The sequence below is a fragment of the Campylobacter concisus genome (assembly GCF_902460595.1).
Taxonomy (GTDB): domain Bacteria; phylum Campylobacterota; class Campylobacteria; order Campylobacterales; family Campylobacteraceae; genus Campylobacter_A; species Campylobacter_A concisus_BL.
Genome location: NZ_CABPVA010000001.1, coordinates 159,308 through 216,432, shown reverse-complemented (window position 1 = coordinate 216,432; position 57,125 = coordinate 159,308). Strand labels below are relative to the sequence as shown.

Genomic DNA, 57,125 nt, shown 5'->3' with positions numbered 1-57,125 from the left:
GGTGCGTCTAATAATTAGCAAAAAGATAATTATTAATTAAATTATAGCTACAAGTAGCCCTTTTCAAAAGCCATTTCGTAATCTCTCTATAATAAATTTTATGTTAAATTTCAACCAAAAATCAAAGGATAAATTTTGGTAAAAATAGGACTTTACGGCGCTAGCGGCAAGATGGCTCAGAGTATCATCTCTTGTTTAAAAGATGAGAAAAATGCGCTTTTAAGCGTCGCTTTTAGCCAAAAAAATGAGGTTGAAAATTTAAGCAATGAGCTTTTGACAAATGACTTTGCTAAATTTTTTGAAGCGTGCGACGTCATCATCGACTTTAGCCAAAAAGAGGCGACCGTAGCACTGCTAAACTATGCTAGAACCAACCCAAAACCACTAGTTATCGGCACGACTGGACTAAATGACGATGAGAAAAACTTGCTTCATCTAGCATCAGGCACTATGCCAATACTCTACGCAACAAACATGAGTCTAGGCGTAGCAGTGTTAAACCGCATAGCAAGGATCGCCTCGAAAGTTTTAAGAGAATTTGATATAGAGATCGTCGAGCAGCACCACAGACACAAAAAGGACGCTCCAAGTGGCACTGCGATGACCTTGGCTGGTTGCGTGGCAGAGGCAAGGGATCTAAATTTAAAAGATGTCTTAGTAACAGGCAGAGCTGGCATGGTGGGCGCAAGAAGCAAAGATGAGATCGCAGTTATGGCACTTCGTGGTGGAGACGTGGTCGGTCGTCACACGGTTGGCTTTTACAATGACGGCGAATTTATCGAGCTAAACCACACAGCAACGAGCCGAGCGACCTTCTCAAAAGGTGCGATCAAGGCTGCCATCTGGCTAAAAGATCAAAGCAGCGGCCTATACTCAATAGACGATAGCTTGGGGCTTGATGATTAAATTTAGCCTTGATGACGCGCAGAGCTACAAGCTAGAATTTGGCGATAAATTCTACCTGCCAAAGCGCGAAAAGCGCCAAAATTTAAGAGCTGACGAGTTTGATTTGAGATGATGAAATTTAGTTTTAGCGTATTTGGATTGTTATAAATGGTGCAAATAACGGAGAATGTGCCAAATTTTGGATAACACGCCACTTACAAAAAGTGTTTAGGCGTTAAAAGTGAGATCAAATTTAACTGTAAAGATGAAATTTAAAAAGATGAAAAGAGGATAAAAGATGTGTGCGATAGTTGGTATCATAAATTCTAAAGATGCGGCGAAAACGGCGTATTATGCGCTATTTTCTATGCAACACCGCGGCCAAGAGGCAAGTGGCATCAGCGTCTGTAACGACGGCGAGATCTCTACTCACAAGGGCAACGGCCTAGTCACTGATGTCTTTAATGAGGAGATCTTGAGCTCTCTAAAAGGCGACATGGCGATCGGTCACAACCGCTACGCGACAGCTGGCAAAAACTCAGGCCGTGACGCCCAGCCAATAGCCGCCAACTACGCCCTAGGTCAAATTTCTATCGTCCACAACGGAAATTTGGTCAATAAAGACGAGGTCAGAAATGAGCTTATCAAAGATGGCGCGATATTTCAGACAAATATGGACACAGAAAACATCATCCACCTCATCGCAAGAAACCACGACGAACACCTACAAGATCGCATCATCGCTGCACTTGACAAGATAAAAGGTGCTTACTGCTTGCTCGTGCAGTCACGCCACAAGACCTTTGCCATCAGAGACCGCTGGGGAGTTAGGCCGCTAAGCCTTGGTAGGCTAAAGGACGGCGGATATATCGTAGCTAGCGAGACTTGCGCGTTTGACCTTGTGGGAGCGACATTTATAAGAGATGTTAGACCTGGCGAGATGATAGTTTTTGAGCATGGCAAGAGCGAGTTTCAAAGCTTGCAAATTTTCGAGCCAGAGCCTAGAATTTGCGCCTTTGAGTACATCTACTTTGCACGCCCAGATAGCGTTATAGAGGGTAAAAGCGTCTATGAAGTGAGAAAAAAGATGGGCGAGGTGCTTGCTAGAAAGAGCAAGGTAAAGGCTGACTTTGTAGTGCCTGTGCCAGATAGCGGCGTGCCAGCAGCGCTTGGATACGCAAACGAGAGCAAAATTCCATTTGAGCTAGCCATCACCAGAAATCACTATGTGGGCAGAACCTTTATCGAGCCAAGTCAAGAGATGAGAAATTTAAAGGTCAAACTAAAACTAAACCCAATGTCAAGCGTGCTAGCTGGTAAAAGCATCGTGGTGATCGATGATAGCATCGTTCGTGGCACCACTTCTAAAAAGGTGGTCGATCTCTTAAGACACGCAGGGGCGAAAGAAATTCACTTCAGAGTTGCGTGCCCTGAGCTCAAGTATCCTGAGCGATACGGCATCGACACACCAAGCTTTGAGGAGCTAATAAGCGCCAAAAAAAGCGTCGAAGAGGTCAGAGAGTACATCGGAGCTGATAGCTTGGAGTTTTTAAGCATTGATGAGCTTAAAGAGAGCATAGGCAACGAGAGAAAGTACTCGCTTGTTAGCTTTGATGGTGATTACTTCATAAAATGAGAAATTTAGTAGTTTTGCTGTTAGCAATACTCTTTTTTGCAGGCTGCTCGCAAAAGATACCTAACAAAAAGGATGAAATTTCCATCATGGTGAGCTACTTTGAGCTTGGTGGCGAAAAGCAGCAACTACTAATCAAAAATATGCCAAATTTGGCTGATAAAAATGCCAGCGTGCCATTTTTTGGCATGGTAAATTTTCTTGATCAAAATAGAACTACAAGTGCTTATTCTCTCATAAATGGCGTTATAAACGTCATTGAAGCAGATAGTGCCTCTATAAATTTAAACAAAGCTGGTGATGTTTTAGCTCTTAAAAAATCTAGCGAGATAAGGTTTTACGAGATAAGGCCTGACGTGGTTGAGAGTGTTAAATTTAGATCACCAAATGGCGTTTGCGGTGAGTTTTTGGCTCAAAAGCCAGTTTTTGTAAATGCGGCCACCAACTACTACTTAAGAGATGATAGCTTTTTTGCAAGTTTTATCGAGGCAAAATTTGTTTATAAAAAGGGGGCAAAGATTCTGAAAAAGGAATTTGCTTACAACATATCTGAGCCTAAAATCCTAGACGAAGCCAAAGAATTCACACAAAAACCAAACCAGCTTTTTTTAAACGATATGCAAAAGCTTGGCAGACTGCTTGACATACTCTGCACCTTCTAGCAAGCACTCAGACATTAAATTTATACTTTTTCATGGGCCTGCACCCTTTTAAAATTTATTTTAAGTATGGGGGGGGGTAGAATGCCTTTTTAAATCAAAAAGGAGATATCAAGATGAAAAAGCAAATTTTAGCTTCGGTCTTAGCCAGCGTATTGGCCACAAGTAGCGTATATGCTTGGGGCTTTGGGAGTAGCAAAGAAAAACCAAATTATGATTATAGCGCTGATAAAAAGCTTATAGAAACCAATACACAAAAAATTGGCACTGAAAAAGCAAAATATTGGTGCTTAGATCAAGGTAACGACCTAGGTTGTTTAGCATTAGAAAGGTTAGAGGCTTTAAAGAGTAAAGATCTTAAAAAGGTTATAAATTATTATGAAAAAACTATTCCAGAGTATTGTTATGATAAAAAATTTGCTCCAGCATGCAATATACCAGCTCTTGATTTGATAAAATGGAAAATAGTTTATTTTGCAAAGAAAGATGGAAATACTAAATCTATTTATTCTGACTATGCAAAAGCACTTTCTGAGTCAAAAGCAGATGTAAAAATGCTTGAATATGGCTGCAATGAATTAAAAAGCGCCTATATATGTAGAGATCTACGTGACATGTATAAAAATTTAGGCGATAGAGAAAAAACAAAAGAATATAACGACAAAATGAAAAATGGCGATGAAAAATGGAATTCTGTTCTTTATGACTATCAGCACATGAGATATATAAATAGCAATAACTCTGCATGGTGGCTCTTGCTCGATTAAGCAAGCCAAATAATAAATTTCATTCGCTTTAGCTGACTTGTAAATTTAGTAAATTTCACTGCATTTCAAGTCAGCTATTTTAAATTTAAAGCTAAATTTAGCCCCCCTGCTCTTATAAATTTATCCTAAAGCATCTCTATAAATGCCTCGAGCCTTGTCTTGATCTGCCCAGCATCGCTCGTAGAAAAGTCCGTCTCGAGCGCCATATAGGGCGTATCTACCTCGTTGCACGCCCTTTTTATATTAGCAGTTTCGACGTTGTAGGTGTGACAGGCTTGCAACACAACGTCGATAACGCCGTCAGCCTTGTACTCTTTTATCATCTCTTGCAGCACCTTTTCTCTATCTTTATTTGGCGACATGATCGAGCAAGGTATAGCCATGTAGCGCTTTGCTATGGCGCTGATTGGATCGTCGTTTTCATCGACAAGGTTGCTAAAGTTTTTAGTTCCAGTGCAGTTTTCGTAAGCCACCACGACGCCGCCTGCCTCTTCTATGGCTGGCACGATCTTGTCATAGACCCCGCCACTTGGACAGCCTGTGATGATGATGCGTTTGGCGTCCTTATGCACGGGTGAAATTTTGTCCCTCACGCACTCTTTTAGCTTATTTACGATGATCTCAAGGTCGCTTATCTGCTCGGCTTTATCAAATATAAAGCCATTTCCATATAGCAGTGCGTGCAGCTCTTTGCCATTCATCGGTGGTGGCGTTAGCTTCATGAAATTTTGAATTTCCCCCATCAACTCTCGCTCTTTGTTAAATAGCCTGATAGAGTTTCTAAGCTCCTCGTCGCTCACTTTTACGTCAAATTTAGCCTCCAGCCGCTCCTTTAGCTCCCTAACCTCATCTTGCCAAAGCTCTAGGCTCTTTTGGCTCTTGAAATGTGGCAAGTGCATGACGTGGACGTCTTTAAACTCACCCATTAGCTCATACATCTTTTTCTTGCCGTCGCACGTCGTTTCGCCGATAACGATATCAGAGTTTCGCACAAATGGGCACTTGTTTGCCTTGGCAAAGCCATAGCTTGCCTTTATGAGCGGACAGAGGTTTTTAGGCAGGTACTTTTCGCCCTCGACCACTGCGTTATCGCCAGTAGCGCAGACACTCACGCTATAGGCATTTGCTGCGTGGATGAGCTCTCTTGGCGTGTAGGTGCAAAATATCGCTGCGATCTTTTGGCCACTATTTTTGACCGCTTCGACGTTTTGGGCTAAATTTTTCTTAGCGCTGTCATAGGTAGCGAAAATTTCGCTCAAATTCATGTTCTCATTTATTGCCATCTTCTCTCCTTAAATTTCTTATCCCTGCAAGGCCAGCGCCGATCGCACCGCAGTAGATCGCATCTTTGTGCGTGGTGACGCTAGCTTGCAAGCACGCTTCTAAATTTTCTCTCACATACTCGCTCTTACTAAAGCCACCGCTTAAAAAGTAGCTCGTATTTGCCTGTTTTTTGACCAAATTTGAAATTTTATTTATAGCTGAGGCGATCACCGCTTTTGCGATATTTTCTCGTGAGACGTTTTGAGCGATAAGGCTTATGATCTCAGACTCCGCAAAGACCGTACACATCGAACTTATGGCGATATCTTTGTCGCTATTTTTAGCAAGGCGTGTAAGCTCATCAAACCTAACTCCAAGGCGGTTTGACATCACTTCAAGAAATTTACCAGTGCCGGCTGAGCATTTATCATTCATCGTAAAGTCCGCCACTGCGCCATTTTCAAGCTTGATGGCCTTCGTATCTTGGCCGCCCACGTCAATAACGGTGCAGTCACTTTTGCAAAAGTAGTGCGCCCCAAGCGCGTGACAGGTGATCTCAGTAAGCGTTTTATCAGCGTATGGCACCGAGACTCTGCCATATCCAGTCGCTACAAAATAAAGCTCGCCAAGGCCTAAAGCTAAAACTCGCTCTTTTATAAGCATGGCCGTATCTGCGCTGCTCCAGCCAGTCGGGAGTAAAAATAGCTCCTTTATCTCGCCGCTAGCTTCCATGACTGCTACTTTTGCAGAAGTTGAGCCTATATCGATTCCGATTGAGTGCATTTTGTATCCAAAAAAGGTCTTTCTAAAACTTAGAACTGCCGTGATTTTACTCCCTTTAAGACAAATTTGTCAATAAATAAGACCCAAAATTTATAGCCTTTTCACCTTTTAAAATTTATAATTTACCCACACTTTACAAAGGGGATGAAATTTGAAAAATTTGACAAACAAGCAGAGATTTTTCTCAAATGCCGACCTTACAAGGCTATTTTTCCCTATCGCCGTAGAGCAGTTTTTGGAGTATAGCCTAGGGCTTGCTAACTCGCTAATGGCGGCAAGCGTTAGCGAAAGTGCGGTAAGTGCGGTGAGCCTTGTGGAGTTTGTCATGGCGCTATTTATTAGCATATTTACCGCTATAGCCACTGGTGGCTCGGTGGTCGCTAGCCAATATCTAGGTAGCAAACAAAGTGGCAACGCCAGAAATACCGCCGATCAGCTAGTTTGGTTTAGCCTAATTTTCGCCATCTTTATAGCCATTGCCATCATCCTTTTAAAAGACCTCATCTTAGATAAAGTCTTTGGCGATATCGGCGAGCAAGTGAGGAGCGATGCTAGCCACTACCTCGTTTTCTCCGCCATTTCAGCGCCCTTTCTAGCCCTCTATGCAGCAGCTGCGGCGATCTTTCGCACGATGTCAAACGCAAAGCTGCCTATGTATATCATGGCGGCTGCAAATTTACTAAATGTGCTGCTAACTGCCATTAGCATCTACACATTTCACACAGGGGTGCTTGGTATCGCCATTAGTACGCTCATAGCAAGAGCGATCGCTTGCTTTGTCATCGTCTATCTGCTACTTGATATCAAGCTAAAACTTCACATAAGAAAGAGCCTTGTCTATAAATTTGACTACGAGATCATCAAGAAAATTTTAAATATCGGCGTGCCTTATGGCTTTGAAAATTCGATGTTTTACGTGGGTCGCATCATCGTTTTGAGCCTTGTTTCGCTCTTTGGCACGGCAAGCATCGCTGCAAATGCCGTGGGCGGGACGATCGTGATGTTTCAGGTGCTCCCAGGCATGGCGATAGGCACAGGTCTAAGCGTCGTCGTGGCTAGATGCATCGGCGCAAATGACTTTAATCAGGCTAAATTTTACGTGAGAAAATCGATGCTAAGCATCTACATCGTGCAGCTTTTTAGCACGGCTGTTGTTTTACTACTTCTTGAGCCGCTGCTTCACGTTTATAATCTCTCAAGCGAAGCCATAAATTTAACAAGGCAGATCGTCTGGTATCACGGCATCGCGATGTGCCTTATCTGGCCGCTTGCCTACACCTATCCGACCGTTTTTCGAGCTGCTGGAGACGCAAAATATCCGATGATAGTAAATTTAGCCTGCATGTTTGCCTGCAGGATCGTGCTAGCTTATATATTTGCGCTCACGTTTGATCTTGGCATGATAGGCACTTGGTTTGCGATGTTTGCCGACTGGGCGGTAAAGGCGGTGCTCTTTGTGCGCAGATACGCAAATGGTACGTGGATGAAATTTCGAGCCATTTAAAAAAAAGTAGTAATATACACACGATTTTGTCACAAAGGATAAAGATGAAAAATGTTTTAAAATTTAGTGCAGCTCTAGTAATCGCAGCGCTTTTTGCTGGATGTGCAAGCGAGAGCTCAAGAGTGGTAGAAACTCCAAAAGTAGCAAGCTACGGCTCAGTTTATAACGGCAAAAAAGTCTCAGTTTCTATTGGCCGCTTTAATAACCAATCAGCCTATCAAAATGGCGCCTTTAGCGACGGTGAGGATAGACTTGGCAACCAAGCTCAAAGCATCCTAATCACAAATTTACAGCAAAGCGGTAGATTTTCAGTGCTTGATAGATCAAATATGTCAGTCATCAAGCAAGAGAGCGAGCTAAGCAAAGAGGCTCAAAATTTAAAAGGCTCAAGATACGTCATAACTGGCGATGTGACTGAGTTTGGCCGTAAAACAACAGGCGATCACGAGCTATTTGGCATACTTGGCAAAGGTAAAAAGCAAACCGCCTACTCAAAGGTAAATTTAAACGTTGTTGATACAAAAACGGCTGAAGTTGTATATTCAGTTAGCGGCGCTGGCGAATACACCCTCTCAAACAGAGAGATCATCGGCTTTGGCGGCACCGCAGGATACGACTCTACGCTAAATGGCAAGGTGCTAAGCCTAGCGATAGTTGAAGCGGTAAATAACCTAGTAAATGGCATAGAGAGCGGAGCATGGCAAGTAAAATAAAGCTTGCCTGCCTTGGCGCTCTTGCGCTCGTGCTAGCAGGATGTAGCAACGCAAGTGGTCCAAGGTCGCTTTACTACTGGGACGGCACATATAGCAGCTCGCTATATAGCTATCTAAGCGAAGATGGCGACGCAACTGAGCAAATTTCACGCTTAGAAAATTTAGTGCAAAACTCAACTCAAAGGGGCTACAAGGTTGCCCCTGGGCTATACGCGCACCTTGGACTTTTATACTTAAACAACGGAAATTTAGGCGCTGCAAATGCAAATTTTGACAAAGAGGTGCAAAATTTCCCAGAGTCAAGAGAATTTATAAATTTCATCAAAGGCTCTAAAAATTTAACCCCGAAAAAGCAGAGCAAAAAAGAGGGAGCAAAAGATGGAAAATAGCCTGAAATTTATAGCTGTGACGCTTCTTGCGCTGTTTTTTGCGGGTTGTTCTTTAAAAGAGCCTGAGCCATACGACTACTCAGCCTTTTTACAAAAAAAGCCACGCTCCATCTTAGTGCTAATGCCAACAAACGATAGCACCGAGGTTGCTGGCTCAGCGGCCGTTCTAGCTAACTCAGTAGCCCCACTTAGCGAGGCTGGATACTATGTATTTCCAGTGGCTCTTGTAAATGATACATTTAAGCAAAATGGCATCACTGAGCCAGGCGAGATAGCAGCCGTGCCACTAAATAAGCTTGATAAAATTTTTCACGCCGATAGCGTGCTTTACATAAATATAAAAGACTACGGCACAAGTTATGTCATCGTCTCTAGCTCGACAAAGGTCGTCCTTGAAGCAAAGCTAGTCGATATAAAAAGTGGTGCGACACTCTGGCAGGGCGAGGCAGAAGCCGCAGAGGATAGCGGGAGCGGGCAAAACAGCCTGCTTGGCATGCTAGTCTCAGCTGTCATCACGCAGGTGGCAAACACCATCTCAGATAGATCGTACGACCTAGCAGTAAGGGCTGATGCCTATCTCTTTTCAAGAAACTGCCGCGATTGCATACTTTATGGGCCATATTCGCCGCACTACGGCAAAGACGCCCAGCTACATAAAGATAGATAAATTTAATGTCCAGCCATCAACTTGGAGTGCTTCTTACGCTAGTTGGTGGCGTACTTTGGGGATTTAGTGGAGTTTGCGGGCAGTACCTCTTCTCGCAGGGCATAAGCGCTGATTTTTTAGTACCTTATAGGCTCTTGCTAGCTGGCTCATTTATCGTGCTCTACTACGCTTTTAAGGCTCCAAAGGCCGTTTTTGCGCCACTTACTGACATAAAACTGCTAGCAGAGCTTCTTATATATGCCATACTTGGGCTCATGATGACGCAGTATGCTTATTTTTACTCGATCGAGCTCTCAAACGCCGCAGTTGCGACAGTTATTCAATACACAGCCCCAGTTCTCATCCTAGCCATCATCTGCCTAAAAGAGAGGCGAGCGCCAAGGCCACTTGAAATTTTGGCACTACTCTGCGCGATGCTTGGGGTCTTTTTCCTAGCCACACACGCTCAAATTTCAGTCCTTGTCATCTCACCAAAAGCGCTATTTTGGTGCTTAGTAAGTGCTGTTTGCGTCTGCGTTTATAGCCTTGCTCCAACAAGACTAAACGCCAAATACTCCGTAGCTCTGACCATTGGCTGGGGCATGGTGATAGGTGGAGTGGTGCTTTGCCTTTATATGAGAGTGTGGGAGCTCGCAGGGCTTAGTGGCACGGCGCAGTGGCTAGCATTTTTCGCCATTATCACGCTTGGCACGATATTTGCATTTAGCTTTTATATGACTGGAGTTAAGCTAATAGGTGCCTCAAAAGCTAGCATGATAGCCTGCATAGAGCCACTAAGTGCGGCCTTTTTTGGCTATTTTTGGCTTGGGACGAAGTTCGTCTTTTGGGACTTTTTAGGCTTTGCTCTCATCATATCATGCATATTTTTACTTTCAAAGAAGAGAGATGATATACCTAGCGCAAACTGATACAACGGCTGGCTTTTTAAGCAAAGACTACAAGGAGATAAACCACGCCAAAATGCGAAACGAGGGCAAACCTTGCCTCATCACGACGGCCAAATTTAGCGTTTTACGTGAGCTTGCAAGAGCGCCAAAAAAGTATAAAAATTTCATCCGTCGATCGAGAAAAACGACATTTTTATATCCAAATTTAAAGGCGATCAGGGTCGTAAAAGAGTGCGAGCATGAGAAATTTTTAACCAAATTTGACTGGCTTTACTCAAGTAGCGCAAACAAAAATGGTATGAAATTTGATGAAATTTGGGCTAGAAGCGTGGCTGATGAAGTTGTTGATGAGCACTTTTTTGAAGATATACCATCAAAAATTTATAAAATTTCAAAATCCAAACTAAAAAAGATCCGCTAGTTAAATTTGCGCCCTGCACTTTTATAAATTTAGGCAGTTTTTGTTGTGGTTTAAGGTGATAAATTTGCTAAATTTCACAGCTAGCAAGAGCGGTTTTAAAAGCTAGTTTTTTAGACAAGGTCTAAATTTAATCTACTAATTATATAAATTTAATTTACAAATATCCAAACTAAATTTAGCCCTTCACTTGCTATAAACCTCGTCCCAGACTATCTTTTTTGAAATTTAAGGTCAGCAACTTTAGCCAAGCACTAACCAATATAAATTTGAGCCAATATATAATGCCTACAAAACCAAAAAATTTATATCGATCAAAACCTACCAACTCGCATAAATTTACAAATTTAGAGCAAGAAAGGACTAAATTTCATTAAATTTAGTCTGCTTTTTCACCATAAAGCTCTCTCCAAATCCGCCTCATAGAAATTTAAATTCTGCCAACTACTGCATTCTTTTTTACTCAAGCACCAGCTGATATAAATTTGACATACAACTAAATTTACAAACCCCTAGCTTGCATAAATTTTGAGGCAAAAGTCAAATTTTATTAAATTTAGCTCCTTTTGCAAGGAGGAAAGAACCACTCATTTTGCCACAAAGTCACTCGCAAGCAAAAACACCCACAATGCAAATTTAAACAAAAATAATAGCTTTAATAAATTTCACTGCTAAAAGAGATAATTAAGCAAATTTAATAGGCCTCAAAACCAAAATTTAACCCTTTTGTAAATTCAAATAAACCAATCCACTCACCATAACTGATTGCTTTTTGCGGGCAAAAATAGTCTTTATAAAATGCAAACTACTCTATAAATTCCTCGTGACGGCATCAGATCAGGCAAATTTACTTACCAAGTATAAATTTACAAATTTAAAGCGCCAGAATCAAAAAATAGCCTTTATAAATTTACAGCAGCCAAGCCCTAAATTTGGCTAAATTTAGCCCACTCCACTTGGCATAAATAGATAAATTTACAAGCTGATTATTAAATTTGGTTTTGGGGTTTAAATTTCACTTGCTAGCCCCTTTGGCTGGCACCAAAGGGAATTTGCTAGCAAATTTTGATTATAGTTTTGCTTTTCTTTTGCGTTCTGTTGGGTCTAAATAGCGCTTACGAACGCGGATATTTATAGGCGTAACCTCAACTAGCTCATCATCTTCTATCCACTCTAGTGCGCGCTCTAAGCTTAGCTTTCTAGGTGGCACTAGCTTGATCGCATCATCGCTACCGCTTGCACGCACGTTTGTTAGGTTTTTGCCCTTGATAGGATTTACATCAAGGTCGTTTGGACGGCTGTGCTCGCCGATGATCATGCCCACATAGACTTTTGCTTGCGGATCAAGAAATAGCACACCACGATCTTGCAAGTTAAATAGCGAATAAGCAAGCGTTACGCCGTTTTCCATAGAAACTAAAGCGCCATTTGTTCTGTGCTCGACGGTGCCGCTAAGTGGTCTAAACTCCAAAAAGCTGTGGTTCATAACGCCCTCGCCTTTTGTATCAGTCAAAAACTGGCTTCTAAAGCCAATCAGACCGCGCGCTGGGATCTCAAATTCGATCCTTGTTTGGCCGTCGCCTGTTGGGTTCATAGAGACCATTTCAGCTTTTCTTTTGCCTAGTTTTTCGATGACAGTGCCTGTCGTATCATCGGGTGCATCGATAACCAAAAGCTCGTATGGTTCGCATTTTACGCCGTTTATCTCTTTTACGATGACCTCAGGTCTGCCAAGTAAAAACTCATAGCCCTCGCGGCGCATATTTTCAGCCAAAATGGTGATCTGAAGCTCGCCACGGCCGCTTACTTTAAATTTGCCCTCGCCGATGTTTTCATACTTCATCGCGATATTTGTCTTCATCTCATTTGCAAGGCGCTCATCGATCTTGTTTGATGTGACGTGTTTGCCCTCAGTGCCTGCAAGTGGGCCGTCATTTACAGAAAATACAACGCTAAGTGTTGGCTCTTCGATATGGAGCGGATCAAGCGGATGAGGGTTGTTTGGATCAACGACGCTATCGCCAACGTCAAGCGCGTCAAAGCCAGCGATCGCTACGATGTCGCCAGTGCCAGCCTCGTTTATATCGATCCTATCAAGTCCCATAAAGCCGATGAGTTTTGAAATTCTACCAGTTGTCTTTGTGCCATCAGCCTTTGCAAGCATAACGTTTTGGTTTTTAGCTATCTTGCCGTTAAAAATCCTCGCAATGCCGATCTTGCCGACGTAGTTGTCATAATCAAGCGTGAAAACTTGAAGCTGAAGTGGGTTCTCGTCGCTACCACTTGGAGCTGGTACGTGAGCTAGGATAGTCTCAAAAAGTGGCTGCATATCTTTGTTTTCATCGCTTAGTTTTAGCTTTGCGTAGCCATTTTTAGCAGCAGCATAAACAACTGGAAATTCTAGCTGCTCGTCATTTGCGTCAAGTGCGACAAAAAGGTCAAAAATTTCATTTATAACGCGGTCTGGATCGCCTGCAGGCTTATCTATCTTATTTACGACAACGATTGGGCGAAGTCCAAGAGATAGCGCCTTTTTGACGACGAATTTAGTTTGTGGCATAACACCTTCTTGCGCATCGACAAGTAGTAAAACGCCATCAACCATCTTAAGAACACGCTCTACCTCGCCACCAAAGTCAGCGTGGCCTGGGGTGTCTATGATGTTGATCTTTGTATCTTTGTAGCGAATGGCGGTATTTTTAGAAAGGATCGTGATGCCACGCTCTCTTTCGATGTCGTTGCTATCCATTACGCGCTCGCCAAGGTTTTGATGCTCGTTAAATGTTCCTGACTGCTTCAAAAGCTCATCAACCATTGTTGTTTTACCGTGGTCGACGTGCGCGATGACGGCTATATTTCGTATCTTTTCCAAATTTTTCTCCGTTTATTAGTTTGATATTTTTCGCTTCATTAGTTTTTAAATAGGGGCAGATTATAGCCAAATTTTTATAAATTTTAAGCTGATATCAAGAAATTAATTTTTGGAATAGATTTTGCATGTAAGCGTTAAGTTTTTAAATTTAAAGGGATTAAATGCAAGCTTACACAGCGAAAAACAACGTAGATTTGCTAGCTCCTGCGGCTACTAAAAAGCCTGCGGCTGCGAAGAAGTCTCAAAACAACGGCGAGTTTTTGTCGATGGTTTTGGATGCGGCTGCGAGTAAGGCAAATAGCGGTCAAAAGATCACCGAAAAGGATGTCAAAGAGATAGTAAAAACTGTTGATATCCAAAAAGAGACGATAGAGAAGGCGCAAAACGAAAGCGTGGCAAAAATTTCGGCCGCACTTGAAGAAAATTTGGACGAAGATACAAAAAATGAGCTCTATGAAAATGCAAATTTCATGCAGCTTTTGCAAGTTTTAGAGATACTAAATGGCAATGAAAAAGTAAGCAAATTTCCAAATTTCAGCGATAAAATAGCAAATTTCTTAAGTGTGCCTCAAAACGTCGAAGAGCTTAGCAACGTTAAAAGCGTTAGCGATCTTATCGACCTTGCTAAGAAATTTGACCTTGGCCTTGAAAATATCGAAATTTCAAATGAAGATGTGCCAAAACTAAACGAGATGTTTAAAAATTTGGGCAAGCAGGAATTTTTCACGCCGATAAAGACTGAGGACAAGCCTTTTTACCTAAAAGAGCTAAAAAACGAGGTCGAGCAAACTATCATCAAAAACGAGCCAAAAGAGGTCGTAAAGCTTGATACTTTGCTAAAAGAGGTCGTGGCAAATCCAACAAATGAAGTTAAAAATTTAGTCAAAGAAGAGCCTAAAAAACTAGATGATAGTGAAGTAAAGCTTGATGATGAGATAGTAGATGTTGAGCCAGAGGAGCAGCCAAAAGAGCCAAAAGTAAAGGTAAATTTACACGAGCAAAAGGCGCAAAAAGTCCCAACTCTTGAGTCCCTACTCTTTCCAGAAAGAGAGCAGATGAGCGAGGCTGAGCCAAGCGAGGAGACATTTAGCAGCGATAACAAATCAGAGCTAAATCAAATGGTAAAAGATATCGCAAATAGCGCTAAACACCAGCTTCAAACAAAGGCGGAGATAAAAGAGACGCTTAGTAACTTCTCTTCTACGCTAAAAGAGCAGGTGCAAAACTACAAAGCGCCGATCACTCGCTTTAACATCACGCTTAATCCGCTAAATTTAGGCGAGGTCGAGATCACGATGGTTAATCGCGGCAATAATTTGCATGTAAATTTTAGCTCGACCACAGCTACGATGAACCTCTTTTTACAAAACCAAGCTGAGTTTAAAAACAGCCTTGTAAATATGGGATTTACCGAGCTTGAGATGAATTTCTCAGACCAAAACCAAAGACAAGAAAAAAGAGAACAAGCAAAGAATAAATATAGCTCAAATCAAAGCGACGAGAGCGAAAACGCTCAAGCGGAACAAAGCTTGCTTGAACTAGTAATACCAAGATATATTTAGGAGAGATTATGGCTTCAGTTTCAGATATAACTACACAAACAACGCAGCAAAAAAACGCCGAGAAAAAGGCTAACTCTAGAATAGACGCGGCAAAAGGCACAGGCACAAACCCAAATTCACAGCTGGATAAAGATGCATTTATGAAGCTACTTTTAACAGAGCTTCAGCACCAAGACCCAACAAGCCCTATGGATACTGAAAAGATGCTAACGCAAACTAGCCAGCTAGCATCAGTCGAGATGCAAGAAAATACAAACAAAGCGATGAAAGAGCTAGTAAATCAGCTAAAATCAAACGCAAATGCCTACGCTATCTCAGCCCTTGGCAAGATGGTCTCGACTGGCTCAAATGCAGTCACGCTAACAGATGAGAAAAAAGATGCAAAATTTGCGCTTTACTTTAAGACAGATCTTGCAAATGGCAAAATCGAGGTCAAAAACGCAAATGGTCAAGTCGTAAGGACAACTGATCTAAGCGAGACAAATGCAGGCGTTCATAACCTAGCTTGGGACGGCAAAGACGCGTCTGGCAACCAAGTGCCAAATGGCTCATACACCATTTCAGCGACTTACACTGGCAAAGATGGCAAAGAGTACAAAACACAAGTAGGCAACTACCCAGTCGAGGCGGTGAAATTTGTAGATGGCAAGGCTATGATGAAGGTAGCTGGCGAATACGTTTCAATGGATAAAGTATCTGAATATTACGAGGGCTAAAAGCCATGATGAGAGGTTTTTACAACGGGGTTAGCGGCATCAAGACGCAAAGCTTTGGCATGGATGTTTGGTCAAACAACATCTCAAATATAAACAATGTCGGTTTCAAAGCTTCAATCCCTGAGTTTAAAAATTTAATAAACCAAAACCTAGTCTCAGCAGGAAGTGGCCCAACTAGCGATCAAGTGGGACTTGGAGCTACCAAGCAAACGACTGCACTTGATATGTCAAATGGTAGCTTTCAAAGCACTGATAACAACTTTGACCTTGCCATAGGCGGAGATGGCTTCTTTGGCGTTGTCGATAAAACAGGCAAAAACTACTACACAAGAACAGGCACTTTTGACATAGATGCGGCTGGAAATTTAGTAGATACTAGGGGAAATTTACTCCTTGGCACGCTTGCAAATTTCACTCCAACCACGCCAAGTGCGAGCGCTCTTAAAAAATATGGTCAAACATCAAGCGCCCCACAAGCTTACACAGTCTCGCAAGAAGAGCTAAATCTGGGCGATCCTGGCTCGCAAAAGGGCATAACACTGCCTCATTTTTTATTTATGCCAGCTGAGGCTACTACAAATATCAGCTTAAAAGGCAACCTAAACTCAAGCCGCATAACAGATAAAAAAACGACAGCCCTTGATGCTAGCGAATACACCTACACGCTTGATAATACAAACAAGACGATCTCACTAAACGGACAGATCCCGCTAAGCACCACATCTCTTGGAGCAAAAGCTGGCGACAGCGTGGTCGTAAAAGTAAAAGATGGCGATGGTAAATTTAGCGAGTTTTCAACCACGCTTGAGGGTGACGGCACTTGGCAGATAAACGATAAGAGCCTTAAATTTATGGATTTTGCAAATTTAGAGGTAAATGCTGAAGTCACCTCGCTCGTTGAAGTGCCAAACAAAGAGAAACTAACCTCTGATATCTACAACGCAGACGGCACAAAGAGCTTGGTCACTATAAATTTAACCAAGCAGATCCCACAAGCTGGCGACCAGACTATCTGGGACGCGGTGGCAACGATAACTGATGCTAGCGGAGCCGTGCAAAATACCGCAATGGGCTCGCTTACATTTAATGGCAGTGGCAGGCTTGTGGCAAATACACTAACGAGCGTTGGCGGCGTAAATTTAAACTTCGAGGGCGACGGCGATGCGGACGTTTATAACGGCATGACAAGCTCAGCAAACGCTAGAAAAGACTTCAACATAAAAAGAGATGGCTACGCTGAGGGGCTACTTTCAAAATATAGCGTCGATGATCGTGGCAACATAATGGCAAATTTTGACAACACTAGAGCATTCCCGGTGGCAAAAGTGGCGCTTTATCACTTTATAAACGACCAAGGCGTGGCAAAGGTTGGCGATAATCTTTATGAAGCCACAGCCAACTCTGGCGAGCCATTTTTTTACAAAAATAAAGCTGGCGAGACCGTTTATGGGGCGCAAATTTTAGCAAATAAGCTTGAGATGAGTAACGTCGATCTTGGTCAAGCACTAAGCGAGGTGATCGTCACGCAAAAGGCCTACGAAGCGAGCGCAAAAAGCATCACGACAAGTGATGAGATGATACAAACTGCTATCCAGATGAAGAAATAATCCTTAAAGTAAATTTGGGCGAGCAATCGCCCTATTTTTATAACTTTAAATTTACTTTAGCCCTTTCAAATCCCCTAAAATACTTACTTTTCTCTAAATATATCAATATAATTTTAAGCATGCTGGTTATAAAATTCATTTAATTTCTTTTTTTAAGGATTGTCAAATGAAAATGCTATTTTTAGCCCCAGTGCTAGCTTGTAGTCTTGCCTTTGGTGCTGATGTGATCGCAAAAGATGCAAACATAACACTTGATGGCAAGATGATCGGTAAGATCGAGGTTTTAACTCCAGTTGAAGTCTTAGAAAAAGGCGATAAAACGAGTAAGATCAAGGTTAGTGGTGTAGTGTCGGCAAACTACTTGGCTCAGCTTCAAAGAAGCGTAGAAGACCCTGAAGTCTTTGTAGCTTTTGATGACGAGAGCGAGGCAAATTTCAAAAAAGTAAAAGATCTTGAAGATGACTATGGCGAGGTTTGGTACCAAGCTGATGGCGTTTATGAAGTGCCAAATGACGTGCTTGGTGGCAACCAAAAAGAGCTTTACGCAAAGGCTAAGAAAATTTACGAAGAGACCTGCTCAGCATGTCACAGGCTGCACGAACCAAATAGCTTCACAGCCGCTCAGTGGCCAGCAAATTTATCTGGCATGGTCGATGCGAAATTTGTTGCACTTGATGAAACTGATCTAAATTTAGTGCTTAAATACCTACAACACAATGCCAAAAAAGTAAAATAAATTTTCATAAGGGAGAAAATATGAAAAGACGAGATTTTATAAAATTTTCTGCACTTGCTGCCACAGCGGCGCAAGCAAGCAAGATAGAGGGCGTGACTAAGACCATCTTTGATCAAAGCAAGACCTTTGGCGCAAATAGATTTGGCCTATTTTGGGCAAATACCAACTCAAACCAAATCGTCTCTGTCGATCCATTTGAGGGCGATAAATTCCCAAATACCATGAACAACAGCTTGCCAGACCTCATCCAAAACGAAAGCCGCGTGCTCTATCCATACGTAAGAAAGAGCTACCTAAAGGCAAAAGGCGCAGCAAAGAGCGAGCTTCGTGGCAAAGAGGAATTTGTGCGTGTTAGCTGGGACATAGCGCTTGATCTAGCAGCAAAAGCCTTAAAAGAAAATTTCGACAAATATGGCCCTGAGAGCATCTACGGCGAGTGCTACTGGTGGGGCGGCAGCGGTAAGATCAGCTGGGGCAGGGCTGTTGGTCACAGGATGCTAAAAGTGCTTGGCGGATACGTCGAAGAGAGTGGCGATTATTCAACTGGAGCTGGCCTTGTCATCATGCCTCACGTTTTAGGCAACAGCGCCGTTTATGACGCGCCGACAAAGTGGGAGGCTATCGCTAAAAACGCTAAAAACGTTGTATTTTGGGGTACTGACCCGCTTGTAACTGGTCAAATTTCATGGCAACCGCCAACACATGATGGCTATCTTGGCATCAAAAAGATAAAAGAGGCAGGCATAAAAACTTATAGCGTTTGCGTCTTTAAAAACGACACCACAAGATACTTTGACTCTGAAGCTATCATCGTTCGTCCAAATACCGACGTAGCAATGATGCTTGGCATGTGCCACTATCTATATGAAAATAAGCTTTATGACGAAGAATTTATCAAAAAATACACAGTTGGCTTTAATAAATTTAAAGACTACCTACTTGGCACAACCGACAAGGTGGTAAAAGACATCAACTGGGCTAGTAAAATTTGTGGCGTAAAAGCTGAGGATATCGCTAAATTTGCAACAGCACTTGCAAAAGAGCCAAGCGTCATCATCGCAGGCAGATCACTTCAAAGACAAGATCACGGCGAGATGGGCTTTTGGGGCATAGTAACGCTTAGTGCGATGCTAGGTCAGATAGGCAAAGAGGGTCTTGGCTTTGAGTTTAACTACTACTCAAATGGCGCTACAGACAAGATCGCTCCGTCACTAAAAGGCATCAGCACTAGCATAAGCGAGAAATACGACAACGTAGATGGCGCTCCTTGGAAGAAATTTAAAAATGTCACCATCCCATCTTCAAGATCGATCGAGGCTTTGCAAAACCCTGGCAAAGAGATAGACTATGACGGCTCAAAGATCAAGCTACCACACATGAGAGTGGCTTACATGGCGTCTGGATCGATGTTTACAAGGCATCAAGACGTAAATAACGCCGTAAAAGCGTGGCGTAAATTTGACACCGTAATAACAGCTGAGCCATTTTGGACAAGCACAGCAAAACTAAGCGACATCGTCTTGCCAGTAGCCCTTGAAGTCGAGAGAAATGACATCAACCAAAGCGTGCCTACAAACGAGTACATCGTGGCTTACAAGCCTGTCGTAGAGCCTATGGGCGAGAGCAGGAGCGATTACTGGATCTGCTCACAAATCTGCAAACGCTGGGGCAGAGAAGAGGTCTTTACAGAGGGCAAAGATGAGCTTGGCTGGGCGAAAGAATTTTACGCAGACGCAGCTGAGCAAGCTAAGGGCATAAATGTCAAGATGCCAAGCTTTGATGAGTTTTGGAAAGAGGGATATGTTAGATTTGAGCAAGATGACGAAGCTAGCAGATACTACACAAGGCTTAGTGCTTTTAGAGAAAATCCTCACAAAAACCGCCTAGGCACGCCATCTGGCAAGATAGAGCTCTACTCTCCAACTATCGCCAAATTTGGCTACAAAGACTTTGCGCCACACGTTGCTTGGATCGAGCCGTTTGAGTGGCTTGGCAGCGAAAAAGCCAAAAAGTATCCATTTAGCGTCACAACCCCACACTCAAGATACCGCCTCCACTCACAGCTAAATAACTCAATAATCAGAAACTACGCTGAAGTATGCGCGCGCGAGCCAATGCTAATAAACGTAAATGACGCCAAAGCAAAAGGCATCGCAACTGGCGACGTGGTGAGAGTCTTTAACGACAGGGGCGAAATTTTGGTTGGCGCACTAGTCACCGATATCATTCCAGAGCATGTTATAGCTATCTGCGAAGGCGCATGGTACGACCCTGAAGTGCTAGGCGAGAAGAGTCTTTGCAAGCATGGCTGCGTCAATGTCCTAACTCGCGACAAAGGCACATCTAGCATCGCTCAAAGCAACTGCGGACACACTATCCTTGTAAATTTAGAAAAATACAAAGGCGAGATCAAACCGATCACTGCGTTTTCTAAACCAAAAATTTTGCAATCTTTGTAGAATTTATATAAATTTAGCCCTCGCTTGGGGGCTAAATTTGACGTATATGTACTGCTTAAATCTACAAATAGCTAAAGTTTCAACCACAATAAATTTCTAGCTTCTAAAAACAAAAATATTTTAAACAAACTACTTGCTGGGCAAATTTCTCGGCCAGCACAAATTTAGTTATCACTTTGGCTAATAAATTTGGTAGTAAGAATTTAAATCCAAGCCCGAAGCGACTTAAATTTGGTCGTAAATTTCTATATTATGATGTTTTATAGTCAAATTTAATGAAAGTATATCAGCCACAACGAACTTCATTGTCGCTAGTTATCAAAACACTGCAACCAGCACAAGGCAACTATTTTTAATAGTACAAATTCACACCTTGTTTTTACTCTTAAATTTGGCTCCTGAGATAGTTAAATTTGGTCGTAAATTCTATGTTATTAAAAATTTTGATGAGAATACATCAACTATAATCAACTGCATGTAGATAGCCACAAGCAATGCCCTCGCACATAATATCAGCATTTTCTAGTAGTTCAAATTTATTACTTCTTTTTGCAAATTTATCCTGTTTTATCTTTTTAAATTTAGCTCCCGAAATGTTTAAACTTAGGCGTAAATTTCTATTTATAGTCAAATTTAGTAAGCGCGTATCAAATGCAACTATCCACCTTATATCGCGACCTATCAAGGCATTGCCAGAACATAAACCATAAAAAAGCATCTTTTTCTGGTAGCTCAAATTTAGCGCTTTCGTTGTAAATTTGGTCTCTTTTTAAGTATCGTGGCTTCAAAATTTAAGCCCTAGCAAACAAATTTAGCCATAAATTTCTATCTCATTTGGTTTTGTAGTTAAATTTAGTGGGCATATCAACCGCAAGTAATTCACTACATTGATAAACCTTGCCTTCATGCAACCTATAAAAAGCCCTCTTTACTCGATAAATTTACCGCCCACCTTTCAAATTTGGCTTATTTTATTATTTGAAATCACAGCGTCCAAATTTTTAAATTTAAACCCAAAAACTAGATTTAGCACTAAAATTTTATGTTTTTAGACTTTACGACTAATTGCCACAAACCGCACAAGATTATGCTTACCTAATAGTTCAAATTGACTACCTCTATTGTTTTTTAAGCATCGCGTCCTTAACGTTTTTAAATTTTATGCCCAAAACGACTAAATTTAGCCCCTGGATTTTTAAAATTTGCGCTCAAATTTAGCAATAGTGCCTAGTCTGCAACCAACCGATCTTTCTATCCCGCACTGATCGATACTGATTAAGCCAAAAGTATGTTATCAAACTCATCAAAAATGGCTCAAAATATCTCATCAAGTCAGATCAACGCGCGCCTTTAAGCATTTTGCTAAAAGCGGTAGCCTAAACACTACCGCACTTGCTCTAGGTTTTTATTATCTTTTTGTTTCTAATAGCATAAAATTTGATCTATAAATTTTATAAATTTAATGCAGGTCATTTGATAAATGACAATTTCTACTAAATTTTAAATAAGCAAATTTGATAAATTCAAATGAAAATTGAGTTTTTTGGGGATTTTAAAAAGATTTAAAAAGATGGTGCGGATGAGAGGACTTGAACCTCCACGCCGTGGGGCACCAGATCCTAAGTCTGGCGTGTCTGCCAATTTCACCACATCCGCACAACAATAATAAGTGGTACGCCCATCAGGATTCGAACCTGAGGCCTACGGCTTAGAAGGCCGTTGCTCTATCCAGCTGAGCTATGAGCGCATAAAGTCTTTTAAGTGGCGCGCCCGATAGGAGTCGAACCCATAACCTACAGATCCGAAGTCTGTCGCTCTATCCAATTGAGCTACGAGCGCCCAAAATGGGGTGAGTGATGGGAATCGAACCCACGACCCTCAGGACCACAATCTGATGCTCTAACCGACTGAGCTACACTCACCATTTAACATGGTCGGGGTGAAAGGATTCGAACCTTCGGCCCTCTGGTCCCAAACCAGATGCGCTAACCAGACTGCGCTACACCCCGCCTGAGTCGTGCTTGTAAGTTTATGCCACTACCTCATTAAAAAGTCGCATTGTATCTAAAAATGTTATTGTTGTCAAGAAAAAATTAGTTTTGGACTTTATTTTTATAAAATTTCAAGAATTAAGTGTAAATTTCAGACTTTAAAGCTTTTGATAAAAATCTAGCTAAAAGACGATGCGAACAGCACTAAAGCTGATATGAGCTGGCAATGCTCCTTGTGCTGGCTTTATCATGGTCTGGCTAAAGCGCTTAAATTCTGGAGCCTCCCAAAGCTTTTTGCATAGGCCTTGCTCGCTGATATCTACTCCTAAGCAGCTTTGATCTGCATTAAAGAATTTTAATGAAATACACTTTTCATTTTTAGCAAAAAAGCCAAGATCGCCAGAGCTATCCACAACCCCAGCATTTGTCATCTCTTTAAATTTCACTTTATTGTTTGTAGTATCAAGGGCTAGTTTGCCTTGTGATATATAGTAGGCATTTATCTCTTCTATAGCGGTTCTGATCTCCGCCATAGTCTTTACTAAGACCGCATCATCTCTTGTAGCGCTGATCCTTGGGATAGCGATCGCGGCTAATACACCGATGACAACTATAATGAGAATTAGTTCAATCATAGTAAAAGCTTTTTTCATTACTTCATCCTTGAAATTTGAAGTTGCGAGATTATAGCTATAATTTTTATAAATGAAAGATAAATTTTGAAATTAAGTTAAAGAAGAGTGGCAAGGAATTTCCTTGCCAAAAAATTATATATTTTTAGTATTTTATACCCATGCCACCAAATTTAAGCGTGTTGGCTGTCTTATTGTCGCTGCTTTCAATTAATGTTTTAACATTTGCTAAACCTGGTAATTCCCAAACTTTTGCACAAAGACCATTTACTCCTATTTCTAGTCCTATCTCTCCGCTTGTTGCATTTCCAGTACCTGCTTTTATTTTCAAACAATCGTCTTTATTTTTTATTTTTATCGGGCTTTTTACGTTTGACATTTTAGAAGCATCGGCAAATTCACCTTGTGAAGTGTAATAAGAACCCAAATCATTAATAAATGTTTGTATATTTGCAGCAGTTTTTGCTATCTCTGCATCATCCCTTGTTGCAGCTAGTCTTGGTATAGCGACTGCGGCTAATATGCCTAAAATCACGATCACGAAGATCAACTCGATCATTGTAAAACCTTTTTTCATGGTTCCTCCTTGAAATTAAAAATTTGGCGGATTATACAACATTTTTTTCAAAATGCAAATAAAAGCTAAATTTTTTACAAATTAGCCGATTTGGTAGTTATGAAAAAGAATTCCGCTATAATGACGCTCAAGAATATGGAGATTTTATGAAAAAAGTTTTATTTTGGATGGTAGTATCTTTTTGCATTTTGAGCGCAAATTCATCATTTGAGCCAGTGCTTTCATCAAAATATAACGAAAAACAAGCCTACATCGGTAAGAAGCTCTTTTTTGACAAAAGGCTAAGCACCACTGAAAACTACTCATGCGAAACTTGCCACAACTTATACTGGAATTTAAGTGGCACAAACTCATCTTACACCAGCCAAAAAGGGGTTATAAACCCACCTAGCGTGCTAAATTCGGCTTTAAATTTTCTATTTTTTACTGATGGCAGGGTAAGAAGCTTAAAAGATCAGGTAAAAGAGTCGATAAATTCTAGAAATGAGCTAAATTCAAACAAAGATGAGATAGTAAAAAAAGTAAAAAGCATAGGCGAGTATGGAATTTTATTTAATGATGCATATAGTGATGGCATAAACTATGAAAATATAGTAGGTGCTTTGGCAGAATTTGAAAAGGCTATTTTAAGCATAGATTCGCCATTTGATGAGTACCTAGCTGGCAATGACGACTCCATAAACGCTGAGGCAAAAAAAGGCTTTGAGCTCTTTAATAAAGTAGGCTGTGTGGCTTGCCATAATGGTAGAAATTTAGGTGGAAATTTGATGCAAAACGTGGGCTTAAAGGATGCAGGTGAGAGCAGGCGCCTTATGCGTGTGCCTTCACTTAGAAATGTAGCAAGAACAGCTCCATATCTAAGTAGTGGCGAAATGAGTGATCTAAAAGAGGTCATAGGCTTTGTGAGCTATCATCAACTAATCCACACACTAAGTAGCGAAGAGTTGGGGCAAATTTATAAATTTTTGCAAACGCTAAATGGACGCAGACCTAGGATACTAAATGAATAAAAGACAAGCAAATATCATCTTAATCGTCCTAGCGATCGTCTTTTTCTTTAGCTCAGCTTACATCTATATGGCAAATAGAGCTGTTACTGCTGTTAGTAAATTTAACGATACGATCTTAAGCCTTATCTTGCTAGATAACGAGCTAAGCTTTAGCTTAGAAAATAACGTACTTCGCCTAAATTACGACGATGTAAATAAAAATTTAAAAAGTTTTGATCAAAATTTAACCAGACTTGATGAGCTAAACGAGATCATATATGTCTTTTACCAAGAGAAAAATGCCAAAACTTTAAAGGTCATAAACGACGACTTTTTAAAAAAACAAAGGCTTGTAGATAGGTCAAACTACGCTAGCTCATCAATGGCTGCTTATATCTTATCAGGTGAGTTTGAAATAGCATCAGAGAAGAAGCTAGATGCACTTAATGTGATATTTCACGCGATAAAAAGCTCAGCCATAATCAGCCCTGAGACGCTAAATCAAACAAAAGAGCAGATACAAAAATATAAAGATACCTACAAAAACGACACAAAAGCGATCTTGGTGCTAAATAAGGCAACTTACGCGCTTGAATTTGCAAAAAACCTAAGCTCCATAGCTAAAGACTCTGTTGATCTAAAACTTGGACAAGAGCTAAGAAAATTTAGAGATGATACCCTAGCCTCTTACAGCATAATGATACGAAATATAGTGATAATGCAAGTGCTTTGTCTTATCAGCTTCGTGCTATTTTGCGCACTGACCTTTTACCAAGCAAGGGTGCTAACTAAACAGCTAAAGCAGATAAAACTACTAAAAACGACAGTGGATGCAGGACACAGCTCGATAGTCTTTTGCGACAATGACAATAAAATTTTATATGTAAATAAAACATTTGAGTCAAAAACTGGCTATAAACTAAAAGATGTTGTCGGCAAAAGTCCTAAAATTTTAAAATCAAATATGCACCCAGAGAGCTTTTACGCTGAGATAAGAAATGCTATAAATAAGCACATCTCATGGGAGAGCGACGAGCTAATAAGCAGGACAAAAAGTGGCAAACTGCTCTATGAGAAGGTGCGTTTTGCGCCATTTTTCTTTGAAGGCAAGCTAGAGGGCTACATGGCTATAAAGCTTGATAGGACGAAAGAGCTTAGCATGCTTAAAGAGCTAACTCAAAAAAATGAGCAGATAAAAATTCAATCCTCAATCGACAAGCTAACTGGCTTTGGTAACTACTTTGCCCTAACTGAGATGATAGAGGCGAAAAAAGATGGAATTTTGATCAGCATAAGCATCAAAAACTATAAGATGCTAAGATTTTTCTACCAAAACAAGGTCATCGAAGCCATGCTAAAAGCGGTGGCAAATACGCTAAAACTCTGCGTTGATACCTACTCTATAAATGCTGAGCTATTTAGGTTTCAAGATGATGCGTTTTACATCTGGTATCAAGGCGATGACATCGTTAGAGATATCGGCTTTATAAAAGAGTATTTTAACTTTAGTAGAATGAATATCGAGATAGATGGTAAATTTGAAAACCTACCTGGCATCAAGATAACTCTTGGCGTCTCTTTATCAAATGACACACCGCAAACAAACCGCCTAATGCAGTCAATCCTAGCTAATCAACAAGCAAGCGATAGCGGCAACGAGATCTACTACTATCTAGAAAACGATGCGATCGAGATGAGATACTATAAAAACCAACTCATAACCGAACTCATCGAGTACGCCCTAGAAAACGACAAGGTGATAGTCGAGTGTCAGGGAATTTTTAACGTGCAAGAAAATGAGACAGAGGCAAAATACTACGAGGTTTTGGTGCGTATAGTCGATCAAAACGGTAAGATCCGCTACCCAGGCGAGTTCTTAGAGATCGCGATGAAAACGCAACTCTATCTTCAGATAACAAAAAAGGTGATCGCTCTAGCCTTTGATCTAGTGAAAAAATATCCAGACTATACATTTTCTATCAACCTTTCAAGCTCGGATCTAACAGATCCAGGTGTTAGAGAAATTTTAGATGAGAAGCTAGAGAGCTGTCCAGATCCAAGTAGAGTTTGCTTTGAGATGCTAGAGAGCGAAGAGCTTAGCGACTACGCCATGGCAAATGAATTTATAAAAAGAGCTAAAAAATATGGATGTAAAATCTCAATCGACGACTTTGGCTCTGGCTACTCTAACTACTACCGAATTTTAGAGCTTGATATAGACAACATCAAGATAGATGGCTCGATCATTAAAAAGCTACCAACTGATGAAAACGCAAGAGTTTTGGTTGAGACTATCGTGAGCTTTGCTAGAAGACAAGGCTATAAGATCGTGGCTGAGTTTGTGAGCAACGAGGAAATTTTAGAGTATATAAAGAAATTTGGAATTTCATACGCACAGGGATTTTTACTAGGCAAGCCACATCAGATGTAAATTTTGCAGTTACTTTAAAGCCTATTAAAAGGCTAAATTTAACTGCTTTTTACTTTTATACTCGCACAAAACCTCTTTTTTAATTTTGCTAGACGTGAAATTTGATCTCTTTTTACAAAACGAAAATTTAAGAATTTGTTTTTAAAAAGCTTGAAATTTGGATTAACTAGATTTTAAAGCTTATGTGGATAAGATTTTGTCTTTTAGAAGTGGTGACCCATACGAGACTCGAACTCGTGTTACCGCCGTGAAAGGGCGATGTCCTAACCGCTAGACGAATGGGCCACGGTCGGTTATGAAGTTGGGATTATATTACTTTTTAACTTAAATTTACATAAAAGGACAAACCTTTGAAGAAATTTTCACTTATTTTATTATTTGCTCTCATTTTATCAGGCTGTGTTGCGACTAAAACACCGCAAAGATCGCAAGCTTTTCAGGTCACTTTATTTTCTCCGATGATAAAGATAAATGATGTTGGATTTTTTCACATTTATAAAAATGATCTAAATTTGCAAATTTATAGCTCTGGCGTAAATACCGCAAATATCAATATAAAAGACAAAATTTGCGTAAATGGCGCTTGTTTTAAAAAGACTGAATTTAACGAGAAATTTTTTCTAGCGCCACACTATGAAAGCCTTTTTGAAGAGATTTTGCAAAGGCAAAAAATTTATGACGGCAAGGATCTAAGCACCACAGAGTGCGGCTTTAGACAAGATCTAAGTTCTTATTTTATAAAATACGAAGTTTGCGATAACTACGTCAAATTTATCGACAGCAAAAATAAAATAAAAGTGATAATAAAAGAGTTAAAATGAGATACATAGGAGCTCACGTAAGTGCGGCTGGAGGCGTATTTAATGCGCCGCTAAATGCTGCAAAAATAGGAGCAAATGCCTTTGCACTTTTTACAAAAAATCAGCGCCAATGGAGCGCAAAAGAGCTAAGCAAGGGCGAGATAGAGCAGTTTAAAGCAAATTTAAAAGCCTCTGGCATAAGCGCCGATCACGTCTTGCCACATGCAAGCTACCTCATAAATTTAGGCCATCCAGAAAAAGAGGCAAGAGCTAAGTCCCTTGAAGCCTTTATCGATGAGATAGAGCGCGCTAGCAAGCTTGGACTAAAGCTTTTAAATTTTCACCCTGGCTCACACCTAAAGCAAATAAGCCAAAATGAGTGCCTAGATAACATCGCTAGGTGCATAAACGAAGCGCTAAAACGAACAAGCGGCGTAAAGCTTGTCATCGAAAACACAGCCGCACAAGGCTCAAATTTAGGCTTTGACTTTGCGCAGCTGGCGTATTTGATCGAGCGAGCAGACGATGAGAGCAGGGTTGGCGTTTGCATCGATACTTGCCACGCATTTGCCGCTGGGTACGATCTAAGAAGCAAAGAGGCTTACGCTAAGACGATGGGCGAATTTGATGCGATCATCGGCTATAAATTTCTATCTGGCATGCACCTAAATGACGCTAAATTTGGGCTTGGCTCAAAAAAAGATAGGCATGAGAGCCTTGGCAAGGGCGAGCTTGGGCTTGGCGCTTTTGAAAATATAATAAATGATGATAAAATAGGCGAAATTCCCTTGATTTTAGAGACGATTGACGAGAGTATTTGGGAAGATGAGATCAAAATTTTAAGAAACCTAGAAAAGGAAAAGCTATGAAAAGAGTGCTTTTAAGCATTGTTGCGACGTGTTCTTTATTAAATGCTGGGGGTTATAAGGTCCCTGAGCAAAGTGCTGACTCTTTGGGGCTTGCTGCTAGTAACGTAGCCTTTAGTTTTGGGGCTGATGCAGCTTATTTTAACCCTGCAAATATGATGTTTTTAGACGGGCTTCACCATTTTGAAAGCACGCTTGGTTGGTTTCATATAAATTCCATCGACTTTAAAAGCGATGGTGGCAAGAGCTACAGCTCAGAGAAATTTGACTCACTAGCTGGCACATTTAGCTTTGTAACGCCAGAAATTTATGAAAACTGGAGATTTGGACTAGCCCTTGCCGTGCCTGCAGCCGTTGGTATCTCGTGGGAGGATCCAGAGACTGCTTTTACTGGCAAGAGGTTTAAACTACAAGTTGTCGAGCTAAATCCAACCGTGGCTTACCGCATAAATGACAAACTTGCCATTGCTCTGGGCGCTAGAGGCGTTTATAGCAAGGGCAAGATAGCAAGTGACTTTGGACGTTTTGGCTACAGAGAGATACAAGGTGATGGCATAAACTACGGCTACAACGTCGCTCTTACATATAGACCTATCGAGGATCTAAGCTTTGCGGTGACTTACCGCTCGAAGGTAAATTTAGAGCTTAAAGGTAGTGCTGATGCTGATTTTAACAGACCGCTAGCGTCTATAAGCTATCATGGCAAAACAAGAGTTGAGATCCCTCTACCTGCACAGCTAGTGCTTGCTACTGGATATAAATTTAGTGATTTTACCCTTTTGCTAGCTTTCGAGAGGACATACTGGTCTAAATTTAAAGATTATGACTTTGAATATGATGATAAGACGGCAGCTCATTCACACCACCCTGCTTTTAAAATGTTTATGGACGATCCGGTTGTTAAAAATGCAAAAGATACAAACACATATAGGATAGGCCTTGCTTACGACGTAAATGAAAAACTTAGGCTAATGGCTGGCTTTTCATACGATGAGGATATCACTAGCAGCGAGCATACTGGCTTAGAGCTTCCAAACACCACCTCTCAGGCATATTCGTTTGGAGCAAACTATAAATTTACGCCAAATTTAGAGCTAGGGCTAGGCTATCTCTATCAGCACCGAGACAAAAAGCGTGCGACAGGTATAAAAAATGGTACTGGCAACGGTACTGGCTCAATGTCTGGCGAATTTGACGCAAGTAGCGTTCAGATAGCTGCAATGACATTTAAATACTCTTTCTAGGGCTAAAAATGCAATACTCTTATAATAATTTTTATGAAATTTTGACCAAAGTAGCAAAGCAGAGTCCAAACCAGATAGCGATCTTTGACGAAAAAGAGAAGCTAAAATACCACGAAATAAAGCAAAACGTCGATAAAGTGGCAGCTTACTTGCAGCTTTGTGGAGTAAATTTTGGCGACAAAGTGGCTATGGCGGTGGCAAATTCAAAAGAATTTATCATCTCATACCTTGCTATCACGGCTATCGGAGCGGTCGCAGTGCCGATGAATACCTTTTTAAAAACAAATGAGTTTGAGTATATCTTAAACGACTGCGGCGCAAGGGTGCTTTTCGCCTCTAGCTCACTTGCAAAGGAGCTAATCGCACTTAGCGAGCTTGAAATTTTAAGAAAGATCATCTGGATCGGTCAAACGCCAAAAAAACTTCAAAGCGCCTCAAAAGACGACTATGTAAGCGTTGATGAGGAGTATGGCGAGAGCGCATATCTGTCTTCAACACCACAAATTTCAAAAGAGGATATGAGCAAGGATTATGAAAATAACGGCGTTGTAAAAAATGTAAATTTCAGCGAAGCACTAAATCACAAATACACTCTAAGCATCACGAAATACCCTAAAATAGACGATCTCATGCACATCATCTACACCTCAGGCACCACAGGCAAGCCAAAGGGTGCGATGATAAGCTATAAAAATATATTCTCAAACGTCATCGGCGCTCATGAGCGTTTTAAGGTTAAAAAAAGCGATAGATTTATTGTATTTTTACCGATGTTTCATAGCTTTACGCTCACAGCGATGGTGCTTTTACCGATATATGCGGGCGCTTCTATGGTGCTTGTAAGATCAGTCTTTCCATTTTCAAATGTGCTAAAACAGACGCTACTTAAAAGAGTTACTGTATTTTTGGGTATCCCAGCCATCTACACAGCCATCGGCAAGGCAAAAATTCCTTGGTATTTTAGATGGTTTAACCGCATAAGGCTATTTGTAAGTGGGGCTGCTCCGCTTGCTAAGCAAACGATAGATGATTTTAGAGTGAAATTCCCGCGTGCAACGCTAGTTGAAGGATACGGCCTTAGCGAATGCTCGCCAGTCGTAGCGGCAAATTTATTTGACAAGCAAAAGCTTCTAAGCGTTGGCCCTGCGCTAAATGGCTATGAGGTCAAGATCGTAGATGATGAGATGATGGAGCTACCAGTCGGCCAGATCGGCGAGATCATCGTAAAAGGCGACTGCGTCATGCAAGGCTACTACGGCATGCCAGGCGTGACAGATGAGACCATCATAAATGGCTGGCTAAAGACTGGAGACCTTGGCAAGATCGATGAAGAGGGCTTTATCTACATCGTTGATCGCAAAAAAGACCTCATCATATCAAAGGGCATAAACATCTATCCACGCGAGATCGAAGAGGTCATCTACAAGCTTGAAGCAGTCGAGGCTGCAGCAGTGATTGGCGTAAAAGACGTGCATGCAGACGAAGAGGTCGTAGCTTTCATACAGGTAAAAGATGGCATGGATCTTGATGAAAAGACGGTTAGAGAGCATCTAAAGAAAAACTTAGCAAATTTCAAAATTCCAAAAAGCATTTATTTTGCCGAGGAGCTGCCTAGAAACGCTACTGGCAAGGTGCTAAAACGTGTGCTAAAAGAGCAGATAAAGGATAAAATTTAGTGAAGTATTTGCTTGATTTTCTAAACCAAGACCTCAAAAAAAGTAAAATTTACGAGCTTATAAAGTGCGGCGATGAAGAGGGAGAAATTTTAAAATACCTAAGCAAAGCCTACGTGCAAGGCACAGCTAGCATGAGCGTTTTTGAGCTACTTGGAGCTGTTTTTGGCACACAAAATGACAAGCAGCTTTTATACCTTAAATTTATAAAAAATTTGCTAGATAGCGGCTGGATAGTGCAAAACTACGGCCTTTTTAAAATGCCAGAGAGCCCGCAAAAAAGCTCAAGCCAAGGGCTACTCTCGCTACTTCACTCTGAAATTTCACTTTCAAGCACGTTTTTAAAGATACTTGAAGATGGCAACGCCGATATAAATTTACCAGAACTTGCGCCTTATGAAGATCATTTGGAGTATTTAAAAGATCAGTTTTTAAAGATAGAGCTTTACTCAAAGGCTGCGATATTTGAAGGTGGCTCAAATGACGCTAAAAAGCGCATAAATGAGCAAATTTCTGAGCTTACAAAGCGGATAAACGAGCGCGTAAAACTAAGCAAGATTAGCCTAAAAATAGAGCAAATTTTTAAAGAAAATTCACTTGATGAAAAAGAGCAGATCATATTTTTAGCCCTTTTAAAAGAGGAGTATGCGGGCGACTTTGAAAACGGCCGTGACCTAAACACGCTAGTTGGGCTAATAAGCAAAGATGAGCTTGAACGCATCAAAAATCGCACTCTTTTAGAGGACGGCTCAAGGCTCATCGAGGGCGCTCTAATCGACTACGACGAGGTTTTAAACGCTTATGGAAATGTGAGCAAAAGCTTTTTTATAAACGAAGAAATTTTGCAAAGCATAATGCACCCAAAAAATGACAAAAACAGCAAGAAAATCAAGATCGAAAGCCTAGTAAAAGAGCAAGAAATTTTTGAGCTAATAGAGCCAGTAACTAGCCTAGAAGACGTCGTGCTAAATGAGAAGACAAAGCAGCTTTTAAGCACGATACTAAAGCAGGTCGATAAAAAAGTGCTAGCTAGACTTAGCAGCTGGGGGATAAAAACTAGAAAAAATATAGACGCCAAGATCATTTTTTATGGCGAGCCTGGCACTGGTAAGACCATGAGCGCAGTTGGGCTTGCAAAGAGCCTAAAGAAGCAAATTCTAAGCTTTGACTGCTCAAAAATTTTAAGCAAATATGTCGGCGAGAGCGAGCAAAATGTAAGAAAAATTTTTGACACTTACAAAGAAATTTGCAAAAAAAGTGGCAGCGAGCCGGTGCTCTTGCTAAACGAGGCCGATCAGTTTTTAAGCACGAGAGTGGAGAGCTCGAGCGGGGCTGAAAAGATGCACAATCAAATGCAAAATATCTTTTTAGAGCAGATCGAGCGCTTTGAAGGCGTGCTGATCGCTACAACAAATTTCTTACAAAGCCTTGACGTGGCGTTTTCCAGAAGATTTGACTACAAGATCGAGTTTAAAAAGCCCGATTATAACGGCAGGCTTGCCATTTGGCGTAAAATTTTGCCTGAAAATGCGAGCTTTGAAGATGGCTTTAGCGTAGAAAGGCTGGCTGAGTTTAACCTAAGTGGCGCACAGATCGTCCTTGCTCTAAAAAATACCGCTTTGAAAGTGGCTATAAAAGATGATGGGATTTTTACCTTTGAGGACTTCAAAACCACGATAGAGCGCGAGCTAAATTCAAGCTTTGGCGAGGATAAAAAGATGGGATTTGGCTCTTAAGCCTTATCTTATTTTATAAATTTTATTTTACGCTACAAAAAGCTACTGACCTTTATAAAAAATTTGCTTCACTCAATAAAATTTAGACAAGCGTCGCCACTAGAATCACAGAAAATGCGAGATAAATTTAATCTTTGGCGATGAAAAAAGCGGGTGATTACTAGTGTGAAATTTTGATTTTGCTTTTAATAACACCGAAAGTGTGAAAATAAACTCAAACTTTGTCAAGGATAAAAAGCTTTATTTTTTGGCTTTTTAAAGTATCTTACAGGCTTTACGTCATCACAAAGACAAAAGCGCGGATATCAAATTTGCCTTTATAGTCAAATTTACACAAAGCCTACCACTAAAAATTTATAGAAAATGCGAAACAAATTTGATCTTTGGCGTAATTCTCTTACGCTTTTTTAAATATACGCTTTGCGTCACAAAGCAAAGTCTAAAATATCGGTATTTGCCAAACTAAACGTGGAATTTTTACAATTAAATTTTGGCAAAAACTACAATAGGATAGACGCCTACCCATAGGCTTTTTGCATAAATTTAACTCACTTGCCTTAAATTTACTACTGCGTCCTTTTGCAAACAAGCAGTTGGTTTCAAATTTTAAAAATTTATCCGCTCTCAACTGCCCTACTTTTTCATCTATTGCGGACTTTTTACATTATCGACGATTGCTGATCTAAGTGTGAAATTTTGCTTTTTATTAAATTTGAGCGAAAAACTGCAGCATGGCAGACGCCAACTTATAGGCACTAGCATAAATTTACTACCCTAACCTTTGCAAAATCCAAAAACCGCAAAATTTTGAAATTTATCCACTATGCCTTAAACATCAAGCGTGCAAAGTGCATAACTCTAGTTGCGTATGTTTTTGCATTAAATTTTGTTTTTATCTATGCAAATTTGCAAAAGCGACAAGCAAGACAAATGCAGTTACAAATTTAACTCGCCCGCTTCAAATTTACTATTGCATTTTTTATCACAAAACCAAAGAATTTTAAATTTATCCGCCGTTTGAAGCGTGGACATGACTGCTTTTTTATAACGTTTTATGCATTTTTCATAACACAAATGTCGCCCACTTCATGAAATTTAGCCCTAAAAACCCAGTAAATTTCAAACACGCTTCCGCGACTTTTATAGCAACACTTTTTCGCGCCAAAAAAGCAGAATTTACCGATCTTTTTAATAATAAATTTAAAAGGCTATGAAATTTTAGTAGTCAAATTTATGCAGAAATTTACTGATTGATCTTATCGAGCAACTCTTCGACCTCTTCAAGCGCAAAGGCCTCTTCCGAGCTTTGTTTTAAGAAGCTCTCCATAAATTCTTTCTTCGAGATCGCAAGGTCAAGCTCCTTGTCACTGCCCTTTTGATATGCGCCGATGCGAAGTAGGACCTCATTTTCTTTTAAAAGCGAGTAAAGGCGCTTAAATTTCATCGCATTTAGCTTGTGTTCTTTGCCGATTACGTCGCCCATGACACGCGAGGCCGAGTTTTGGATATTGATAGGTGGGTAGATGCCAAAGTCCGTTAGCTCGCGGCTTAGCACGATGTGTCCGTCTAGGATAGAGCGGCTTTGGTCGGCTATCGGGTCGCTCATATCATCGCCCTCGACCAGCACGGTGAAAAATGCTGTGATACTGCCCTTGCCTTCCTCTTTGCCGGCGCGCTCCATTAGCTGTGGCAAGAGTGTGAGCGAGCTTGGCGGATAGCCCTTTGAGGTCGGTGGCTCACCAAGAGCAAGACCGATCTCACGCTGCGCCATCGCAAAACGCGTCACGCTATCCATAATGAAAAGCACGTCGTTGCCCTGCTGTTTGAAGTATTCAGCCACGCTCATCGCACAAAATGCGCCGTACTTTCGCATGAGCGAGCTGTCATCACTGGTCGCTACGATGATGACCGTGCCCTCCAGGTCGCCACCTAGGTTTTTTTCGATAAATTCAGGCACCTCACGGCCACGCTCGCCTATTAGCGCGACTACCTTGATCGGCGCAAGAGTGTTTTTTACGATCATGCCCATGAGGGTTGATTTGCCTACGCCAGATCCCGCAAAAATCCCCAGCTTTTGCCCCTTGCCACAAGTAAGTAGCCCATCTATCGTCTTTATCCCAACACTAAAAGGCTCGTTTATAAGCCCTCTTTTCATCGCATCTATCGGCGCTCTCATGATCGGCATATATTCAGTTGTATCGATCGCCCCTTTGCCGTCAATGGGCTTCATAAATGGATCGACCACTCGGCCTAGCAAATTTGACCCCACCGGTATGCTCATACCCTGATCGCTCTCATAGACAAAGTCGCCTATCCTAAAGCCCTCGACAAAGCCAAATGGGCTGATGTAAGCGCCATCTGTCTTTATCTGCGTGACCATGCCAAGTCCGTTTTTGCTCTTGTCTTTTGCCACTATACGTACGATGTCGCCGATACTTGGGCGAAGTCCGGTGATCTCTATCGTAGTAGCTGTGATCTTTGTGATGACGCCGAAGGTATTTGAGAGCTTCACGCCCTCTTTAAGCCTTGAATTTATACGCTCTAAACTCAAAAATGCGTTTCCCTAGGCGAATTTATAAGCGAGAAAAACTCTCGCCTTGTGTCTGCATTTTTGATAAAGCAGCCCCTAAGCGCAGAGGTCGTGGTAGTCGAGTTTATCTTCTCCACACCCCTCATCTCAACGCACATGTGCCTTGCCTCGACGACTACTCCAACGCCTTTTGGAGCGATAACGTCCTCAAGAGCCTTTGCGATCTGCTCGGTCATCTGCTCTTGAATTTGCAAGCGTCTGGCGTAGATATTTACCATGCGTGGAATTTTACTAAGGCCAACGACCTTGCCATTTGGGATGTATGCCACATGCACACGGCCAATTATTGGCAACAAATGGTGCTCACAAAGGCTGTAAAACTCGATGTTTCGCATTAAAACCATTTCGTTGTTTGAGCTGGTAAATAGCGCATCGCCAAGGACTTCTTTTGGGTCTTGATCATATCCGCTAGTTAGAAATTTAAAAGCTTTATAAACGCGCTCTGGGGTTTTTATAAGCCCCTCTCTGTTTGGATCTTCGCCGATGATAGTTAGCATATTTTTAACTGAATTTTCAAAACTCTCTTGCATAAATTTTCTCCATAATTTTATCGCCAAATTCTACGTTAAAACGCCTTTTATATCTATAAAAATTCACAAATTTACAATGAAATAAGGAAAATTCTGCTATATTTTGGGCTAAAAATTTGTATTCATAAAGGAATTCGATGGAAATCAAAATCAAAGCTCTAGATAGCGTAAATACCCTAGCTAGCACAACTGTAAGTGCAGATGCTATAAAGTCTAGCGTAGAAAAACTAGCAAAAAAAGCAGCAAAAACTATGAAAGTAGATGGCTTTAGACAAGGCCATGTGCCAGTTGCTGTCGTGCTAAAACGCTACGAGAAAGAGCTAACAAACGACGCTGAGCAAGATGTCTTAAGAGATGTAGTCGAAGAGGCTATCAAAAAAGCAGGCAAGAAAAATGACGACCTTATCGGCGAGCCTATCGTTTCAAAATTTGACAGAAAAGATGACAAGATCGACGTTGAGCTAACAGTTTCGTTTAAGCCAAGTGTCGATGTGAGCGGCTATGAGAGCTTGATACCTGAGTTTTCAAACCCACGCGTTTTGAAAAAAGATATCGATGAGAAGAAAACTGAGCTTTTAAAAATGATAGCCCCACTTGAAAAAGTAGAGGGTAAAAGAGGCCTAAAAGTTGGCGATTTTGCTAAATTTGACTTTGAAGGCTTTGTTGATGGCGTTGCATTTGAAGGTGGCAAGGCTGAAAACTACGTGCTTGAGATCGGATCAAACCAATTCATCCCAGGCTTTGAAGATGGCATGGTAGGCATAAAAGCTGGCGGTGAAAAAGATATCGAGGTTAAATTCCCAGAAAACTATGGCGCTGCACATTTAGCTGGCAAAGACGCTGTTTTTAAAGTCAAACTTCATGAAATTCAAGAGAGAAAGATCCCTGAAAAACTAGACGAAGAGATGCTAAAAACTATCCTTCCAAACGAAGAAAAACCAACTGAAGAGCTACTTGAAGAGCGCATAAAAGAGCAAATTCGCCAAGAGAAAATTTATAAACTTATAAACGAAGAGCTAAAACCAAAATTTGCTGAAGCTGCAGTTGAGAAATTTAAATTTGACGTGCCAAAAAATATCGTCGAGCAAGAGATCGATATGCAGTTTAGAAACGCATGGAGCTCATTTACTCCAGACGATATGAAGAAATTTAGAGAGGACAAAGACGCTCTAGCTAAAAAACGTGACGAGTATAGAAAAGACGCTGAAAATAGCGTTCGCCTAACTTTCATCATTGATGAGCTAGCTCGCGTAAGAGGCGTGAAAGTGAGCGATCAAGAGGTCGTTCAAGCGATCTATTTTGAGGCATATAGAAGCGGCCAAGATCCAAAAGCACACCTTGAGATGTACCGCAACCAAGGCATGCTCCCAGCTATAAAGATGTCGATGATCGAAGAGAAGCTATTTAGCGAGCTTTTCAACAAAGAAAAAGACGAGAAAAAAGCAAGCAAAAAAGAGAAGGCTGAGTAATGAGCTATTACGTTCCTGTCGTAGTTGAAAGAACTAGCAGAGGTGAGCGAAGCTATGATATATATTCCCGTCTTTTAAAAGACAGGATCGTTATGCTAAGTGGCGAGATAGAGGACGGCATGGCTGCTTCTATCGTCGCTCAGCTGCTATTTTTAGAGGCTGAGGATCCAGATAAAGATATCTACCTTTATATAAACTCACCAGGCGGCGTGATAACAAGTGGCTTTAGTATCTATGACACGATGAACTACATAAAGCCAGATGTTTGCACTATCTGCATCGGTCAGGCCGCTAGTATGGGTGCATTTTTACTAAGCTGTGGCGCACCTGGCAAGAGATATGCGCTGCCAAATTCTCGTATCATGATACACCAACCACTTGGCGGTGCTAGAGGACAAGCGACTGATATCGAGATACAAGCTCGTGAAATTTTACGTTTGAAAGAAATTTTAAATGGAATTTTGGCAAAAAATACAGGCCAAAAGCTAAGCAAGATCGTAAAAGATACTGAGCGCGACTTCTTTATGAGCTCAGCAGAGGCTAAAGAGTACGGACTTGTCGATAAAATTTTGGAGAAAAGTTTTAAATAAGGCCCAAAGTGATAAAGATAGATAACGCACCAGATCCAAAAAGAAAAGCAGCCGAAGCAAAACCGGCTGTCAAAAAAGAAAAGGTAAATATCTATAAATTTTCAGAGGACGTTTTGCACGAACTAAGTGACGACAACGTCCCATCTACGCCGACAAACTACTCTATCTACTTTGAAAAGATGCTTGATGGGCAGTCAGATGAGTTTAGAAAAGAGATCGGCGATATCATCGTGGCAAATTCTGAAAGCTCAGTGCCAACAAACGGCAACATCTCTATCGAAAAAGAGGTAAAACAAGGCTTTATCCAGATAAAGAGCATGCTTCAAGCAGTCGTGCTCATCTATAAAAATTTAGGCGTTATGAGAAGCCTAGTGCAAAAGCGTATGGATGGTCTTAAAAACAACACAAATGTCCTTGCGCTCCAAAACGTTTTAAGCGCCTTTAACCAAGACCTCATCAAGCTAAACGACCTCATGGATAAGCATCTTGACGTCATCAAAATGAGCTACGAAGAGGTCGGCAAGATGTTTAAGGCGATCGAAGAGCAGTCGATCTACGACACAACATACGAGGTCTATAACAAGAAATTTCTAGTAGCTACCATAAGCAGCGAGATCGAGTCTGTTAGGCGCTACGGCTACAATGCCTCATTTTTACTAGTTAAGATAAAAGACAAATTTGCAAACCGAGTTAAAAATTTAAAAGAGCGAAACAATATGTTTAAAAGCATGTCACAGCTTCTTTTAAGAACTTCACGTAGAAGCGATATAGTCGCACACTACGGCGATGGCTGCTTTGCTATGGTGATGAAATACACCGACGAAAACGGCACAAAGCAAGCGTGCGCGAGAATTTTAAACATGCTCTCATCTATGCCATGGAAGATCGACAACGAAGAGTGCAAACTAGATGTGCAGATCGTCTCAAGCATGATCTCAAAGACAAAGAGCACAGAAGAGCTGCTCTCACACGCACTTGACAAGCTAGAGACCAACCAAGACCTAAATGAGCCACTATTTTTAGACGAGAAAGCAGAGAATTAGTTTGATCCTAGAAGTTTTATCCTATCCAAATAAAAAGCTTTATGAAATTTCAAAAGAGGTTGAGGTTTTCGATGAGAAGCTTCACAAACTTCTTGATGATATGTATGAGACGATGATCGCAAAAGAAGGCATCGGTCTTGCGGCCATACAAATAGGCGTTGCAAAGAGAATTTTCATCATAAATTTAGCCAACGAAGAGGGCGTGCAAGACAAGGCTGAGCTGCTTGAGATCATAAATCCTGAATTTGAACTACGTGAAGGCGAGTGCGTCTATCAAGAGGGCTGCCTTAGCGTGCCTGGCTACTACGAGGACGTTAAAAGAAGTGAGGTAGTTGCTATCAAATTTCAAGACCGCTTTGGTAAAGAGCAGACATTAAAAACTGACGGGCTACTAGCGATCGCTATCCAGCATGAAAATGACCACCTAGACGGACATCTTTTTATAGAAAAAATAGGCTTTAACAAACGCAAAAAATTCGACAAGGAATACAAAAAGCAAAAAAAAGAAAAGACATCATGAAGTCCCTAAAATGTGCTACTTACGGCGATGGACTAAAGATCATTGATGTTGAGTCGATCTTTTCTCGTGGGCTTCCTGGCTTTAGCATCGTGGGCCTTGCAAGCACCAGTATTAAAGAGAGCACAGAGCGTGTAAAGGCAGCACTTTTAGCGCTTGACTTTGCCTTTCCAGCTCAGAAAATAACCATAAATTTATCCCCCTCAGACCTACCAAAAAGTGGCTCACACTTTGATCTAAGCATAGCCCTTCTCATCGCCCTTCAAAAGGCAAAAAGCTTAGAGAAAATTTTTGTTTTTGGCGAGCTTGGATTAGACGGGAGCGTAAAAAGCACAGCAAATTTATTTTCGATCCTACTTTTTTTAAGCACGCAGGTGCAAAATGCAAAAATTTTAGTACCAAGTGAGATAGCCGCCAAAGCTTCTATGATCCCAAATTTAGAGGTTTATGGCGTTAGCACGCTAGAGGAGGCGATCAAGTTTTTTAGCGACGCAGAATTTGCTAAAAGCACGCACTTTAGCGCCACGCACGAGCTATTTTCAAATGTGATAGAAGTTGGCGGCAAAAGATATGTTCCAAATTTAAACTTCGAGCTTGATTTTAAGGACGTTTTGGGTCAAGACAGAGCCAAAAGAGCCTGCGTCATCGCAGCCGTTGGCATGCACAATATCTTATTTGAAGGCAGCCCAGGCAGCGGAAAGAGCATGTGCGCAAAACGCCTCGTCTATATCATGGCACCACAAAGCCTAGAAGAGGTGCTAAAGTCCGCCGCCTATCGCTCGCTAAACCTGCAAGATAGCGAATTTACAAGCACTAGAGCCTTTCGCTCGCCTCATCACACCTCTACTAAAAGTTCGATCTTTGGCGGAGGCTCAAACGTCGCAAAGATCGGCGAGATCGCACTTGCAAATGGCGGAGTGCTATTTTTTGACGAGTTCCCACACTTTGCTAAACAGGTGATAGAAAGCCTTAGAGAGCCGCTTGAGGACAATCAAATCCACATCGCAAGGGTAAATTCAAAAGTGACTTACGAGACTAAATTTATCTTCGTGGCCGCTCAAAATCCCTGCCCTTGTGGAAATTTATTCTCCCGCAACCTAAACTGCAAATGCAGCGAAAATGAGATAAAAAACTACAAAGCCAAAATTTCAGCCCCAGTGCTTGACCGCATAGACTTAAAAGTCGCGATGGATGAGAGCTCGCCAAGCGACAAAGCAAGTTTAAGCTCACAGCAGATGAGCGAGATGGTTTTAAAAGCCTTTATCTTTCAAAAAAAGCGTGGTCAAGATGAGCTAAATGGCAAGCTAAATGACGCGCAGGTGGCTAAATTTTGCACTTTAAACGCCGAGGCGAGTGAAATTTTGCAAAAGGCCGCCACGAAGTATAACCTCTCTCAAAGGGGCATAAAAAGGACGCTTAGAGTGGCTAGAAGCATCGCCGATCTTGATGAGAGCGAGCAAATTTTAAAGCCCCACATCCTAGAGGCGCTTAGTTTTAGGGCATAGAATGAAAAATTTATATTTAGACACGAGAGTTTTGGACGAGCGAGCAGGCGAGAAATTTGACCTTAGCGAAGAGCTTTTAATGGAAAATGCAGCCGCATGCATAGCAAATTTTATCCGTAAGAAATTTAAAAAAGGCGAGAGAGTGCTTGGCATTTGCGGTGGCGGAAACAACGGCGCTGACGTGCTTTGTGCTTTAAGAATGCTAGAGGGCGAGTTTGAATGTGAATTTATCCTAGCTAGTAAAAATTTAAAGCCACTAGCCACCAAGCAGCTTGAAAGGGCTAAATTTGCTGGCGTGCGAGAGAGCAAAGATATAGAAAATAGCTTAAATAGCGCAAAATGCGTCATAGACGGGCTTTTTGGCTCAGGGCTAAATAGAAATTTAGACGAAAAGCACATAGAATTAATCTCAAAAATAAACGCTAGCCATGCTTACATCATCGCTTGCGACGTGCCAAGCGGACTAAGTAGCGAGGGCAAGGTGCTTGGCGCTTGCGTAAAAGCAGACGCTACTATCACGATGGGAGCTAGAAAGCTAGCTCTTTATAGTGACGCAGCAAAGGACTACGTGGGCAAGATAAAACTCGCCACACTTGGCATAAACGCGCAAAACTACGAGTGCGAAAGCGAATATCACCTGCTTGAAAAACGCGACCTCATGCTTCCAAATAGAAAAAATCAGTGCGTAAATAAGGGCGACTTTGGCCACGCATTTATCATATCTGGCGAGCACATAGGGGCTAGCAAGCTTTGTGCAAAGGCGGCATTTGCCTTTGGGGCTGGGCTAGTTAGCGTGATAGGCGAGCAGGGTTTAAATTTACCAACGCATATCATGCAAGCTAGCAAGATAAGCGAAAAAATGAACGCTGGAGCCCTTGGTATGGGGCTTGGCAAAAGGGGCGTAGAAGAGCTTGAGGCGCAAAATTTAAAAGACAAAAAGCTCGTGCTTGACGCTGATATCTTTTACAGCCAAAAAGTGCTTGAGCTGCTAAGCGAAAACTGCGTCTTGACACCTCATCCAAAGGAGTTTTGCTCGCTTTTAAAAATTTGCAAAATAGCCGATATAGATGTGCAAACTTTGCAAGAAAACAGATACGCTTACGCGAGGGCTTGGAGCGAGAAATTTAATGCCGTTCTTGTGCTAAAAGGGGCAAACACCATAATCGCCAAAGATGGGCAAATTTACGTCATGCCTTATGGTAAAAGCGCGCTTGCAAAAGGCGGTAGCGGCGACGTGCTAAGCGGCCTTGTGCTAGCACTTTTGGCTCAAGGCTACGAGCCACTAAATGCTGCCATCTCAGCCACTTTAGCTCATGCGCTTAGCCTTAGAAATTTTGACAAAAGCAGCTACGCGCTCGAGCCAACAGACATCATCAAAGGAGTAAAATGCTTACGAAAAAGATAGCCGTGCTTTTTAGCGGCAGTGGCTCAAATTTAGAAGCGATACTTAAAAAAGTTCATAATCAAATTTTTAACGGCATAAAGATCGAAGTTTGCCTTTGTATCTGCAACAAGCCAGGTGCATTTGGCATCGAGCGAGCTAAGAAATTTGGACTTGAGACGACGATAATAGAGAGCGCTAAATTTAAAAATCGTGAGGAATTTGACGCTGTTTTGGTGGAGCAAATTTTAAAAAGTGGGGCCGATCTAACGGTGCTTGCAGGCTTTATGAGGATACTAACGCCAGTTTTTACGGCGCAGATAAAAGCCATAAACCTTCACCCATCTATCCTGCCGCTTTTTAAGGGCGCGCATGCGATAAAGGAGAGCTTTGAGAGCGACATGATGATAGGCGGTGTGAGCGTGCATTACGTGAGTGAGGAGCTTGACGGGGGCAAACTGATCGCGCAAAGGGCGTTTGAGCGAGAGGACGGCATGAGTTTAGATGAGTGGGAGGCTAAAATTCACGCCATAGAGCATGAAATTTTGCCCCAAAGCATAATAAAAATTTTAACAAAGGAAGTTAAATGTTTGAATGGTTGAGTTCGCCAGAGGCGTGGATATCGCTACTTACGCTAACTGGCTTGGAGATAGTTTTAGGCATAGATAACATCATATTTATCGCTATTTTAGTAGGCAAACTGCCACCAGAGCAAAGGGGCAAAGGCCGCATTTTAGGGCTTGGCTTTGCGATGATCACTAGGATCATCCTGCTACTTTCGCTATTTTGGATCATGAAGCTTACAAAGCCGCTCTTTAGCATAGGCGAGCTTAGCATCACTGGACGCGATCTAGTGCTCATAATAGGCGGTCTATTTTTGATAGTAAAATCATCAATGGAGATCCATGCAAACGTTACTGGCAAGCATGAAGAGGCTCACGAGAGCAAGTCTCATCCAGGATTTTTTGCGACTATCCTTGAGATAGGCATTTTAGACATAGTCTTTTCGCTTGATAGCGTTATCACCGCAGTTGGCATGGCTCAGCACATCGATATCATGATACTTGCCGTCATCATCGCAGTTGGCGTGATGATGTTTGCTTCAAAGGCGATCTCAGAATTTGTCGATAACAACCCAACCATAAAAATGCTCGCACTTGCATTTTTGGTGCTTGTTGGCTTTGCGCTCGTGCTTGATGGCTTTGGCGTGCATGTGCCAAAAGGCTACATCTACTTTGCGATGGGCTTCTCGCTAGCGGTTGAGTGCCTAAATATCTACGCTAGAAAAAGGGCATTAAGAGATCAAAAATAAAAATGTGAGCCAAAATGCAGATAAAAAATTTAGATCACATCGTTATAGTCGTAAGCGACGTTAAAGAGACGCTTAAATTTTACTGCGACATTTTAGGCATGCGACCAGCTCAGAAAGACGGTCACATTAGCCTAAATTTTGGCTCACAAAAGATAAATTTACATAGATTTGAGGGCGAGTTTTTACCTGCGGCAAAGCATCCAATAAAGGGTAGCGCTGATATATGTTTTTAGCTAAAAATGACATAGAGGACGTGCGCTTGGAGCTTCTTACAAAAGGTATAAAGCCCGAGCTTGACGTCGCTAGGCGAAACGGAGCGCTTGGAGCAATGAAGAGTTTATATATTTATGACAAAAATTTAATAGAGCTTAGCCAAGATGAAATTTAACAAGAAGGCAGCTTGGACCTACTAAAAGACCCGCTAAATAAACTAATCATCTCGCTCTCGCTACCAGCTGGCGTGGGCATGATGTTTAACACACTTTACAACGTCACTGGCACATTTTTCGCCGCTAAAATTTCAACCCTTGCAGTTGCTGGCATGGCAATGAGCTTTTTGCTCTATCTAAGTGTCGTTGGTATTGGGCTTGGCTTTGGCTCGGCACTCACCGCACTAATAGGCAACAGCCTTGGCGCAAACAAACCAAAAATGGCTAAACTTTATGCGGCAAATGGCATCATTTTTGTGCTTCTTTTCGCCCTATTTATGGGGCTATGTGGCTACTTGCTAGCACCAAATTTACTAATTCTTTTAGGCGCTGATCATCACTACATCAATGAAGCACTTGACTACGCTGGCGTCATCTTTCTTGCAGCTCCATTTTTCTTGCTTATAAAGTCGCTTAATGGCATACTTGTCGCACTTGGCGATACTAAAAGCTACCGCAACTGGCTATTTTGTGGCCTTTTTATCAACGCATTTTTTTGCTATCTTTTTGCTTTTATCTTTGCGCTTGGAGTAAAGGGTCTTGCACTAGCAACGGCTAGCGTGCAGTTTTTAGGCATGATCTATCTCTTTTTTAAAGTTAGAAAAAGCAAGATGATAGAGCCCAGAAATTTAGGCTATTTTGTGCCAAATTTAACCATCTGGGCAAAGATACTAAAGCAAGCTTTGCCAGCTTGTCTAAACTACCTCTCAATGTCGCTTGGCTCGCTCGTGCTTTTAAAATTTGTGAGTTTTTACGGCGTCAATGCAGTGGCAGGTTATGGCATAGCCTTAAGGATCGAGCAAATTTTAGTGCTTCCAACCATAGGCATGGCAGCAGGAGTGCTTAGTATCATCTCAAGAAATTACGGCGCTAAGAGCTTTCAAAGAGCATTGCAGTGCTACAAACTATCGCTTCTTTTCTTGCTTGGCTACTGCGCCTTTGCCTACATCTTCATCAGGCTTTTTGGCGAGAGCGCGATCAAGCTCTTTGATGGCACGCCAGCCGTGCTAGAAGTGGCAAAGCTCTACCTTGGCATCAACTCACTTGCCTACATGGCTTACGGCACGATAAACATCTCAGGCAGCACGCTACAAGCGATAAAACGCCCAGTGGCGATCTTTTTGCTAAATGGCTTTAGACAGCTCGTGCTTCAATGCTCGCTCTTTTACGTGGTGGTCTTTTGGCTAGGACTTGAGATCAAATTTATGTGGTTAGCGCTCTTTTTTAGCGTCTATTTTACGGCGATTTGCTTTTTGGCTTGGACGCTTTTTAGGTTAAAAAGAGCTACGAGCGCAAGCTTTTAAATTTAAAGCTAAACGCAAAAAAGCAAAGTGAGGCGACTAAGATGATGCTAGCTCCGCCTGTGAGATTAAAATAAAAGCTGATCACAAGACCAATAAAGCAAAAGATGATAGAAAAAATAGTTGAGATTAGCATCATTAGCCCTAGTCTTTTAGCAAAAATTTGCGCTATATAAGGCGGTATGGTAAGTAGTGCGATGACAAGTATTAGCCCCACCACGCGTATCGTAGCCACCACGCAAAGCGCCATCATACAAACTAGCAGATAGTGAAAAAATGTCGTATTTACCCCGCGAAGTTTTGCAAACTCCGCATCAAAGCTGATCGCCACAAACTGGCGGTAAAAAAGTGCGATAAGAGCCAAAAACAAGAGGTCTAAAACGCTCATAAAGATGATATCTGTGCCGCTAACTGCAAGGATCGAGCCAAAAAGATAGCTCATAAGATCGGCGTTATAGCCAGGCGTTAGATCGATGAAAATGATACCAATAGCCATGCCAATCGCCCAGATAGCGCCTATTACAGAGTCGATGTTTGTCTTATCTTTTAGCGTGATCGTGGCGATGATGAGTGCTAAAAATAGCGAAAATATGCTCGCACCAAAAAGCGGCTCGAGCGAGAAGAAAAATGCAAGCCCTATGCCGCCATACGCGCCGTGTGCGATACCTCCAGCGATGAAAGTCATCTTATTTATTACCACAAGCGAGCCTATCATGCCGCATATTATGCTTACTAAAATGCCCGCAATAAAGGCATTTTGCATAAAATTTAACTCTAAAATTTCACTCATTTTCTCTCTTTAAAATTTAAAAACATTGCTCTTTGTTTTTTCACAACCGCACTCGCCAAGTGCGATCTCGACATCACAAAAATGGCTATGCGTTCTAGCTAAATGCTCGATAAATTCCCTCTTTGCAAGATTTTCATGCGTTTTGTGAATGTGTAAATTTTTACTCACGTAAGCGATCTTTGTAGCGTAATTTAGCACGATATTTAGGTCGTGACTGACTAAAACTACGCCTACGCCATTTGTGTTTATGCCCTTTAAAATTTCATAAATTTCAGCCTGCCCTTTCGTGTCGATGCTGGCTGTTGGCTCATCTAAGATGAGCACTTTTGCGTTTGCGCAAAGCGCTCTAGCGATATAGACGCGCTGCCTTTGACCGCCACTTAGCTCGCCGATCCTCGCGTTTGCAAACTCCCTCATACCAACCTTCTCAAGGGCACTTAGCGCTAGGGCTTTCTCATCTTTTGAGTAAAAGCCAAAGATTTTTTTATCGATTAGCCCCATTAAAACAACTTCTAAAACCATCATCGGAAAGCTTTGATTTGATAAGAAATTTTGCGGCACATAGCCTATAAATTTACTTACCTCGCTTGGCTCTTTACCAAAGAGCTTGATCTCGCCACTTTGAGGCTTAAGTAGGCCTAAAATAAGCTTTAAAAGTGTGCTTTTGCCCCCGCCATTTGGACCGATTATCGCTAAAAACTCGTCGCTACTATACTCTAAATTAATACCTTCTAAAACGACTTGTTTATCGTAGCTAAAGTTTAAATTTCTAATTTTTATAATATCTTTCAAAACAGACTCTTTTGCGTAAATGTCGTGACAAAAATGAAAAGTCCAAGCCAAAGCATGATGCCAAGGGCTGCAAATTCTGCGTAGATTTTAAACTTTTTTAGCTTAATGTTCGTGCTGATCTTTGAGCCAAAAACTGCCGCTACAAATATCACCACACTCATGCCAAGCGCCATAAATACGCCACTTATCACGCCTGCAAAGTAGCTACCTATCTCATTTGCCAGCACAAAGACTAAGATCGTGCCTGGACAGGGCACAAGAGCCGCAGCGGCCGCTACTAGCCACTCCTCTTTGCTCTTTGGCTTTTTGGTTGAGCAAATTTGACAGCCACATTCACTTTTAAATTTTGTATTTTTACTCAAATTTTGGCTTAAATTTGATCTAAAAATATAAAATTTAGTCTCATTTTTGTTTGAAAGGTAAAATTTGATCTTTTTAACGAGCATAAATATCGCTACAAAAAAGATCACAACTCCAGAAAACGCAGTCGTTATACTAGCAGTGTCTCTTGTGAGGTCACTGCTTACTTCACGAAGCAGTAAAAAACTAGCAAAGACAAAGACAAATGCGCCCACGACGTGCAAAAAGCCGATCTTTAAGGCAAATAAAAACGCCCTTTTGTAGCTGCCACCAGTTGCGGCAAAATATGAGCTTGTTAGCACCTTGCCATGGCCTGCTCCAGCAGCATGCAAGAAGCCATAGCCAAATGAGATAAATGCCAAAAATAGCAGCGCAAGCGGACTTTTGTAATCCACGCTTCTTAAAATTTGCTTTAGCCTATCAAGCAAGCTTAGGCTAGTTTTTGAGACGATGTCAAATTTCGCCTCATCGATCTTATCTATCTGGCTTAAATTCTCATCGCTCGCGCCTACTACTGGCTCTTTTAGCAGCTCTTTAAGCGCTGGCTTCTCGTTGTGAGCTTTGGCTGCTTCTTTGCTTGAAAATGTAAAAAATATCAAATTTGAGTTTGAATTTGGTATCGCCCAGAAGCTCTTACCCACCAAAAATGCGTTATTTTGCGTAAATTTGAAGTTAAAATAGCCCTCCTTGTCCTCCATATCAACCGACACGACAAGTCCGTCAGCGATCACTAAATTTGTCTTAAAACTCACGTCAAATTTAAGCCTGCCCTCGTCAAAATAGAGCTTGTAATTATTTAAATTTGGCTCTATTTTAGTGGCGTTTTCGTCCTTGTAATAGTACTCAATGTCCGTTAGATAGTGCCTTGGCACGAGGTAGTCTAGTAAATTTAAGCGGATCTTTCTAAGCTCTTTATCATCTATCTTTTCATCTTGATTTAGGTCAAAATTTTGCTTCATCAGGTCTGAGAAATTTTGCGAAAAGGTCCAAGTAAAGGCTATCTGCGTGATATTATTTTCATGTGCGACAAATTTCGCGCTAACGTGAGCTGTTGGGCTATAAAGCGAGCATAGAGCACACCCGAAAGCATTTATCGCTAGTAGGCAAATGACGATCAGGCGTGCTAACATTTTTATAGACTTTTTGCGAAAATTTCAGCCGTTTTTTTCATCTCGGCTAGCCAGTTTTCAGGCAGTTGGTCTATCATGACGACCTTTGAGCCAGTCTCTTTTGCGATCAAATTTGCAGCCTTTGTTGGAAACTGCGGAGCCACGAAAATGACCTTTACGCCGTGCTCTTTGGCTTCTTCTATAAGCTCTTTTAGCTCAGCTGGCTTTGGCTCTTTGCCCTCTATCTCGATGGCGATTTGCTCTAAATCATAGCGCTTTGCAAAGTAGCCCCAAGATGGGTGATATACGATAAATTCGCGAGTTTTGACATCTTTTAGCTCGTTTTTGATAAAGCCATCAAGCTCGTCAAGGCTAGCCTTAAATTTAGCCAAATTCTCCTCATAAAGCTTTGCATTTTGCGGGAATTTCTCTATTAGCGCCTTTGCGATGTTATCAGCTTGTGTTTTTACTAAGATAGGGTCAAGCCAGATGTGTGGGTCAAGGCCGTCATGGTGGTGATGATGGTGCTCGCCCTCGTGGTCATGGTGTTTGTGAGCGTCATGGTCGTGGTGCTCGTGCTTATGCTCACCCTCGTGTTTATGCTCGTGGTGCTCTTCATGTTCATGCTCCTCGCTCATAGCGATCTTTTCGATACCTTCTTGCGTCTTTACGATGCGTAAATTTTTAAACGTCTTTGAGAAGCGATCAAGCCACGCGTCCTCAAACTCGATGCCGATAGCAAAGTAAAGCTCGCTCTTTTCAAGCTCCTTCATCTGCTTTGGCTTTGGCTCATAGGTGTGCGGATCAGCGCCTTTGCCAACCATCGCATTTACATCTAGCGTATCTCCAGCGATCTGCTCGACAAAAAATTTCGTTGGCAGTATGCTAGTAGTCACAACCGGCTTTGCAAAAAGAGACAAAGCACAAACAGCTAAAAAAACGATAATTTTTCTCATTATCTCTCCTTTAAAAATAATTGCGAAGTTTAGCAAAATGCAACTTGGTTGCAACTTAAAAAGCAAATGCCTAAATTTAGCCTTTTCTTTTAAATATAGTTTAAATCTTTTAGCGTTAATATACGCAAAATAAAAAGGGCAAAGATGAATGCGAGAAATTTCTTAGAAGAGCACAATATCAAGGCTACGACGCTTCGCATAAAGCTTGTTGAAATTTTGCAAAACGCCAAGGCGCCGCTAAGCTATGATGAAATTTTGCAAATTCTTGACGCAAACAAGACTACTTTTTATAGAAGTATGGAAATTTTCGAAAAAGAAAATCTCGTGATAAAAACCGAAAACAACCACAAGAGCTACTACGAGCTGGCAAACGAAGCCAAAGCCTACTTCATCTGCGACGTCTGCCACAAAGTAACAAACATCGATATGCCCCGCCTAAACGTCGCCAAAAATATAAAAAGCGCCGTGATAAAGGGCGTTTGCGACGAATGTGGTCACGAGTAAAGCGCGATGATCTGTGCTGGGATCGCTTTTGGGCGGTTTGTCTTTAGATTGATATAGACAAACTCCGTCTTGCCAGTTGCTATTAGCTCGCCATCTTTTTTAAACTCAAAATATCTGCTCGAAGTGGCCTTGCCATCGGCCTGCGTGTAGGTGTGAATTTCTATCTTATCCATCAGCTTTGCGCTCTTTATATATTTTGCTTCATTTTTTCTAATGAGCCAAATTTCACCCCTTTTATACTGCGCCTCGACCGTGTCGCCAACTGCGGCAGAGTGGGCAAATGCGGCCTCTTGCATAAGCGTGAAATAATAGACATTATTCATGTGTCCGTGCATATCTATGGCTTGTGGCGGGATGGTGACGCGATATATAAAATCTCTCATTTTTAGCCTTTTTTGCTAAAATTATAACCAAAAAGAGGAGCTACTATGCAAAATTTATGGGATAAAAAGGCGTCAAACTACCAAAGATTTGACGGCAAGATCAGCACTATACAGCAGCAAATTTTTGGTAAAGCCTTGGCTTGGGGAGTTGATTTTAGTGGCAAAGATATCCTTGATATTGGCTGTGGTACGGGCGTTTGGAGCATATTTTTATCAAAAACGGCTAAGCATATAACTGGCATCGATAGCTCAGAAAAGATGATAGAAATTTTAAACGAGGACGCAAAGAGATTTGGCGTGACAAATTTAACCAGCGAGGTTTGCTCGTGGAGAGAATTTAAGCCAGCAAGGCGCTTTGATATCGCCATTTGCACGATGAGCCCAGCCATTGCAAGCGACGAGGACTTTGCGAAATTTCAAAACTGCGCCAAGCAAAAGCTCTATCTTGGCTGGGATAAGCCTAGAAGCTCTGATCTACTTGAGCCATTTTTTGAAAAATTTGGCCGCGTGCTCTCTCAAAAAAACGTCGTAGATAGGCTCGAAGCGTGGCTAAATAAGCAAGGCATCGCTTTTAAGAGTCAAATTTTAAATGAGACTAGGATCGCTAGACGAAGCGTGCAAGAGGCAGCTGAAAATATCTGCTGGCACCTTGAAATAAACGGAGCTAAAAACTACGATGAAAAGACGGTTTTAGCGATGTTAAAAGAGAGATTTGAGGGCGAGTTTATAGATGAAAAGATAGACTCGCAAATGAAGCTTTTTGTCTTTTAGAGCTTAAATTTAGAGCAAATTTGCTTGCCAAATTCGCTAAAAATGACGCCAAAGATGATGAGCATAGCTCCAAAAATTTGCCAGATGCTGAGTAGCTCGCCTGCAAAAAAGTAGCCTATTAGCCCAGCAGAGACTGGCTCTAGGCAAAAAAACAAGGCCGCCTTGCTAGCGGTCGTATATCTTTGAGCGATAGTTTGCACAAAGTAGCAAAATATGGTGCCAATCACCGTTGTGATAAATATCGCTATGAAAAATTCCCTATCAAAATTTGGCACGATACTGCCTTGAAAAAGCGCAAAAACAAGCGAAAGCAGGGCATTTGTGAGAAAGACCACAAAGACAAGCAAATAAAGCTCGCTCTTTCTTACAAAGTGGCCATTTAGCGTAGTATAAAGTGCGTAAAATATCGCGCAAACAAGCGCTAGTGCCTCTCCGCTCCCAAGTGCTAGCGTGGCGCCACTTAAGAGCCAAAGCCCAAAAATAGCAATCATAGCGCCCAAAATGGCAAAAATGCTTATCTTATTTTTAAAAAAGATAGCCGCCATAAAAGGGACTATCACGCACTCAAGCCCCGTGATAAAGGCGACACTCGAGCTAAATGTGAGCTTTAGAGCGTAAGTCTGCGTGGCAAATGACAAAAAGAGCACCGCTCCAAGGATAACGCCGTAGATGACGCTATTTTTGTCAAATTTCTTAGTAAATTTAAGCGCGACAAAGCCCATAAAGATAGCCGAGAGAAAAAACCGGCAAAAGAGCATGACAAAGACGCCATTTGTCTTTAGCGCGTTTGCCATGGGTAAAAACGTAGCGCCCCAAACGATAGCAACTACGATAAGAGCGATGTCGGCTTTGTTTTGAGCGCTTAAATTTCTCATTTAAAGATCGAGTCTAGCACCTTTTTGCCGCTATCTAGGCTAAAGCCGCTTCTTAGCCCCTTTTCCTTCTCGCTCATCACGTTAAATAGCCCATCTAGCGTCTTTCTCGTGATATAGGCGTTTAGATCCTCGCCATCATCTGGCACATACTCGCTTGCGCCTAAATTTTTAGCTAGGCTCTTTACTGATTTTATCGTTTCGTTGTTTTTTGCCGAGCCACCGATGAAAGAATTTAGCCCATTATAGGCGGTCGCAAAGCTATTATCGCTCATCATTTTCTCAATTATCGGTGTAAATGCCGCCTTTAGCTTTTGGCTGGAGCTTTGTTGCAAATACTTCGTAACGCTGTCGCTGCCGCTATTAAAGAGCTTTTTCACGTCAGCCTCGCTCATATTTTTTATGCTCTCGCTAAAAATTTCAGCAGCCTTTGGCACGGCCGTGGTCGCAGCGTTGTTTATCGACTTGCTAAGATCTTGCGCCCACTTCTCACCGCCCACTTTTTTGGCTAAATTTGACGCCATCTCAAGGCTTTTTGGGAGTGGGATTTTAGCTGTGGCGTTGTTTATAAAGCCCTCTTTTGAAAGCTCGCTCACAGCTGCATTTAGCGCCTCACTAACTAGGCTTTTATAGTCGCCACTTGATGCGTGAGTAGCGATTTTCACACCTTTATTTATCATATCATCCATGCTTGCGGCTTGTAAATTTAAAGCAAGCGCGCCACAAAGAATAACAAGAGATCTTTTCATCTTCTCTCCTTTTTTTAAATTTAAAGCAAAATCATACAAAAAATATCTAAACGCTTAAAATAAATTTAATATTTTTGCACTAGAATTCACCCTTTTTTGAGGGGAATTTATGCAGCTTTTACTTCTTAGCTTCGCTCTTAGCATGGATAGCGCAGCTCTAAATATGGCAAACGGCGCAAGGTATAAAAGCCTTGGCTTTGGCAAAATTTTATTTATAGCTTTTATGCTTGGCTTTTTTCAGTTTCTCATGCCGCTTCTTGGCTATTTTCTAGGCATTAGCTTTGCTAAATTTATAAGCTCTATCGATCACTTCATCGCATTTTTTATACTTTGTTTTCTTGGCTTTAAAATGCTAAAAGAGGCCTGTAGCAGCGAGGCTGGCGAGTCCTTAAGTATGGATACTAAGACCATTTTTGTGGGCGCATTTGCCACGAGCATAGACGCACTTGCCGTTGGCGTTACGCTTAGCTTTGAAGCGGTTAGTATATTTGAGAGTGCGCTCATCATCGGCATAGTCTGCTTTGTGCTAAGCCTAGCCGCCTTTTATATCGGTAAATTTATGGGTGAAATTTTAGAGAAAAAGGCGCTATTTTTAGGTGGAGCGATACTTATATTTCTAGGCTTTAAAATCCTTATCACCCACCTGCTAGAAGAGGGCGTGCTCTAAATTTCTATCTCTATGCCAACTGGGCAGTGGTCGCTGCCAGTGATCTCTGGCAAGATGAAGGCGTCTTTTAGCCTATCTTTTAGCCCTTGCGAGATGAAGAAATAATCAATCCTCCAGCCGACGTTTTTTGCCCTTGCGTTAAAGCGGTAGCTCCACCACGAGTAAGCGTCTGCAACATCGCCATTTACGGCTCTAAAGGTATCTATAAAGCCACTTTTTAGCACCTCATCTATCCACGCTCGCTCGATAGGCAAAAAGCCTGAAGTCTTGGCATTTGCCTTTGGATTTTTCAGGTCGATCTCGCGGTGAGCGGTATTTACATCGCCACAAAATATCACCTCTTTGCCGCTTTTTACAAGCTCTTTGCAGTAAGCTAGAAATTTCTCGTAAAAGTCCATCTTGTAAGCTAGCCTCTCGTCATCCTTTTGGCCGTTTGGAAAGTAGATGTTAAAAAGCACTATATCATCAAATCTATGCTCCAAAACTCGCCCCTCCGTGTCGTCAAAAAAGGCCGCCTTTTGCGTTTGCACTTCAAATTTAGCAAGGCTCATCACGCCAGAATATCCAGCTCTTGCGCCTGAGTTTACACTGATATCTTTAAAGCCAAGGTTGTAAATTTCCTTTGGGACGTCGTCCTCTTTGACCTTGATCTCTTGAAGCCCTAGAAAATCAGGCCTAACCTCATCGAGCCAAGCAAAGCCCTCTTTTGCCACGACTGCGCGCAGCCCATTTACGTTCCAGCTAATAAGTTTCAAATTTCATCCTTTTTTTAATTATAATTATGCCAAAAATCACAAAAAGGAAAGTTATGAGAAACCAGCCAACTTATAAATTTTTTAAAAATTTTGGCTACGCAAGAGAGGGTTTGGCTGAAATTTTTAAAAATGAAAAGAGCTTTCGCATAGAAATTTACATATTTTTAGTAGCTACGATCTCACTATTTTTTTGGAAATTTGACCTTATTTTTAACCTATTTTTGATCTTTAGCATGGCATTTGTGCTAGTTTGCGAGTGCCTAAACTCGAGCCTAGAGCGAGTGACTGATCTTGCAAGCCCGGACTATCATGCCCTAGCAAAGGCAGCGAAGGACGCTGGAAGTGCGGCTGTGATGATCGCAAATTTCTTATGTGGCGCGCTTTGGTGCGTGGCTATGTGCTACAAAATTTGGGGCTAACGTGAAAGAGCAAATTTACAAGGCGCTTCTTGGCGAGAAAAAGGTAGAGATCATAAATTTACTTTGCGAGCTAAGCGATGAAAATGGCTTTATCGTGCTTAAAATTTCAGAAATTTGCGAAAAGCTAAATGTTAGCAAACCAACCGTGATAAGCACGTTTATGCTGCTTGAAGAGAAGAAAATTTTTGAGCGGGTAAAAAACGGGGTTTATAGATTTAAAAATTTATAGTGGCAAGCAAATGCCTGCCACTACTTCTTTTAGCCGATAGTCTCAGCAGCGATCATACCAAATGTCAAGCAATCAGTTATCGCAACTGATCCTAGACGGCTGGCTCCGTGAACGCCACCTGTGATCTCGCCAGCTGCATATAAATTTGGTATAGGCATAGCTGTTTGAGAGTTCATGACTTGGGCTTTTGTGTTGATATTTAGGCCACCCATTGTGTGGTGAACTTTTGGCGTGCCACGCTCTGCGTAAAACGGCGGAACTGAGATATCAATGCCCTTTGTCGTAGTCGCAACAACTGGCTTACCAAAGTCCTCATCAACGCCTTTTTTAACAAATTCGTTGTATCTTGCGACTGTTTTTTTGAGCTCATCAACTGGGATCTTATACTCAGCCGCCAAGGCATCAAGTGTGTCAAATTTCTTGCAAATTCCAGCTGCGATAGCCTTTTCATAGTGGGCTGGAAGCATGTGAGGAAGGGCTCTTGAGTCGCAGAAGTTGATAGGGAAGTTTTTATCATCTTCACCTTTTTCATGAATGACTTTAAACATCGCTTCTGTTCTTGTCCTGCGGTCTGCAAGCTCATTCATGTAGCGTTTGCCGGTTCTTGGATTGACTGAAATTCCAAACGGAAAAGCGCCATTTACGTTAAACATCGATCCCACGCCAAAGCCTGTCTCATCAGCACATCCCCAAGGGCCATATTGGATCCAGCTTGGTTGAACTGGATAAGCACCAGCTCTAAATGCTGCTAGAAGCGCGCCTGCTGTTGAGCCTGGTTGGTTTGTCGAGTCTGTCTCAGGCGTGATCCTTGGATCTTGAAGGCGTCTAAAAATTTTATCCCTACAAAAGCCACCAGCTGCTAGTACGACGCCTTTTTTGGCTTTTATATATTTTGTATCGCCGCCTTTGTTTTCGACATCGTCACTCATCAAATTGCCATCAAATTTGTAGTTTTCTCTGACGATGACGCCCACAACTGCGCCCTTGCCGTCAAAGACAAAATCATCAAATTTTGTCCTTTTTTTGATCGATGCGCCCTCTAGCTTTTCAAATGTCGCAGTCATAGGGAGCACGATGCCAGCGCCGCTGCCGACCTCTGTTTGAAGGCTTCTTGGCACTGAGTGACCGCCTGCGTGAGTGATCTGGTCGATATATTTTGCACCACAATCAAGTGTGAGTTTGTAAGCATCTTGCGCTCTCTCGCCGATCTTTGCCAAAAGATCAACGTGGTTGATGCCGCGACCTGCTTTCAAGCAGTCTTTGATAAATAGCTCGGTGCTATCTTTGATGCCAGCTTTCTTTTGCATGTCGCTGTTTGGAACGGCAAAAATTCCGCCATTGATGACAGAGTTGCCACCTGTGCGGCCCATCTTTTCGATCAAGACAACTTTGTTGCCTTTTTTAGCTGATGTAACACCAGCTGCAAGAGCTGCAAAACCTGAGCCGATGATGACTACGTCATACTCCTCGTCCCATTTGACATCTTTTGCGTCCATTGGTGTGGCCATTAAATTTGTTGCGCCCATGCCTAGTGCCGTAGCACCGATAGCGCTAAATTTGACAAAATCTCTTCTAGACAAACCTGAATTTTTCATGCTCTCTCCTTTGAAGTAAGATATTCACTAACTAGATTATACGACTTTT

The 57,125-nt window shown here is 41.6% G+C and carries 54 protein-coding genes, 6 tRNA genes and 1 pseudogene; 38 read left to right on the top strand and 23 right to left on the bottom strand.

Annotation, left to right across the window (positions count from 1 at the left end):
- Window positions 1–135 precede the first annotated feature (135 nt).
- From dapB to F3G86_RS01010, 4 genes are all read left to right on the top strand, one after another.
- A complete protein-coding gene (gene dapB, locus F3G86_RS01025; protein ID WP_107855942.1) occupies window positions 136–906 on the top strand; it encodes a 4-hydroxy-tetrahydrodipicolinate reductase in 771 nt (256 codons plus the stop codon).
- Window positions 907–1,183: 277 nt separating this feature from the next.
- Window positions 1,184–2,521, top strand: coding sequence for an amidophosphoribosyltransferase (purF, locus tag F3G86_RS01020; protein ID WP_149712427.1), 1,338 nt, complete (start codon window positions 1,184–1,186; stop codon window positions 2,519–2,521).
- Complete coding sequence (locus F3G86_RS01015) at window positions 2,518–3,180, top strand: DUF8095 domain-containing protein (RefSeq protein ID WP_149722729.1); 663 nt, start codon at window positions 2,518–2,520, stop codon at window positions 3,178–3,180. Before purF ends, F3G86_RS01015 begins: the two co-directional genes overlap by 4 nt.
- 113 nt (window positions 3,181–3,293) lie before the next feature.
- Window positions 3,294–3,944 carry a hypothetical protein gene (locus F3G86_RS01010; protein ID WP_149722728.1) on the top strand — a complete coding sequence of 217 codons (651 nt, stop codon included), beginning with the start codon at window positions 3,294–3,296 and terminating at the stop codon, window positions 3,942–3,944.
- A 125-nt stretch (window positions 3,945–4,069) separates the two neighbouring features.
- Here the strand turns inward: F3G86_RS01010 and F3G86_RS01005 are convergent, their stop codons facing one another.
- Together F3G86_RS01005 and F3G86_RS01000 are read right to left on the bottom strand one after the other, a co-directional pair.
- Window positions 4,070–5,227: a double-cubane-cluster-containing anaerobic reductase gene (locus F3G86_RS01005; RefSeq protein WP_149722727.1), complete on the bottom strand. Its 1,158-nt coding sequence runs from the start codon at window positions 5,225–5,227 to the stop codon at window positions 4,070–4,072.
- Window positions 5,214–5,990, bottom strand: coding sequence for an acyl-CoA dehydratase activase (locus F3G86_RS01000; RefSeq protein WP_149722726.1), 777 nt, complete (start codon window positions 5,988–5,990; stop codon window positions 5,214–5,216). Before F3G86_RS01000 ends, F3G86_RS01005 begins: the two co-directional genes overlap by 14 nt.
- 151 nt (window positions 5,991–6,141) lie before the next feature.
- Between F3G86_RS01000 and F3G86_RS00995 the strand changes: the two genes are divergently transcribed.
- From F3G86_RS00995 to F3G86_RS00970, 6 genes are read left to right on the top strand one after another with little or no spacing between them, the layout of a single operon-like run.
- Window positions 6,142–7,494, top strand: coding sequence for an MATE family efflux transporter (locus F3G86_RS00995; RefSeq protein WP_149722725.1), 1,353 nt, complete (start codon window positions 6,142–6,144; stop codon window positions 7,492–7,494).
- A 44-nt stretch (window positions 7,495–7,538) separates the two neighbouring features.
- Window positions 7,539–8,207, top strand: a complete 669-nt coding sequence (locus tag F3G86_RS00990; RefSeq protein ID WP_149722724.1) for a CsgG/HfaB family protein — start codon at window positions 7,539–7,541, stop codon at window positions 8,205–8,207.
- Window positions 8,192–8,596 carry a DUF4810 domain-containing protein gene (locus F3G86_RS00985; protein WP_149722723.1) on the top strand — a complete coding sequence of 135 codons (405 nt, stop codon included), beginning with the start codon at window positions 8,192–8,194 and terminating at the stop codon, window positions 8,594–8,596. The genes F3G86_RS00990 and F3G86_RS00985 overlap by 16 nt, the downstream gene beginning before the upstream one ends.
- Window positions 8,586–9,263: a DUF799 domain-containing protein gene (locus tag F3G86_RS00980; RefSeq protein ID WP_149722722.1), complete on the top strand. Its 678-nt coding sequence runs from the start codon at window positions 8,586–8,588 to the stop codon at window positions 9,261–9,263. Before F3G86_RS00985 ends, F3G86_RS00980 begins: the two co-directional genes overlap by 11 nt.
- A 5-nt stretch (window positions 9,264–9,268) precedes the next feature.
- Window positions 9,269–10,171, top strand: a complete 903-nt coding sequence (locus F3G86_RS00975) for a DMT family transporter (protein ID WP_149722721.1) — start codon at window positions 9,269–9,271, stop codon at window positions 10,169–10,171.
- Window positions 10,149–10,571, top strand: a complete 423-nt coding sequence (locus tag F3G86_RS00970) for a Sua5 YciO YrdC YwlC family protein (RefSeq protein ID WP_149722720.1) — start codon at window positions 10,149–10,151, stop codon at window positions 10,569–10,571. The genes F3G86_RS00975 and F3G86_RS00970 overlap by 23 nt, the downstream gene beginning before the upstream one ends.
- A 1,066-nt stretch (window positions 10,572–11,637) precedes the next feature.
- On the opposite strand, the gene typA is transcribed toward F3G86_RS00970, so the two are convergent.
- Entirely contained in the window at window positions 11,638–13,440 is a 1,803-nt protein-coding gene (gene typA / locus F3G86_RS00965; RefSeq protein ID WP_004317297.1) for a translational GTPase TypA, read from the bottom strand.
- 1,178 nt (window positions 13,441–14,618) lie between these two features.
- Between typA and fliK the strand changes: the two are divergent.
- The 5 genes and pseudogenes from fliK to F3G86_RS00940 all read left to right on the top strand — a co-directional run.
- A pseudogene (gene fliK / locus F3G86_RS11245) lies at window positions 14,619–15,002 on the top strand (flagellar hook-length control protein FliK); the annotation flags it as partial.
- Window positions 15,003–15,010: 8 nt separating this feature from the next.
- On the top strand, window positions 15,011–15,718 hold the full coding sequence (locus F3G86_RS00955; protein WP_103601812.1) for a flagellar basal body rod modification protein: 708 nt from the start codon (window positions 15,011–15,013) through the stop codon (window positions 15,716–15,718).
- 5 nt (window positions 15,719–15,723) lie between these two features.
- Window positions 15,724–17,325 (top strand): flagellar hook-basal body complex protein, encoded by a 1,602-nt coding sequence (locus tag F3G86_RS00950; protein ID WP_149722718.1) that lies wholly within the window; start codon window positions 15,724–15,726, stop codon window positions 17,323–17,325.
- Between the two features lie 166 nt (window positions 17,326–17,491).
- The gene (locus F3G86_RS00945; RefSeq protein WP_149722717.1) at window positions 17,492–18,061 is read left to right on the top strand and encodes a hypothetical protein; all 570 of its coding nucleotides are present in this window, start codon (window positions 17,492–17,494) and stop codon (window positions 18,059–18,061) included.
- A gap of 20 nt (window positions 18,062–18,081) precedes the next feature.
- A complete protein-coding gene (locus F3G86_RS00940; protein ID WP_149722716.1) occupies window positions 18,082–20,520 on the top strand; it encodes a molybdopterin-dependent oxidoreductase in 2,439 nt (812 codons plus the stop codon).
- Between the two features lie 457 nt (window positions 20,521–20,977).
- Here F3G86_RS00940 and F3G86_RS00935 read toward each other — a convergent pair whose 3' ends face one another.
- The 8 genes from F3G86_RS00935 to F3G86_RS00900 all read right to left on the bottom strand — a co-directional run bounded on the left by F3G86_RS00935 (window position 20,978) and on the right by F3G86_RS00900 (window position 23,720).
- Window positions 20,978–21,256, bottom strand: coding sequence for a hypothetical protein (locus F3G86_RS00935; protein WP_149722715.1), 279 nt, complete (start codon window positions 21,254–21,256; stop codon window positions 20,978–20,980).
- Between the two features lie 835 nt (window positions 21,257–22,091).
- Window positions 22,092–22,176 (bottom strand) — tRNA-Leu (locus tag F3G86_RS00930).
- Window positions 22,177–22,190: 14 nt separating this feature from the next.
- Window positions 22,191–22,267 (bottom strand) — tRNA-Arg (locus tag F3G86_RS00925).
- Between the two features lie 15 nt (window positions 22,268–22,282).
- A tRNA-Arg gene (locus tag F3G86_RS00920) sits at window positions 22,283–22,359 on the bottom strand.
- Window positions 22,360–22,365: 6 nt separating this feature from the next.
- Window positions 22,366–22,442: transfer RNA gene (locus F3G86_RS00915), tRNA-His, on the bottom strand.
- A gap of 9 nt (window positions 22,443–22,451) precedes the next feature.
- Window positions 22,452–22,529, bottom strand: a tRNA-Pro gene (locus F3G86_RS00910).
- Between the two features lie 164 nt (window positions 22,530–22,693).
- On the bottom strand, window positions 22,694–23,164 hold the full coding sequence (locus F3G86_RS00905) for a type II secretion system protein (RefSeq protein ID WP_149722714.1): 471 nt from the start codon (window positions 23,162–23,164) through the stop codon (window positions 22,694–22,696).
- A gap of 124 nt (window positions 23,165–23,288) precedes the next feature.
- Window positions 23,289–23,720: a type II secretion system protein gene (locus F3G86_RS00900; RefSeq protein WP_107936158.1), complete on the bottom strand. Its 432-nt coding sequence runs from the start codon at window positions 23,718–23,720 to the stop codon at window positions 23,289–23,291.
- Between the two features lie 146 nt (window positions 23,721–23,866).
- Between F3G86_RS00900 and F3G86_RS00895 the strand changes: the two genes are divergently transcribed.
- Window positions 23,867–24,730, top strand: coding sequence for a cytochrome-c peroxidase (locus F3G86_RS00895; protein WP_148815590.1), 864 nt, complete (start codon window positions 23,867–23,869; stop codon window positions 24,728–24,730).
- Window positions 24,723–27,140, top strand: a complete 2,418-nt coding sequence (locus F3G86_RS00890) for a bifunctional diguanylate cyclase/phosphodiesterase (protein WP_149722713.1) — start codon at window positions 24,723–24,725, stop codon at window positions 27,138–27,140. The genes F3G86_RS00895 and F3G86_RS00890 overlap by 8 nt, the downstream gene beginning before the upstream one ends.
- A 210-nt stretch (window positions 27,141–27,350) precedes the next feature.
- Here the strand turns inward: F3G86_RS00890 and F3G86_RS00885 are convergent.
- A tRNA-Glu gene (locus F3G86_RS00885) sits at window positions 27,351–27,425 on the bottom strand.
- Window positions 27,426–27,490: 65 nt separating this feature from the next.
- Here F3G86_RS00885 and F3G86_RS00880 point away from each other — a divergent pair.
- The 5 genes from F3G86_RS00880 to F3G86_RS00860 are packed head-to-tail and all read left to right on the top strand — an operon-like array spanning window position 27,491 to window position 33,459.
- Window positions 27,491–27,961: a hypothetical protein gene (locus tag F3G86_RS00880; protein ID WP_149722712.1), complete on the top strand. Its 471-nt coding sequence runs from the start codon at window positions 27,491–27,493 to the stop codon at window positions 27,959–27,961.
- Window positions 27,958–28,809: a deoxyribonuclease IV gene (gene nfo / locus F3G86_RS00875; RefSeq protein ID WP_149722711.1), complete on the top strand. Its 852-nt coding sequence runs from the start codon at window positions 27,958–27,960 to the stop codon at window positions 28,807–28,809. The genes F3G86_RS00880 and nfo overlap by 4 nt, the downstream gene beginning before the upstream one ends.
- On the top strand, window positions 28,806–30,050 hold the full coding sequence (locus F3G86_RS00870) for an OmpP1/FadL family transporter (protein WP_149722710.1): 1,245 nt from the start codon (window positions 28,806–28,808) through the stop codon (window positions 30,048–30,050). Before nfo ends, F3G86_RS00870 begins: the two co-directional genes overlap by 4 nt.
- Before the next feature lie 8 nt (window positions 30,051–30,058).
- Window positions 30,059–31,726, top strand: a complete 1,668-nt coding sequence (locus F3G86_RS00865; protein ID WP_149722709.1) for a fatty acid--CoA ligase — start codon at window positions 30,059–30,061, stop codon at window positions 31,724–31,726.
- Entirely contained in the window at window positions 31,726–33,459 is a 1,734-nt protein-coding gene (locus tag F3G86_RS00860; RefSeq protein ID WP_149722708.1) for an ATP-binding protein, read from the top strand. The genes F3G86_RS00865 and F3G86_RS00860 overlap by 1 nt, the downstream gene beginning before the upstream one ends.
- A gap of 1,243 nt (window positions 33,460–34,702) precedes the next feature.
- Here F3G86_RS00860 and fliI read toward each other — a convergent pair.
- Both fliI and folE read right to left on the bottom strand, forming a co-directional pair.
- Entirely contained in the window at window positions 34,703–36,010 is a 1,308-nt protein-coding gene (gene fliI / locus F3G86_RS00855) for a flagellar protein export ATPase FliI (RefSeq protein ID WP_107916249.1), read from the bottom strand.
- Window positions 36,007–36,579, bottom strand: coding sequence for a GTP cyclohydrolase I FolE (gene folE / locus F3G86_RS00850; RefSeq protein ID WP_004317386.1), 573 nt, complete (start codon window positions 36,577–36,579; stop codon window positions 36,007–36,009). Before folE ends, fliI begins: the two co-directional genes overlap by 4 nt.
- Window positions 36,580–36,716: 137 nt before the next feature.
- Here folE and tig point away from each other — a divergent pair, with 137 nt between their 5' ends.
- The 11 genes from tig to F3G86_RS00800 are packed head-to-tail and all read left to right on the top strand — an operon-like array spanning window position 36,717 to window position 46,128.
- Window positions 36,717–38,048 (top strand): trigger factor, encoded by a 1,332-nt coding sequence (gene tig / locus F3G86_RS00845; protein ID WP_148787390.1) that lies wholly within the window; start codon window positions 36,717–36,719, stop codon window positions 38,046–38,048.
- The gene (clpP, locus tag F3G86_RS00840) at window positions 38,048–38,638 is read left to right on the top strand and encodes an ATP-dependent Clp endopeptidase proteolytic subunit ClpP (protein WP_004317374.1); all 591 of its coding nucleotides are present in this window, start codon (window positions 38,048–38,050) and stop codon (window positions 38,636–38,638) included. Before tig ends, clpP begins: the two co-directional genes overlap by 1 nt.
- Window positions 38,639–38,646: 8 nt before the next feature.
- Window positions 38,647–39,681: a GGDEF domain-containing protein gene (locus F3G86_RS00835; RefSeq protein WP_103590873.1), complete on the top strand. Its 1,035-nt coding sequence runs from the start codon at window positions 38,647–38,649 to the stop codon at window positions 39,679–39,681.
- Window position 39,682: 1 nt separating this feature from the next.
- Window positions 39,683–40,201 (top strand): peptide deformylase, encoded by a 519-nt coding sequence (def, locus tag F3G86_RS00830; protein ID WP_148787389.1) that lies wholly within the window; start codon window positions 39,683–39,685, stop codon window positions 40,199–40,201.
- Window positions 40,198–41,703, top strand: a complete 1,506-nt coding sequence (locus tag F3G86_RS00825; protein WP_148787388.1) for a YifB family Mg chelatase-like AAA ATPase — start codon at window positions 40,198–40,200, stop codon at window positions 41,701–41,703. The genes def and F3G86_RS00825 overlap by 4 nt, the downstream gene beginning before the upstream one ends.
- A gap of 1 nt (window position 41,704) precedes the next feature.
- Window positions 41,705–43,108 carry an NAD(P)H-hydrate dehydratase gene (locus F3G86_RS00820; protein WP_149722707.1) on the top strand — a complete coding sequence of 468 codons (1,404 nt, stop codon included), beginning with the start codon at window positions 41,705–41,707 and terminating at the stop codon, window positions 43,106–43,108.
- Entirely contained in the window at window positions 43,090–43,686 is a 597-nt protein-coding gene (gene purN / locus F3G86_RS00815) for a phosphoribosylglycinamide formyltransferase (protein ID WP_149722706.1), read from the top strand. The genes F3G86_RS00820 and purN overlap by 19 nt, the downstream gene beginning before the upstream one ends.
- Window positions 43,671–44,396: a TerC family protein gene (locus F3G86_RS00810; protein ID WP_149722705.1), complete on the top strand. Its 726-nt coding sequence runs from the start codon at window positions 43,671–43,673 to the stop codon at window positions 44,394–44,396. Before purN ends, F3G86_RS00810 begins: the two co-directional genes overlap by 16 nt.
- Before the next feature lie 14 nt (window positions 44,397–44,410).
- Entirely contained in the window at window positions 44,411–44,629 is a 219-nt protein-coding gene (locus tag F3G86_RS10615; RefSeq protein WP_223228523.1) for a VOC family protein, read from the top strand.
- Window positions 44,620–44,784, top strand: a complete 165-nt coding sequence (locus F3G86_RS10610; RefSeq protein ID WP_223228522.1) for a VOC family protein — start codon at window positions 44,620–44,622, stop codon at window positions 44,782–44,784. Before F3G86_RS10615 ends, F3G86_RS10610 begins: the two co-directional genes overlap by 10 nt.
- 12 nt (window positions 44,785–44,796) lie before the next feature.
- Entirely contained in the window at window positions 44,797–46,128 is a 1,332-nt protein-coding gene (locus F3G86_RS00800; protein ID WP_149722704.1) for an MATE family efflux transporter, read from the top strand.
- Here F3G86_RS00800 and F3G86_RS00795 read toward each other — a convergent pair.
- Genes F3G86_RS00795 through F3G86_RS00780 form a run of 4 tightly spaced genes read right to left on the bottom strand, consistent with a single transcriptional unit; the run spans window position 46,109 to window position 50,132 of the window.
- Window positions 46,109–46,915, bottom strand: a complete 807-nt coding sequence (locus F3G86_RS00795; protein ID WP_004317440.1) for a metal ABC transporter permease — start codon at window positions 46,913–46,915, stop codon at window positions 46,109–46,111. The two genes, F3G86_RS00800 and F3G86_RS00795, sit on opposite strands and share 20 nt — an antisense overlap.
- A 9-nt stretch (window positions 46,916–46,924) precedes the next feature.
- Complete coding sequence (locus F3G86_RS00790) at window positions 46,925–47,707, bottom strand: metal ABC transporter ATP-binding protein (protein ID WP_149722703.1); 783 nt, start codon at window positions 47,705–47,707, stop codon at window positions 46,925–46,927.
- Complete coding sequence (locus F3G86_RS00785) at window positions 47,704–49,197, bottom strand: nickel/cobalt transporter (RefSeq protein WP_149722702.1); 1,494 nt, start codon at window positions 49,195–49,197, stop codon at window positions 47,704–47,706. Before F3G86_RS00785 ends, F3G86_RS00790 begins: the two co-directional genes overlap by 4 nt.
- Window positions 49,198–49,199: 2 nt before the next feature.
- Complete coding sequence (locus F3G86_RS00780; protein WP_149722701.1) at window positions 49,200–50,132, bottom strand: metal ABC transporter solute-binding protein, Zn/Mn family; 933 nt, start codon at window positions 50,130–50,132, stop codon at window positions 49,200–49,202.
- A gap of 144 nt (window positions 50,133–50,276) precedes the next feature.
- Here F3G86_RS00780 and F3G86_RS00775 point away from each other — a divergent pair, with 144 nt between their 5' ends.
- The gene (locus F3G86_RS00775) at window positions 50,277–50,636 is read left to right on the top strand and encodes a Fur family transcriptional regulator (protein ID WP_103598258.1); all 360 of its coding nucleotides are present in this window, start codon (window positions 50,277–50,279) and stop codon (window positions 50,634–50,636) included.
- On the opposite strand, the gene F3G86_RS00770 is transcribed toward F3G86_RS00775, so the two are convergent.
- Window positions 50,627–51,019, bottom strand: coding sequence for an acyl-CoA thioesterase (locus F3G86_RS00770; RefSeq protein WP_149722700.1), 393 nt, complete (start codon window positions 51,017–51,019; stop codon window positions 50,627–50,629). The genes F3G86_RS00775 and F3G86_RS00770 overlap by 10 nt on opposite strands.
- A 45-nt stretch (window positions 51,020–51,064) precedes the next feature.
- On the opposite strand from F3G86_RS00770, the gene F3G86_RS00765 reads away from it, so the two are divergent.
- Window positions 51,065–51,790 (top strand): class I SAM-dependent methyltransferase, encoded by a 726-nt coding sequence (locus F3G86_RS00765; protein ID WP_149722699.1) that lies wholly within the window; start codon window positions 51,065–51,067, stop codon window positions 51,788–51,790.
- Here F3G86_RS00765 and F3G86_RS00760 read toward each other — a convergent pair.
- Window positions 51,787–52,665: a DMT family transporter gene (locus F3G86_RS00760; RefSeq protein WP_149722698.1), complete on the bottom strand. Its 879-nt coding sequence runs from the start codon at window positions 52,663–52,665 to the stop codon at window positions 51,787–51,789. The genes F3G86_RS00765 and F3G86_RS00760 overlap by 4 nt on opposite strands.
- Entirely contained in the window at window positions 52,662–53,411 is a 750-nt protein-coding gene (locus F3G86_RS00755) for a DUF4197 domain-containing protein (protein ID WP_149722697.1), read from the bottom strand. Before F3G86_RS00755 ends, F3G86_RS00760 begins: the two co-directional genes overlap by 4 nt.
- 109 nt (window positions 53,412–53,520) lie before the next feature.
- Between F3G86_RS00755 and F3G86_RS00750 the strand changes: the two genes are divergently transcribed.
- Window positions 53,521–54,078 (top strand): manganese efflux pump MntP, encoded by a 558-nt coding sequence (locus F3G86_RS00750; protein ID WP_149722696.1) that lies wholly within the window; start codon window positions 53,521–53,523, stop codon window positions 54,076–54,078.
- On the opposite strand, the gene F3G86_RS00745 is transcribed toward F3G86_RS00750, so the two are convergent.
- Window positions 54,075–54,833 (bottom strand): exodeoxyribonuclease III, encoded by a 759-nt coding sequence (locus F3G86_RS00745; RefSeq protein ID WP_149722695.1) that lies wholly within the window; start codon window positions 54,831–54,833, stop codon window positions 54,075–54,077. The two genes, F3G86_RS00750 and F3G86_RS00745, sit on opposite strands and share 4 nt — an antisense overlap.
- A gap of 53 nt (window positions 54,834–54,886) precedes the next feature.
- Between F3G86_RS00745 and F3G86_RS00740 the strand changes: the two genes are divergently transcribed.
- Together F3G86_RS00740 and F3G86_RS00735 are read left to right on the top strand one after the other, a co-directional pair.
- Complete coding sequence (locus F3G86_RS00740; protein ID WP_149722694.1) at window positions 54,887–55,252, top strand: diacylglycerol kinase; 366 nt, start codon at window positions 54,887–54,889, stop codon at window positions 55,250–55,252.
- 1 nt (window position 55,253) lies between these two features.
- Complete coding sequence (locus tag F3G86_RS00735) at window positions 55,254–55,481, top strand: replication/maintenance protein RepL (protein WP_149722693.1); 228 nt, start codon at window positions 55,254–55,256, stop codon at window positions 55,479–55,481.
- A 29-nt stretch (window positions 55,482–55,510) separates the two neighbouring features.
- On the opposite strand, the gene F3G86_RS00730 is transcribed toward F3G86_RS00735, so the two are convergent.
- Window positions 55,511–57,076, bottom strand: a complete 1,566-nt coding sequence (locus F3G86_RS00730) for a flavocytochrome c (protein ID WP_149722692.1) — start codon at window positions 57,074–57,076, stop codon at window positions 55,511–55,513.
- Window positions 57,077–57,125: the final 49 nt, after the last annotated feature.

Coding starts and splice junctions, on each gene's coding strand:
- purF (WP_149712427.1), top strand. CDS start 1,184: ATGTGTGCGATAGTTGGTATCATAAATTCTAAAGATGCGGCGAAAACG.
- F3G86_RS01015 (WP_149722729.1), top strand. CDS start 2,518: ATGAGAAATTTAGTAGTTTTGCTGTTAGCAATACTCTTTTTTGCAGGC.
- F3G86_RS01010 (WP_149722728.1), top strand. CDS start 3,294: ATGAAAAAGCAAATTTTAGCTTCGGTCTTAGCCAGCGTATTGGCCACA.
- F3G86_RS01005 (WP_149722727.1), bottom strand. CDS start 5,227: ATGGCAATAAATGAGAACATGAATTTGAGCGAAATTTTCGCTACCTAT.
- F3G86_RS01000 (WP_149722726.1), bottom strand. CDS start 5,990: ATGCACTCAATCGGAATCGATATAGGCTCAACTTCTGCAAAAGTAGCA.
- F3G86_RS00990 (WP_149722724.1), top strand. CDS start 7,539: ATGAAAAATGTTTTAAAATTTAGTGCAGCTCTAGTAATCGCAGCGCTT.
- F3G86_RS00985 (WP_149722723.1), top strand. CDS start 8,192: ATGGCAAGTAAAATAAAGCTTGCCTGCCTTGGCGCTCTTGCGCTCGTG.
- F3G86_RS00980 (WP_149722722.1), top strand. CDS start 8,586: ATGGAAAATAGCCTGAAATTTATAGCTGTGACGCTTCTTGCGCTGTTT.
- F3G86_RS00975 (WP_149722721.1), top strand. CDS start 9,269: ATGTCCAGCCATCAACTTGGAGTGCTTCTTACGCTAGTTGGTGGCGTA.
- F3G86_RS00970 (WP_149722720.1), top strand. CDS start 10,149: ATGATATACCTAGCGCAAACTGATACAACGGCTGGCTTTTTAAGCAAA.
- F3G86_RS00955 (WP_103601812.1), top strand. CDS start 15,011: ATGGCTTCAGTTTCAGATATAACTACACAAACAACGCAGCAAAAAAAC.
- F3G86_RS00950 (WP_149722718.1), top strand. CDS start 15,724: ATGATGAGAGGTTTTTACAACGGGGTTAGCGGCATCAAGACGCAAAGC.
- F3G86_RS00945 (WP_149722717.1), top strand. CDS start 17,492: ATGAAAATGCTATTTTTAGCCCCAGTGCTAGCTTGTAGTCTTGCCTTT.
- F3G86_RS00940 (WP_149722716.1), top strand. CDS start 18,082: ATGAAAAGACGAGATTTTATAAAATTTTCTGCACTTGCTGCCACAGCG.
- F3G86_RS00905 (WP_149722714.1), bottom strand. CDS start 23,164: ATGAAAAAAGCTTTTACTATGATTGAACTAATTCTCATTATAGTTGTC.
- F3G86_RS00900 (WP_107936158.1), bottom strand. CDS start 23,720: ATGAAAAAAGGTTTTACAATGATCGAGTTGATCTTCGTGATCGTGATT.
- F3G86_RS00895 (WP_148815590.1), top strand. CDS start 23,867: ATGAAAAAAGTTTTATTTTGGATGGTAGTATCTTTTTGCATTTTGAGC.
- F3G86_RS00890 (WP_149722713.1), top strand. CDS start 24,723: ATGAATAAAAGACAAGCAAATATCATCTTAATCGTCCTAGCGATCGTC.
- nfo (WP_149722711.1), top strand. CDS start 27,958: ATGAGATACATAGGAGCTCACGTAAGTGCGGCTGGAGGCGTATTTAAT.
- F3G86_RS00870 (WP_149722710.1), top strand. CDS start 28,806: ATGAAAAGAGTGCTTTTAAGCATTGTTGCGACGTGTTCTTTATTAAAT.
- F3G86_RS00865 (WP_149722709.1), top strand. CDS start 30,059: ATGCAATACTCTTATAATAATTTTTATGAAATTTTGACCAAAGTAGCA.
- folE (WP_004317386.1), bottom strand. CDS start 36,579: ATGCAAGAGAGTTTTGAAAATTCAGTTAAAAATATGCTAACTATCATC.
- tig (WP_148787390.1), top strand. CDS start 36,717: ATGGAAATCAAAATCAAAGCTCTAGATAGCGTAAATACCCTAGCTAGC.
- clpP (WP_004317374.1), top strand. CDS start 38,048: ATGAGCTATTACGTTCCTGTCGTAGTTGAAAGAACTAGCAGAGGTGAG.
- F3G86_RS00825 (WP_148787388.1), top strand. CDS start 40,198: ATGAAGTCCCTAAAATGTGCTACTTACGGCGATGGACTAAAGATCATT.
- F3G86_RS00820 (WP_149722707.1), top strand. CDS start 41,705: ATGAAAAATTTATATTTAGACACGAGAGTTTTGGACGAGCGAGCAGGC.
- purN (WP_149722706.1), top strand. CDS start 43,090: ATGCTTACGAAAAAGATAGCCGTGCTTTTTAGCGGCAGTGGCTCAAAT.
- F3G86_RS00810 (WP_149722705.1), top strand. CDS start 43,671: ATGTTTGAATGGTTGAGTTCGCCAGAGGCGTGGATATCGCTACTTACG.
- F3G86_RS10615 (WP_223228523.1), top strand. CDS start 44,411: ATGCAGATAAAAAATTTAGATCACATCGTTATAGTCGTAAGCGACGTT.
- F3G86_RS10610 (WP_223228522.1), top strand. CDS start 44,620: ATGTTTTTAGCTAAAAATGACATAGAGGACGTGCGCTTGGAGCTTCTT.
- F3G86_RS00795 (WP_004317440.1), bottom strand. CDS start 46,915: ATGAGTGAAATTTTAGAGTTAAATTTTATGCAAAATGCCTTTATTGCG.
- F3G86_RS00785 (WP_149722702.1), bottom strand. CDS start 49,197: ATGTTAGCACGCCTGATCGTCATTTGCCTACTAGCGATAAATGCTTTC.
- F3G86_RS00780 (WP_149722701.1), bottom strand. CDS start 50,132: ATGAGAAAAATTATCGTTTTTTTAGCTGTTTGTGCTTTGTCTCTTTTT.
- F3G86_RS00775 (WP_103598258.1), top strand. CDS start 50,277: ATGAATGCGAGAAATTTCTTAGAAGAGCACAATATCAAGGCTACGACG.
- F3G86_RS00770 (WP_149722700.1), bottom strand. CDS start 51,019: ATGAGAGATTTTATATATCGCGTCACCATCCCGCCACAAGCCATAGAT.
- F3G86_RS00765 (WP_149722699.1), top strand. CDS start 51,065: ATGCAAAATTTATGGGATAAAAAGGCGTCAAACTACCAAAGATTTGAC.
- F3G86_RS00760 (WP_149722698.1), bottom strand. CDS start 52,665: ATGAGAAATTTAAGCGCTCAAAACAAAGCCGACATCGCTCTTATCGTA.
- F3G86_RS00755 (WP_149722697.1), bottom strand. CDS start 53,411: ATGAAAAGATCTCTTGTTATTCTTTGTGGCGCGCTTGCTTTAAATTTA.
- F3G86_RS00750 (WP_149722696.1), top strand. CDS start 53,521: ATGCAGCTTTTACTTCTTAGCTTCGCTCTTAGCATGGATAGCGCAGCT.
- F3G86_RS00740 (WP_149722694.1), top strand. CDS start 54,887: ATGAGAAACCAGCCAACTTATAAATTTTTTAAAAATTTTGGCTACGCA.
- F3G86_RS00730 (WP_149722692.1), bottom strand. CDS start 57,076: ATGAAAAATTCAGGTTTGTCTAGAAGAGATTTTGTCAAATTTAGCGCT.